The sequence below is a fragment of the Amycolatopsis sp. NPDC049688 genome, assembly GCF_040674975.1.
Classification (GTDB): Bacteria; Actinomycetota; Actinomycetes; order Mycobacteriales; family Pseudonocardiaceae; genus Amycolatopsis.
In genome coordinates this window covers 192,645-249,402 of the sequence record NZ_JBFANY010000014.1, presented here as the reverse complement: position 1 = coordinate 249,402, position 56,758 = coordinate 192,645, and the positions used below count along the sequence as shown (strand labels likewise).

General features: G+C 71.0%; 48 protein-coding genes (1 of these 48 running past the window's edge). 30 read left to right on the top strand and 18 right to left on the bottom strand.

What is annotated here, in order from left to right; translation table 11 throughout:
• Positions 1-1,408, top strand: the 3' portion of a protein-coding gene (locus AB0J55_RS34665; RefSeq protein WP_364258333.1) for a choline/carnitine O-acyltransferase. It extends 332 nt beyond the left edge of the window; the window shows 1,408 of its 1,740 coding nt (coding positions 333-1,740); the start codon falls outside the window, past its left edge; its stop codon occupies positions 1,406-1,408.
• Here AB0J55_RS34665 and AB0J55_RS34660 read toward each other — a convergent pair.
• A complete protein-coding gene (locus AB0J55_RS34660) occupies positions 1,394-2,317 on the bottom strand; it encodes an alpha/beta hydrolase (RefSeq protein WP_364258330.1) in 924 nt (307 codons plus the stop codon). The two genes, AB0J55_RS34665 and AB0J55_RS34660, sit on opposite strands and share 15 nt — an antisense overlap.
• Positions 2,314-3,096, bottom strand: coding sequence for a methyltransferase domain-containing protein (locus AB0J55_RS34655; protein WP_364258327.1), 783 nt, complete (start codon positions 3,094-3,096; stop codon positions 2,314-2,316). The genes AB0J55_RS34660 and AB0J55_RS34655 overlap by 4 nt, the downstream gene beginning before the upstream one ends.
• A 198-nt stretch (positions 3,097-3,294) precedes the next feature.
• Here AB0J55_RS34655 and AB0J55_RS34650 point away from each other — a divergent pair, with 198 nt between their 5' ends.
• The 10 genes from AB0J55_RS34650 to AB0J55_RS34605 all read left to right on the top strand — a co-directional run bounded on the left by AB0J55_RS34650 (position 3,295) and on the right by AB0J55_RS34605 (position 17,691).
• Positions 3,295-5,532 (top strand): discoidin domain-containing protein, encoded by a 2,238-nt coding sequence (locus tag AB0J55_RS34650; RefSeq protein WP_364258324.1) that lies wholly within the window; start codon positions 3,295-3,297, stop codon positions 5,530-5,532.
• Positions 5,533-5,538: 6 nt separating this feature from the next.
• The gene (locus tag AB0J55_RS34645) at positions 5,539-7,719 is read left to right on the top strand and encodes a discoidin domain-containing protein (RefSeq protein ID WP_364258321.1); all 2,181 of its coding nucleotides are present in this window, start codon (positions 5,539-5,541) and stop codon (positions 7,717-7,719) included.
• 100 nt (positions 7,720-7,819) lie between these two features.
• Entirely contained in the window at positions 7,820-8,494 is a 675-nt protein-coding gene (locus AB0J55_RS34640; RefSeq protein ID WP_364258318.1) for a response regulator transcription factor, read from the top strand.
• A complete protein-coding gene (locus tag AB0J55_RS34635; protein WP_364258315.1) occupies positions 8,491-9,912 on the top strand; it encodes a HAMP domain-containing sensor histidine kinase in 1,422 nt (473 codons plus the stop codon). The genes AB0J55_RS34640 and AB0J55_RS34635 overlap by 4 nt, the downstream gene beginning before the upstream one ends.
• Positions 9,913-11,028: 1,116 nt before the next feature.
• Entirely contained in the window at positions 11,029-12,036 is a 1,008-nt protein-coding gene (locus AB0J55_RS34630; RefSeq protein WP_003067060.1) for a LacI family DNA-binding transcriptional regulator, read from the top strand.
• A gap of 270 nt (positions 12,037-12,306) precedes the next feature.
• Positions 12,307-13,683, top strand: a complete 1,377-nt coding sequence (locus AB0J55_RS34625) for an extracellular solute-binding protein (RefSeq protein WP_364258311.1) — start codon at positions 12,307-12,309, stop codon at positions 13,681-13,683.
• Complete coding sequence (locus AB0J55_RS34620) at positions 13,661-14,626, top strand: sugar ABC transporter permease (RefSeq protein WP_364258308.1); 966 nt, start codon at positions 13,661-13,663, stop codon at positions 14,624-14,626. Before AB0J55_RS34625 ends, AB0J55_RS34620 begins: the two co-directional genes overlap by 23 nt.
• Positions 14,623-15,492, top strand: a complete 870-nt coding sequence (locus tag AB0J55_RS34615) for a carbohydrate ABC transporter permease (protein ID WP_364258305.1) — start codon at positions 14,623-14,625, stop codon at positions 15,490-15,492. The genes AB0J55_RS34620 and AB0J55_RS34615 overlap by 4 nt, the downstream gene beginning before the upstream one ends.
• Before the next feature lie 33 nt (positions 15,493-15,525).
• A complete protein-coding gene (locus AB0J55_RS34610) occupies positions 15,526-17,097 on the top strand; it encodes a glycoside hydrolase family 13 protein (protein ID WP_364258303.1) in 1,572 nt (523 codons plus the stop codon).
• Positions 17,098-17,181: 84 nt separating this feature from the next.
• Complete coding sequence (locus tag AB0J55_RS34605) at positions 17,182-17,691, top strand: GNAT family N-acetyltransferase (protein WP_364258300.1); 510 nt, start codon at positions 17,182-17,184, stop codon at positions 17,689-17,691.
• Here AB0J55_RS34605 and AB0J55_RS34600 read toward each other — a convergent pair.
• Complete coding sequence (locus AB0J55_RS34600; RefSeq protein WP_364258297.1) at positions 17,681-19,015, bottom strand: hypothetical protein; 1,335 nt, start codon at positions 19,013-19,015, stop codon at positions 17,681-17,683. The two genes, AB0J55_RS34605 and AB0J55_RS34600, sit on opposite strands and share 11 nt — an antisense overlap.
• 104 nt (positions 19,016-19,119) lie before the next feature.
• Here AB0J55_RS34600 and AB0J55_RS34595 point away from each other — a divergent pair, with 104 nt between their 5' ends.
• Positions 19,120-20,565 carry an ABC transporter substrate-binding protein gene (locus AB0J55_RS34595; protein ID WP_364258294.1) on the top strand — a complete coding sequence of 482 codons (1,446 nt, stop codon included), beginning with the start codon at positions 19,120-19,122 and terminating at the stop codon, positions 20,563-20,565.
• Between the two features lie 53 nt (positions 20,566-20,618).
• Here AB0J55_RS34595 and AB0J55_RS34590 read toward each other — a convergent pair whose 3' ends face one another.
• Together AB0J55_RS34590 and AB0J55_RS34585 are read right to left on the bottom strand one after the other, a co-directional pair.
• Positions 20,619-24,038: an AAA family ATPase gene (locus AB0J55_RS34590; RefSeq protein WP_364258291.1), complete on the bottom strand. Its 3,420-nt coding sequence runs from the start codon at positions 24,036-24,038 to the stop codon at positions 20,619-20,621.
• A 150-nt stretch (positions 24,039-24,188) separates the two neighbouring features.
• Entirely contained in the window at positions 24,189-25,067 is an 879-nt protein-coding gene (locus tag AB0J55_RS34585; protein ID WP_364258288.1) for a LysR family transcriptional regulator, read from the bottom strand.
• A gap of 70 nt (positions 25,068-25,137) precedes the next feature.
• On the opposite strand from AB0J55_RS34585, the gene AB0J55_RS34580 reads away from it, so the two are divergent.
• A complete protein-coding gene (locus AB0J55_RS34580; protein WP_364258285.1) occupies positions 25,138-26,145 on the top strand; it encodes an SDR family oxidoreductase in 1,008 nt (335 codons plus the stop codon).
• On the opposite strand, the gene AB0J55_RS34575 is transcribed toward AB0J55_RS34580, so the two are convergent.
• The gene (locus AB0J55_RS34575) at positions 26,142-26,876 is read right to left on the bottom strand and encodes an SDR family oxidoreductase (protein ID WP_364258282.1); all 735 of its coding nucleotides are present in this window, start codon (positions 26,874-26,876) and stop codon (positions 26,142-26,144) included. The genes AB0J55_RS34580 and AB0J55_RS34575 overlap by 4 nt on opposite strands.
• A 21-nt stretch (positions 26,877-26,897) precedes the next feature.
• Between AB0J55_RS34575 and AB0J55_RS34570 the strand changes: the two genes are divergently transcribed.
• Positions 26,898-27,530, top strand: coding sequence for a class I SAM-dependent methyltransferase (locus AB0J55_RS34570; protein WP_364258279.1), 633 nt, complete (start codon positions 26,898-26,900; stop codon positions 27,528-27,530).
• A 52-nt stretch (positions 27,531-27,582) separates the two neighbouring features.
• On the opposite strand, the gene AB0J55_RS34565 is transcribed toward AB0J55_RS34570, so the two are convergent.
• Positions 27,583-29,490, bottom strand: a complete 1,908-nt coding sequence (locus AB0J55_RS34565; protein ID WP_364258276.1) for a S8 family serine peptidase — start codon at positions 29,488-29,490, stop codon at positions 27,583-27,585.
• Between the two features lie 513 nt (positions 29,491-30,003).
• Here AB0J55_RS34565 and AB0J55_RS34560 point away from each other — a divergent pair.
• Positions 30,004-30,447 (top strand): GNAT family N-acetyltransferase, encoded by a 444-nt coding sequence (locus AB0J55_RS34560; RefSeq protein ID WP_364258273.1) that lies wholly within the window; start codon positions 30,004-30,006, stop codon positions 30,445-30,447.
• Here AB0J55_RS34560 and lpdA read toward each other — a convergent pair.
• The 3 genes from lpdA to AB0J55_RS34545 all read right to left on the bottom strand — a co-directional run bounded on the left by lpdA (position 30,437) and on the right by AB0J55_RS34545 (position 33,151).
• Positions 30,437-31,828 carry a dihydrolipoyl dehydrogenase gene (gene lpdA / locus AB0J55_RS34555; protein ID WP_364258270.1) on the bottom strand — a complete coding sequence of 464 codons (1,392 nt, stop codon included), beginning with the start codon at positions 31,826-31,828 and terminating at the stop codon, positions 30,437-30,439. The genes AB0J55_RS34560 and lpdA overlap by 11 nt on opposite strands.
• Positions 31,829-31,907: 79 nt before the next feature.
• Positions 31,908-32,669 (bottom strand): lysophospholipid acyltransferase family protein, encoded by a 762-nt coding sequence (locus tag AB0J55_RS34550; protein WP_364258267.1) that lies wholly within the window; start codon positions 32,667-32,669, stop codon positions 31,908-31,910.
• Between the two features lie 77 nt (positions 32,670-32,746).
• Positions 32,747-33,151, bottom strand: coding sequence for a nitroreductase family deazaflavin-dependent oxidoreductase (locus AB0J55_RS34545; protein ID WP_364258264.1), 405 nt, complete (start codon positions 33,149-33,151; stop codon positions 32,747-32,749).
• 216 nt (positions 33,152-33,367) lie between these two features.
• On the opposite strand from AB0J55_RS34545, the gene AB0J55_RS34540 reads away from it, so the two are divergent.
• The 6 genes from AB0J55_RS34540 (at position 33,368) to AB0J55_RS34515 (ending at position 39,209) form a co-directional block, all read left to right on the top strand.
• Entirely contained in the window at positions 33,368-34,408 is a 1,041-nt protein-coding gene (locus AB0J55_RS34540) for a LacI family DNA-binding transcriptional regulator (protein WP_364258261.1), read from the top strand.
• Positions 34,409-34,490: 82 nt separating this feature from the next.
• Positions 34,491-35,624, top strand: a complete 1,134-nt coding sequence (locus AB0J55_RS34535) for a DUF993 family protein (protein ID WP_364258258.1) — start codon at positions 34,491-34,493, stop codon at positions 35,622-35,624.
• The gene (locus AB0J55_RS34530) at positions 35,624-36,436 is read left to right on the top strand and encodes a sugar phosphate isomerase/epimerase family protein (protein ID WP_364258255.1); all 813 of its coding nucleotides are present in this window, start codon (positions 35,624-35,626) and stop codon (positions 36,434-36,436) included. The genes AB0J55_RS34535 and AB0J55_RS34530 overlap by 1 nt, the downstream gene beginning before the upstream one ends.
• Before the next feature lie 51 nt (positions 36,437-36,487).
• A complete protein-coding gene (locus AB0J55_RS34525; RefSeq protein WP_364258252.1) occupies positions 36,488-37,150 on the top strand; it encodes an IclR family transcriptional regulator in 663 nt (220 codons plus the stop codon).
• Between the two features lie 47 nt (positions 37,151-37,197).
• Positions 37,198-37,908, top strand: coding sequence for a response regulator transcription factor (locus AB0J55_RS34520; protein ID WP_364258249.1), 711 nt, complete (start codon positions 37,198-37,200; stop codon positions 37,906-37,908).
• A 2-nt stretch (positions 37,909-37,910) separates the two neighbouring features.
• Positions 37,911-39,209: a HAMP domain-containing sensor histidine kinase gene (locus tag AB0J55_RS34515; RefSeq protein WP_364258246.1), complete on the top strand. Its 1,299-nt coding sequence runs from the start codon at positions 37,911-37,913 to the stop codon at positions 39,207-39,209.
• A gap of 48 nt (positions 39,210-39,257) precedes the next feature.
• On the opposite strand, the gene AB0J55_RS34510 is transcribed toward AB0J55_RS34515, so the two are convergent.
• The gene (locus tag AB0J55_RS34510; RefSeq protein ID WP_364258377.1) at positions 39,258-40,061 is read right to left on the bottom strand and encodes a MarR family transcriptional regulator; all 804 of its coding nucleotides are present in this window, start codon (positions 40,059-40,061) and stop codon (positions 39,258-39,260) included.
• 235 nt (positions 40,062-40,296) lie between these two features.
• Here AB0J55_RS34510 and AB0J55_RS34505 point away from each other — a divergent pair, with 235 nt between their 5' ends.
• From AB0J55_RS34505 to AB0J55_RS34490, 4 genes are all read left to right on the top strand, one after another.
• On the top strand, positions 40,297-41,688 hold the full coding sequence (locus AB0J55_RS34505; protein WP_364258243.1) for an amino acid permease: 1,392 nt from the start codon (positions 40,297-40,299) through the stop codon (positions 41,686-41,688).
• Positions 41,685-42,428, top strand: coding sequence for a carbon-nitrogen hydrolase family protein (locus AB0J55_RS34500; RefSeq protein WP_364258240.1), 744 nt, complete (start codon positions 41,685-41,687; stop codon positions 42,426-42,428). The genes AB0J55_RS34505 and AB0J55_RS34500 overlap by 4 nt, the downstream gene beginning before the upstream one ends.
• Entirely contained in the window at positions 42,425-44,116 is a 1,692-nt protein-coding gene (locus AB0J55_RS34495) for an NAD(P)/FAD-dependent oxidoreductase (protein WP_364258237.1), read from the top strand. The genes AB0J55_RS34500 and AB0J55_RS34495 overlap by 4 nt, the downstream gene beginning before the upstream one ends.
• 92 nt (positions 44,117-44,208) lie before the next feature.
• A complete protein-coding gene (locus AB0J55_RS34490; protein ID WP_364258234.1) occupies positions 44,209-44,847 on the top strand; it encodes a TetR/AcrR family transcriptional regulator in 639 nt (212 codons plus the stop codon).
• Between the two features lie 108 nt (positions 44,848-44,955).
• Here the strand turns inward: AB0J55_RS34490 and AB0J55_RS34485 are convergent, their stop codons facing one another.
• Complete coding sequence (locus tag AB0J55_RS34485) at positions 44,956-45,687, bottom strand: TetR family transcriptional regulator (protein WP_364258231.1); 732 nt, start codon at positions 45,685-45,687, stop codon at positions 44,956-44,958.
• A gap of 67 nt (positions 45,688-45,754) precedes the next feature.
• Between AB0J55_RS34485 and AB0J55_RS34480 the strand changes: the two genes are divergently transcribed.
• Both AB0J55_RS34480 and AB0J55_RS34475 read left to right on the top strand, forming a co-directional pair.
• Complete coding sequence (locus tag AB0J55_RS34480) at positions 45,755-46,624, top strand: alpha/beta hydrolase (protein ID WP_364258228.1); 870 nt, start codon at positions 45,755-45,757, stop codon at positions 46,622-46,624.
• A gap of 74 nt (positions 46,625-46,698) precedes the next feature.
• The gene (locus tag AB0J55_RS34475; protein WP_364258225.1) at positions 46,699-47,115 is read left to right on the top strand and encodes a hypothetical protein; all 417 of its coding nucleotides are present in this window, start codon (positions 46,699-46,701) and stop codon (positions 47,113-47,115) included.
• Between the two features lie 99 nt (positions 47,116-47,214).
• On the opposite strand, the gene AB0J55_RS34470 is transcribed toward AB0J55_RS34475, so the two are convergent.
• Positions 47,215-48,438, bottom strand: a complete 1,224-nt coding sequence (locus tag AB0J55_RS34470; protein ID WP_364258222.1) for a helix-turn-helix domain-containing protein — start codon at positions 48,436-48,438, stop codon at positions 47,215-47,217.
• A 111-nt stretch (positions 48,439-48,549) separates the two neighbouring features.
• On the opposite strand from AB0J55_RS34470, the gene AB0J55_RS34465 reads away from it, so the two are divergent.
• Positions 48,550-49,395, top strand: a complete 846-nt coding sequence (locus tag AB0J55_RS34465) for an SGNH/GDSL hydrolase family protein (protein WP_364258374.1) — start codon at positions 48,550-48,552, stop codon at positions 49,393-49,395.
• Here the strand turns inward: AB0J55_RS34465 and AB0J55_RS34460 are convergent.
• The 5 genes from AB0J55_RS34460 to AB0J55_RS34440 are packed head-to-tail and all read right to left on the bottom strand — an operon-like array spanning position 49,385 to position 55,238.
• On the bottom strand, positions 49,385-49,903 hold the full coding sequence (locus AB0J55_RS34460) for a pyridoxamine 5'-phosphate oxidase family protein (RefSeq protein WP_364258219.1): 519 nt from the start codon (positions 49,901-49,903) through the stop codon (positions 49,385-49,387). The genes AB0J55_RS34465 and AB0J55_RS34460 overlap by 11 nt on opposite strands.
• Positions 49,900-50,889: an LLM class F420-dependent oxidoreductase gene (locus AB0J55_RS34455; RefSeq protein ID WP_364258216.1), complete on the bottom strand. Its 990-nt coding sequence runs from the start codon at positions 50,887-50,889 to the stop codon at positions 49,900-49,902. Before AB0J55_RS34455 ends, AB0J55_RS34460 begins: the two co-directional genes overlap by 4 nt.
• On the bottom strand, positions 50,886-52,073 hold the full coding sequence (locus AB0J55_RS34450) for an acetyl-CoA acetyltransferase (protein WP_364258214.1): 1,188 nt from the start codon (positions 52,071-52,073) through the stop codon (positions 50,886-50,888). The genes AB0J55_RS34455 and AB0J55_RS34450 overlap by 4 nt, the downstream gene beginning before the upstream one ends.
• Before the next feature lie 4 nt (positions 52,074-52,077).
• Complete coding sequence (locus tag AB0J55_RS34445) at positions 52,078-53,769, bottom strand: class I adenylate-forming enzyme family protein (RefSeq protein WP_364258211.1); 1,692 nt, start codon at positions 53,767-53,769, stop codon at positions 52,078-52,080.
• Complete coding sequence (locus AB0J55_RS34440; protein ID WP_364258209.1) at positions 53,766-55,238, bottom strand: carotenoid oxygenase family protein; 1,473 nt, start codon at positions 55,236-55,238, stop codon at positions 53,766-53,768. The genes AB0J55_RS34445 and AB0J55_RS34440 overlap by 4 nt, the downstream gene beginning before the upstream one ends.
• 214 nt (positions 55,239-55,452) lie before the next feature.
• On the opposite strand from AB0J55_RS34440, the gene AB0J55_RS34435 reads away from it, so the two are divergent.
• Together AB0J55_RS34435 and AB0J55_RS34430 are read left to right on the top strand one after the other, a co-directional pair.
• A complete protein-coding gene (locus AB0J55_RS34435; protein ID WP_364258371.1) occupies positions 55,453-56,385 on the top strand; it encodes a winged helix-turn-helix transcriptional regulator in 933 nt (310 codons plus the stop codon).
• Between the two features lie 82 nt (positions 56,386-56,467).
• Positions 56,468-56,653, top strand: a complete 186-nt coding sequence (locus tag AB0J55_RS34430) for a DUF5302 domain-containing protein (protein WP_364258206.1) — start codon at positions 56,468-56,470, stop codon at positions 56,651-56,653.
• Positions 56,654-56,758: the final 105 nt, after the last annotated feature.

Here is a 56,758-nt window from a genome sequence, read left to right as displayed (position 1 = left end):
GCTGGGCCAGGTGGAGCGTGCGGCCGAGCTGACCGCGTCCGCCGTGGACTACAAGCTGCGGCTCGACGACGAGCTCGTGCCGCCGGTGCTGCTGCGCGGCACGCCGCAGTCGATGGTGCAGCACAAGTTCCTGTTCTCGGCCACGCGCATCCCGGGCGAGGTGCTCGACACCGCGCGCACGCAGTACCCGTCGCCCGAGCGGCACATCGTCGTGTTCTCCCAGGGCACGCCGTTCCGCATGGACGTCATCGCGGCGGACGGCCGCCCGTACTCGCCGGCGCAGCTGGCGGAGGGACTCCGCGCGATCCTCAAGGACGACCACGCCCTCGACGTCCTGCCCGGGCACCTCACGACGAAGGCGCGCGCGGAATGGGCGGCTTCGCGGACGGCGCTGCTCGAGGCGGGCAACGCGGCGGCGCTGGAGACGATCGAGACGGCGCTGTTCTGCCTGTGCCTGGACGACTTCCGCCCGTCGACGACGCTGGAAGCGAGCGACCAGCTGCTGTACGGCGACAACCGGTGGTACGACAAGGCAGTGTCGCTGGTCGTCTTCGAGGACGGCAGCGCGGGCATCAACGTCGAGCACTGCGAACTCGACGGCACCACGATCCTCGGCTTCACCGACGCCCTGCTGAGCGGCTCGCGGCAGCCGCGGGAGGCGGCCGACGGCGTCCCGGGCTTCGAGGCCATCGAGTTCACGCTGACCGACGCCCTCCGCGAAGACGCGCGCGCCGCCGGAGCGGCCTTCAGGGCGTACGCGGACGCGACGGCCACCCAGACGGTGTCGTTCGACTTCGGTGCCAACCGGGCGAAGGAGCTCGGGATGTCCCCGGACGCCTTCGCGCAGATGGCGTACCAGCTGGCCCACCGCCGCGCGAAGGGCCTGACGGGTGCGACGTACGAGTCGATCGCCACCCGGCAGTTCCAGAACGGCCGGACCGAGGCCATGCGGGTCGTGACGCCCGAGGTCGTGCGCTTCGCCGACGTCATGACCTCCGAGAACGCTTCTGCCGATGAGAAGCGCGAAGCCTTCCGCGCCGCGGCGGCGAAGCACGTGGCCCGCGCGAAGGAATGCCAGGCCGGGGACGCGCCGGAGCAGCACCTGTGGGAGCTGCAGCTGATCGCGAAACGCCGTGGCGAGCCCACGGACCTGCCGCTGTACTCCTCGCCGGGCTGGGTGAAGTCGCGTGATGACTACCTGAGCACCAGCTCGGCGCCGTCGGTCAACATCCAGTACTTCGGGTTCGGCTCGACCAGCCCGCAGTGCATCGGCGTCGCGTACGTGCTGCTGCCGGACCGCTGGAACATCTACCTGAGCACGCCGAAGCACGTCTCGGCGGAGATGTACCGCTTCGCCGACGAACTCGCGGTCGCGGTGCGGGAGCTGCAGGAGCTACTGGCCGAGTAGGCGGCGCAGCCAGCTCAGCCGGGCGGTCCTGGCCGCCTGGCTGACCCTCGCCGCCGGCGCCAGCGAATCGAAGCCGTGGAAGCCACCCGGCCACACGTGCAGCTCGGCGTCCCCGCCCGCCTGCCAGATCCGGCCCGCGTAGGCGATGACCTCGTCGCGGAACGTCTCGACCGCGCCGACGTCCAGGAACGTAGGCGGCAGGCCGGAAAGGTCTCCGGCGCGCGCCGGGGCCGCGTAGGCCGGGACGTCGCCGGTGCCGCGGCGGTCGCCGAGGTACGCCGTCCAGCCGATGCCGTTCGCCGTCCGGTCCCACAGTCCGTGGCCGTCGAGGTCGACGGCCGACGGGGTGTCGTTGCGGTCGTCGAGCATCGGGCAGACGAGCAGCTGGCCCGCCAGGGCCGGGCCGCCGCGGTCGCGGACCAGCAGCGTCAACGCCGCGGCCAGCCCGCCGCCCGCGCTGATCCCGCCGAGCACGACCGGGCCGGCACAGTTCTCGGCCGTCCACAGGAGACCGGCGTGGCAGTCCTCCAGCGCCGCCGGGTACGGGTGCTCGGGCGCGAGGCGGTAGCCCGGCGAGACGACGGTCAGGTTCGTCTCGCCCGCCCACGCCAGCACGTTCCGCGCGTCCTGGCCGAGGTGGCTGCCGGCGATCAGGCCGCCGCCGTGGACGTAGTACAGGACGCCCGCGCTCACCGCCGGGCGCAGGACGAGCAACGGCAGCTCCCCCACGTGCTCCTCGGTGACCCGGTGCGCCGGGTACGCGGCGGCCAGCTCGGCGACCGTCCAGGCGTCCGCGGCGTTCAGCTCCCGGCGGCCCGGGATTTCGTCGAGGCGGGACAGCGACGGGCGGAGCGCGCGCAACGCCTCGATGACCGGTGCCAGCTCGGGGTCGAACCGCGGCGGGGTCACGCCGTCGGGTCCGAGACGACGAGGACCAGTGACCCCTCGAAGGACGGCTGCTCGCGCAGTTTGCCGTAGCGGCGTTCCCACGTGCCGTCGTCGAGGTCGTGCTGGAGTTCCGCCGCGAACCGGTGGTGGACGCGGTCGTCGACGAAGCTCCACGCCGAGCACGACAGCCGCGCGCCCGGGTCGAGGAGGCGTTCGGGGCGGGCGTAGTAGGCCTCGTTGAAGCCGTCCGTGCAGTCGGCCGGGATGGGCACCGGGACGATGGAGGTGTGGCCGCCGAGCCCGTCGGCGATGTCGTCGACCGACGGGTAGCGCCGGGCTTCGGTCTCGATCACCTCGGGGGCGTAGTCGAGCAGCCAGAACCGGCGCAGCCGCTCCGGGTCGCAGGTCAGGATGGCGATCGGGCCGCGGGTGACCCGGCGCATCTCCTTGAGCCCGGCCCACAGGTCGTTCCACTGGTGGACGCTGAACGTGCTCATCGCGCCCTCGAACGCCCGGTCGCCGAACGGCAGCTTCTCCGCGACGGCGTCGACCGCCGGCGCCAGGCCCGCCGGCCGCTGCGCGCGCATCGACGCCGACGGCTCGACCGCGGTGACTTCCCGGTCCTCGGGTTCGTACGCGCCGGCACCCGCGCCGACGTTCAGGACGGTTCGCGCGTCGCCCAGCGCGTCGAGGATGTACCGCCCGATGCGGGGATCCGGCTTGCGGTAGTCGGTGTAGACCCCGCCGATGGCGCCGTAGTCGGCGTCCCCGGCGCTCCCGTCCGCACGTCGCTGGCTCATGTCAGAAAAGTAGCAGCGGAACGGGAGTGTTCGGTCGTTGCTCCGCGGGGTGTAAGCGAACGTCGGGCATCCGGCGCAGCCGTCAATTCCTGTCGCAAACTTGCGTAAGTTCGTCCGACTATTGCGATTTCTTGTCCGAGATTCGTATGATCCCCGTCACAGAGGTCCCCACCTGCTGCGGAAAGGCCAGTGCCGTCCATGTCTCCCAGCTCTGTGTTCAGTGCGCCCAAAATCGGTTTCGGGGCGTTAGCCGCCGTGCTCGCCGCCGCCGGACTCGCGATCGCCGCCGCTCCGGCGGGGAGTTCGGCGCTCGCGGCCGCCCGCGGCGCGAGCGTCCCCTTCGTCGAACAGGAAGCGGAAGCCGCCGCCACCAACGGTTCCGTCATCGGCCCGAACCGCGCCGCGGGCACGCTCGCCGGCGAAGCCTCCGGCCGGAAGGCGGTGACGCTCTCCGGCCAGGGTCAGTACGTCGAATTCACCCTCACCGCGCCGGCGAACTCGATCGACTTCCGCTACAGCGTGCCGGATTCGGTGACCGGGACGATCTCGCTGTACGTCGGCGGTGCCCACAACCGGGACGTCCCCCTGACGTCGAAGTGGGCGTGGTACTACGGCTCGTACCCGTTCACCAACAACCCGGGTGACGGGCACGCGCACCACTTCTACGACGAGACCCGCGCGCTGCTCGGCGCGTCCTACCCGGCCGGGACGAAGATCCGGCTGCAGGCCGACGCGGGCGACGTCACCCCGGTCACCGTCGACCTCGCCGACTTCGAGCAGGTCGGCCCGGCCGCCGCGCGGCCCGCGAATTCGGTGTCCGTCACCGACTACGGCGCCACCGCGGGTGACACCAGCGACGACGCGGCCGCGTTCGACTCCGCCGTGGCCGCCGCGAAGAGCCAGGGCAAGGAAGTCTGGTTCCCGTCCGGGACCTTCACCCTCGGCCACCACATCACCGTCGACCAGGTGACGATCCGCGGCGCCGGCCCCTGGTACTCGGTGCTGACCGGCCCGCGCGCCGGGATCTTCGGCAAGGGCGAACCGGCGAGCTGCGGAACGCCGACGTATCCCGGCAACCCCGCGGTGCCCGGGACGAGCAGCGCGGTGAAGCTTTACGACTTCGCGATCATCGGCCAGGTCGACGCCCGGGTCGACTGCGACCAGTCGAACGCGATCGGCGGCGCGCTGGGCGGCGGTTCGGTCGTGCAGAACCTGTGGCTGCAGCACACGAAGGTCGGGCTGTGGCTCGACGGGCCGTTCGACGGGCTCACCGTGTCCGGCAACCGGATCCTCGACCAGACCGCCGACGGCCTCAACCTGCACCAGGGCGTCAGCAACGTCACCGTGACGAACAACTTCTTGCGCAACACCGGCGACGACGGCCTGGCCATGTGGTCGGAACACGACGCCGACCACCACAACAGCTTCTCCTTCAACACCGTGCTGCTGCCGATCCTCGCCAACAACATCGCGGTCTACGGCGGGCACGACAACACCGTCTCCGACAACGTCGTGGCCGACAACCAGGACCAGGGCGGCGGCCTGCACATCGCGAACCGGTTCAGCGCGGTGCCGTTGTCGGGCACCACGACGGTCGCGCGCAACACCGCGATCCGCACCGGCGTGCTCGACTCGAACTGGCAGTTCGGCGTCGGCGCGCTGTGGTTCGACGGCCGCGACTCGGCCATCACCGGCCGGATCGACGTCACGGACAACGACCTGGTGGACAACAACTACGAGGCCATCCAGTTCATCGACAGCGCCACCACGGACGTGCACTTCGACGGCGTCCGGATCACCGGCGCCGGCACGTTCGCCTGGCAGATCCAGGCGAAGCCGGCCGGTTCGGTGAAGAACGTCGTCGCGACCGGGGTCGGCCGGGCGGGCGTCTACAACTGCATGGGGCCGGACGCGATGAGCGGGCTGGCCGACCAGGGCGGCAACTCCGGCTGGACGACGACGTACTGCGGTTCGTGGCCGACACCGGTCTACGGCTCCGACAACGGCGGCACGACCACGACTCCGCCGACCACCACGCCGACCCAGCCGGGCGGGAACCTGGCGCTGCACAAGAGCGTCAGCGCCTCCGGCTCGCAGGGCGGATACCCGGCGGCCAACGCCGTCGACGGGGACGCGAACTCCTACTGGGAAAGCTCCAACAACGCGTTCCCGCAATCGTTCACCGTCGACTTCGGCAGCACGGTGACCGTCTCGCGGCTGGTGCTGAAGCTGCCGCCGTCGTGGGGCACGCGGACCCAGACGATCTCGGTGGACGGCGTCAAGGCCGCGGCCGCCTACACGTTCAACCCCGCGTCCGGCAACACGGCGACGGTGACCTTCCCGGCGACGTCGGTGCGCACCCTGCGGCTCACCTTCACCGGCAACACCGGCTGGCCCGCCGGGCAGCTGTCCGAACTCGAAGCCTATTCGTCCTGAGAGGTGATGACGATGTCCCGCATTCCGGCTCTCCTCGCCGCCGCGCTCGCCGCGTCCGGTCTGACCGTGCTGTCCGGCGGCACCCCCGCCGCGGCGGCCACCTGCCCCACCACGGCGTCCGGCGGCGCGAGCGTGCCGTTCCGGACGGTCGAGGCCGAGTGCTCGGCGACCAACGGCTCGGCCGTCGGCCCCGACTACACCCAGGCTTCGATCGCCTCGGAAGCCTCCGGACGCCAGGCCGTGCGCATCACGACCGGCCAGTACGTCGAGTTCACGCTGCCCGCCGCAGCCAACTCTATCAACGTCCACTACAACCTGCCCGACGGCTCGTCGGGCCGCCTCACGGTGTCCGTCAACGGGACCAAGCTGGCCCTGCCCGTCACGTCGCGCTATTCCTATGTGGACACCAGCTGGATCCCGGGTGCCAAGACGCACCACTTCTTCGACGACGCCCGGCTCCTGCTCGGGCAGAACCTGGCCGCGGGCGCGAAGGTGCGCGTCCAGGCCGACTCCGGTGACGTCGGCCAGGCGACCATCGACCTCGCCGACTTCGAGCAGGTCGGCGGCGCGGGCACGAAACCGGCGAACGCGCTGTCGGTGACCGACTACGGCGCCACGGCGAACGACTCGTCGGACGATTCGCAAGCGTTCCGCAACGCGCTTTCCGCGGCTCGTGCACAGGGCCGGGAGGTGTGGGTGCCGTCCGGGCGGTTCGAAATCGGCTCGGCGCTGCAGATCGACCAGACGACCGTCCGCGGCGCGGGGCAGTGGTACACCGTGCTGCACGGCAACAACATCTTCAACAACGGCAGCGCGTCCGGGAACATCAAGCTGTACGACTTCGCCGTCTTCGGTGATGTGACCGAACGCAACGACGGCAGCCCGGACAACGCGTTCCACGGCGTCCTGGGCAACGGCTCGGTCGTGTCCGGCCTGTGGATCCAGGACACGAAGTGCGGGCTGTGGCTGATGAACGGCGCCTCGTCGAACCTCACCATCGAGAACAACCGCATCCTCGACACGCAGGCCGACGGCGTCAACTTCGACGGCGCCGTCACGAATTCGACGCTGCGCAACAACTTCCTGCGCAACAACGGCGACGACGGGCTGGCCCTGTGGTCCAACGGCCAGGCCGACTCCGGCAACACCATCACCGGCAACACGGTCGTGCAGCCGAACCTCGCCAACGGCATCGCGCTGTACGGCGGCTCCAACAACACCGTGAGCGGCAACCTCGTCCAGGACACCAACGCCCTCGGCGGCGGCTACCTGGTGGCGAACCGGTTCAACTCGGTGCCGCTGTCCGGCACGGTGACGCTGTCGAACAACACCGCGCTGCGGGCCGGGGCGCTCGACCCGAACTGGCAGTTCGGCGTCGGCGCGCTGTGGTTCGACGCGCGCGACCAGGCGATCACCGGCGTGACCATCCGCGTCACCGGGTTCACCGCGATCCAGAGCCCGTACGAGGCCATCCAGTTCATCGACGGCAACGGCGCGGGCAAGCCGATCCAGGGCATCACGATCGACGGCGTTTCGGTGCAGGGCGTCGGCACGTTCGTGGCGCAGTCGCAGACGCAGGGGTCGGTGTCGATCAGCAACCTGACGGCGTCCGGCGTCGGCGTGACCGGGACGTACAACTGCCCCTACCCGACGTCGATCCCGCGGATGACGTTCACCGGCTCCGGCAACAACGGCTGGACCGGCACCTGGGGCGACTGCTCGACCTGGCCCGCGCCGAACTCGGGCCCGCCGCAGCCGCCGCAGCCCGGCACCAACCTCGCCCGGGGCAAAGCGATCACCGCGTCCGGATCCCAGGGCGGCTTCCCGCCGTCGAACGCGAACGACGGCGACGCGAACTCCTACTGGGAGAGTACGAACAACGCCTTCCCGCAGACGCTGACGGTGGACCTCGGCGCGGCGGCGTCGATCAACAAGGTCACGCTGAAACTTCCGCCGTCCTCGGCCTGGGGCGCCCGCACCCAGACGGTGACGATCTCCGCCAGCACCGACGGCGGCTCGTACACCACGCTCGTGGGTTCGCGCGGCTACACGTTCGACCCGGCGTCCGGCAACACGGCGTCGGTGTCCTTCACGGCGACGTCGCAGCGGTTCGTGCGGCTGACGTTCACCGGCAACACCGGCTGGCCCGCCGGCCAGGTGTCGGAGTTCGAGGTGGCCGCGGCTTGATGTGACGAAACGGCACGGCGGCTCGACGGTTCCGCACGGAAACCCTCGGGCCGCCGTGTGCTGCATTAGCATCGCCGGGAGATCATCCCGGGGAGGACCAGTGCCGCGTCTGCTGCTCGTCGAGGACGACGAACCGCTGGCCGAGGCGCTTTCGCTGGCGCTGGGCGCGCTGGGCCACGACGTCGTCCACGCCCCCACCGGCGAGCACGCGCTGAGCGCGCTGGGCGACGCCGAGTTCGTCCTCCTCGACGTCATGCTGCCCGGCATCGACGGCTTCGAGGTCTGCCGCCGCATCCGCGCCCGCAGCCGGCTGCCGATCGTGCTGCTGACCGCGCGCGGCGACCCGATCGACGTCGTCGCCGGGCTCGAATGCGGCGCCGACGACTACGTGGTGAAACCGGCGGAACCGCGGGTGCTCGACGCGCGGATCAAGGCGATCGGCCGCCGGGCGCGGCCGGCCGTGCCGGAGGCCGGGCTGCTGCGCGTGGGCGGCCTGGAGGTCGACGCCGCCGCGATGAGCGTGACCCGCGACGGCGAGGAGCTCGCCCTGACCGCCACCGAAATCCGGCTGCTCGTCGAGTTCGCCGAGCACCCGAACCAGGTGCTGAGCCGTCAGGTGCTGCTCAAGCGCGTCTGGGACTACGGCTATGTCGGCGACTCGCGGATCGTCGACGCGGCGGTCGCCCGGCTGCGGGCGAAGGTGGAGGACGACCCGGCGAACCCGGTGCTGCTGCGGACGGTCCGCGGCCTCGGCTACCGGCTCGTGACGAAGTGAAGCTCCCGGCCGTCAGCCTGCGGACGCGGATCGTGGCGGCCATCGTCGCGGTGACCACCACCGCGACCGCGGTCATGGCGTACTCCGCCTACCAGGTGCAGGCGAACGAGGCCGTGGGCCGGTTCGCCTGGTCGGCGGTGCGCAACGCGGCCGCCGACCGGAAGGTCTTCCTGGAGTTCGCGCCGCCGGAGCCCGCGGGCTGGCTCGGCGGCATCCCCGATCGGCTCGGCCCCGAACCGGACTGGGCGCTGGTGTTCGACCGGCCTGGCGGTGGGCTCGAAGCCGCGCGGGGCGCCACCGGGTACGAAGGGCTCATCCCGGTTCCGGACAAGCTCACGATGCTGGGAGCCGCGCGGGACGAGCTGTTCCCGCCCGGCAAGGGGCCCGAGCAGCTGACGTCGACCTACACGAGCGTGCCGGGGACCGGCCGGAAGGTGTTCGTGGTCAACGCGAACCTGCCGAAGGACGGCTACCACCTCGTCGAGTTCTTCGACTTCAGCCGGTTCGACGCCGACCTGACCGCGCTGCGCTGGAAGCTCGTCCGCATCGCGCTGGGGGTGAGCGTGCTCGGCCTCGGCGTCGCGCTCCTGATCGGGCGCCGGATCCGCCGTCCGATCAAGGCGCTGTCCGCGGCGGCCGACGAACTGGGCGCCGGCGCACTGGACACGCGGGTGCCGGTCAAGGGCCGGGACGAGGTGGCCGCGCTCGCCGCGTCGTTCAACGCGATGGCCGCGCGGCTCGGCGCGTCCATCGACGAACTGCACGCGAAGGACCGCCAGCAGCGGCGGTTCGCCGCCGACGTCGCCCACGACCTGCGGACGCCGCTCGCCTCGATGGTCGCCACCGTCGACACCCTCGACCACGCCGAGCCCGCCACCCGCACCCGCGCCGCCGAGATCCTCGGCACGCAGGTGCGGCGGCTGGCGAAGCTCGTCGAAGACCTCCTCGAGATCGCCCGGTTCGACGCCGGGAAGGCCGACCTGCGGGTGGCGCCGGTCGACCTCGCGGACTTGGCCGCCGACACCGCCGACGGCACCGGCGTCGAGGCCGCCGTGACGGTGGCCGGGGACGTCACCGTCGTCGCCGACCCGCGGCGGGTGCACACCGTGGTGGCGAACCTGCTGAGCAACGCCGTCCGGCACGGCGCCCCGCCGGTCACGATCGCCCTCGACGGCACCGGCGACGACGTCGTCCTGCGCGTCGCCGACTCCGGCCCGGGGGTCCCGGAAGACCTGCTGCCGATCCTGTTCGACCGGTTCACCCGCGGCGACCACGCGCGTCAGGCGACCGAGGGCAGCGGGCTGGGCCTGGCGATCGCGCGGGAGAACGTGCTGGCGCACGGCGGCTCGCTCTCGGTGCACAACGACGGCGGGGCCGTGTTCACCGTGCGGCTTCCCCGCGGCGCCGGGGACGCCTGAGCGGCGATCAGCTCGCGCGGGCGCTGCGCGTCGAAGTACGGCAGTGGCAGCTGAGCCAGCAGCGCCGCGGCGACGAGCAGCGGCAGCGGGCGCAGGGCCGGGCTCAGCCACAGCACCACGGCGAAGTTGGTGACCAACAGGAATCCCCAGCGCGCCCAGTCCCAGCCGGCGAAGGCGAGCAGCGCCGGCGCCGCGACCGCCGCGACGGCGAGTGCGTCGAGGCGTTGCAGCACCGCGCCGAACACGACCACGGCGAAGACCGGGGCCAGGCCCAGCAGGACGCCGGTGATCGAATACAGCTGCCAGCTCTGGCTCTGGGTGCGTTCGAACAGGGCCAGCGCGTCGGCTCGCGGGGTGAAGTCCGCGGTCGCCAGCGCGGTTCCGAGCCGCTCGACCGCGCCCGCGCTCGACGCCGGGAGCGCGAGCACGGCGAGCTCCGCCGCGACCGGTGCCGCGAGCAGCATCGCCGTGCTCCGCGGCGAGGACCGCCGCAGCAGCACGATCGCGAAGACGGGGAGGACGGTGAGCGCCGCGATCTCGTGGGTGAACACCGCGGCCGTCATCAATCCCGACGCCACCGCCGGGCGGCGCGGCAGCTGCCACAGGGCGGCGAACAGGAGCAGATAGAGGACCTGGTCGAGGTAGCCGGCCTCGTGGAAGAGGAAACCGCCCGTGGGCAGCAGCAGCCAGCCGGTGACCAGCAGCTTCCGGCCCGGCTGCCGGGCGCGGACGAACGCTGTGGTCAGCACCGCCAGCACCGCGGCGAGGACGGCGAACGCGGCGGCCGCGAACACCCAGTACGCGTAACCGGTCGCGAGGGCGAGCGGGTGGAGCAGGGTGCCGACGAGGAACCGGCGGTGGAAGCCGTCGGTCAGCGAGACGGTTTCGAGCGTCACGGCCCAGTCACCCGGCAGGCGGAACCCGCGGTAGGCGGCGAGGAGGAGGGCCGCCGCGAAGAGCGCGTTGAGCCCGCGGGACGTGGTGGTGCGGTCGAGGGTGCTGGTCACGCCCGTCAAGCTAGGAACGGGATGTGCGCGTTCGGTGACCGTTGCTCAGCGGTTCCGCTCCGGTTCCGTACGTCGTGCTTTTGCGCTTGCTTGCTGTAAAGTTTCAGCCATGACGCGTCGCCTTGCCGAAGTTGCCCGTCAGGTCGGGGTCAGTGAAGCCACGGTCAGCCGGGTGCTCAACGGGCGGTCCGGGGTTTCCGCCAGTACCCGGGCCGCCGTGCTCACCGCGCTGGACGTGATGGGGTACGAGCGGCCGACGCAGCTGCGGGGCGAGCGGGCTCGGCTGGTCGGGCTGGTGCTGCCGGAGCTGCAGAACCCGATCTTTCCGGCGTTGGCCGAGATCATGGGGAACGCGCTCGCTCAGCAGGGGTTCACGCCGGTGCTCTGCACGCGGACCGCGGGCGGGGTGTCGGAGGCGGAGTACGTCGAGCTGCTGCTGCAGCAGCAGGTTTCGGGGGTGGTGTTCGCCGGCGGGCTGTACGCGCAGGCGGACGCGGTCCATTCGCACTACCACCATCTCGTCGAGCGGCGGTTGCCGACGGTGCTGATCAACGCGGCGGTCGACCACCTCGGGCTGCCCCAGGTGTCGTGCGACGACGCGGTGGCCGTCGAGCAGGTGGTGGGACACCTGAGCTCGCTGGGGCACGAGAAGATCGGGCTTGTTCTGGGGCCGTCGGATCACGTGCCGTCGCAGCGCAAGCTCGAGGCGTTCCGGTCGTACGCGGCGAAGCTCGGCCTGCCGGTGCTGGACGAGCTCGTCGAGCACGGGATGTTCTCGATCGAGGGCGGCCACGCGGCGGCGGCCCGGTTGTACCCGCGAGGGGCGACGGCGGTGCTGTGCGCGAGTGACCTGCTCGCGCTGGGTGCGGTGCGGGCGGCGCGAAGGCAGGGGCTGTCGGTGCCGGAGGACATCTCGGTGGTCGGCTACGACGACTCGGCGTTGATGAACTGCACCGATCCGCCGTTGACGACGACCCGGCAGCCGATCGAGGCGATGGGGCGGGCGGTGGTGGAGTTGCTGGTCAAGCGGATCAATGGGGGTGAGGTGGCGGCCGAGGAGCTGCTGTTCGCCCCGGAACTGGTGGTCCGCGGGTCGACCGCCCGCCGCACCGCCTGACCCCGCGAACCGGCAAGCGCGACGGCTCCCGAGCCGTCGCGCTTTTTCGCGCGCCCAGAACGCCGGCTCGCCCGTGCACCGACCCTCCAAGTACGCGAACCGACCCTCCAGGTACGCGAGCTGACCCTTCGAGGACGTGAGCTGGCCGTTGCGGTTACAGCCTGTTCGTAACTTGCAGATTCTCGTCGGCTTATTGCGCTGATCTGGTCCGGCACTTTATGGTGACCGCAATCACGTGACAGCCGTCGCGACCCCGAGAAGAGGCTTGAGATGAGCAGTCCCTGGTCCAGAACCGCCGCTCGCCGGACGCTGTGCCTGCTGGCCGCAGGCGGCCTCGCCCTGACCGTCGCCGCCTGCGGTGACGGGGATACCGCCACCCCGGCCGGCGGCAAGGTGAAGATCACCGTTACCGGGCAGCCGCCGACCAGTCAGCCGTTCGAGCGCAGCGTCTTCGATGCCGATGTCAAGGAGTTCGAGGCTTCCCACCCGAACGTCGACATCGAGCCGCACGAAGGGTTCATGGATCCGAAGACCTTCTCCGCGAAACTCGCCGGGGGGCAGCTCGAAGACGTCTACTACGTCTACTTCACCGATCCGGCTCAGATCATCGCGCGGCACCAGGCCGCCGACATCACCGAAGCCGCGAAGAGCGTGCCGCACGTCAACGACATCAAGCCGGAGCTCCTCGACAACTTCCGTGATGCGAACGGCAAGCTCTACGGCCTGCCCACCATGAACTACACCATGGGACTGCTCTACAGCCGCCCGCTGTTCCAGAAGGCCGGGCTCGATCCCGACAAGCCGCCGCAGACCTGGGACGAAGTCCGCGAAGCCGCGAAGAAGATCTCCGCGCTGGGCAACGGTGTCGTCGGGTATGCCGACTACAGCAAGAACAACCAGGGCGGCTGGCACCTCACCGGGTGGCTGTACTCCATGGGCGGGGACATCGCCCGCAAGGACGGCGACAAGTGGGTTGCCGACTTCGCCAACGAGAAGGGCAAGCAGGCCCTGCAGTACCTGCACGACATGCGCTGGACCGACAACTCCATGGGCGCCAAGCAGCTCCTCGAAGCCCAGGACGTCCAGCGGATGATGGGCGCCGGCCAGCTCGGCATGTACATGGCCGCCCCGGACAACGTTCCCGTGCTCGTCAAGCAGTTCAACGGCAAGTACGAGGACTACGGCATCGCCGGCATGCCCGGCGGGCAGGGCACCCTGCTCGGCGGTGAGGGGTACATGATCAACCCGAAGGCCTCCCCGGAGAAGGTCAAGGCCGGCCTCGAGTGGATCCAGTGGAAGTACCTCAACCCCGACCGCTTCGAGAAGCACATCCAGCAGTACGTCGACGGCAAGCAGCCGGTCGGGCTGCCCGCCGAGCCGACGCCGGACGTCTGGACCGGTGCCGTCCGCGAACAGCAGCTGGCGCTGAAGGCCAAGTACGCCAACGTGCCCGCGAAGAACTTTCAGTCCTATGTGGATACCACCAGCCGGATCAAGGGCAGCATCGAGCCGCCGAACGCGCAGCAGATCTACGCCGCGCTCGACAGTGTCATGCAGGCTGTCCTGACCGACCAGAACGCCAACCTCGACCAGCAGCTGTCCTCCGCCGCGTCGAAGGTCAACAGTGTCCTCGCCCAGGTCAAGTAGCCTGCTCGCCTGGCCCGCGGCGAAACCGTCGCGGGCCGGGCGCCCGGCCGCCACCCGGGCGGGCACCAGGGCCCGCCGCAAGCTCAAGGAGAACCTCACCGCGTACGGCCTCCTCTGCGCCGCGCTCGTGGTGTTCGCCCTCTTCTCCTGGTACCCGATCGTGCGCGGTGTCCTGCTGAGCTTCCAGCAGGTCGACTTCGTCAACGCGCCGACGTGGGTCGGGTTCGGCAACTTCACGAAGCTGTTCGACGACCCGCTCTTCGGCGTCGCCTGGCGCAACACGCTGCTGTTCACCGGGCTCGCGCTGGTCTTCGGCTTCGCCGTCCCGTTCCTCACCGCCGTGCTGCTGAACGAACTGCGGCACGCCAAGGCGTTCTTCCGGCTCGCCGTCTACCTGCCGGTGATGCTGCCGCCCGTGGTCACCGCGCTGATGTGGAAGTGGTTCTACGACCCCGGCCCCGGGCTGTTCAACTCCGCGCTCGGCGCGGTCGGCCTCCCCGGCGGCCAGTGGCTGGATTCCAGCACGACGGCGATGCTGTCCCTGGTGTTCGTCTCGACGTGGGCCAACATGGGCAGCACCACGCTCATCTACCTGGCCGCGCTCGGCACCATCCCCGGCGAGCTCTACGAAGCCGCGGAGCTCGACGGCGCCGGGCTGTGGAAACGCCTGCGGCACGTGACTTTCCCGCAGACCCGGTTCGTCCTGCTGGTGCTCCTGCTGCTGCAGGTCGTCGCGACCATGCAGGTGTTCACCGAGCCGTACGTGATGACCGGCGGCGGCCCGGACGACTCCACGGTGACCGTGCTCCTGCTGCTCTACCGCTACGCCTTCGTCTACAACGACTTCGGCTCGGCGAGCGCGATGAGCCTGCTGCTGTTCGTGGCGCTCGGCGTGTTTTCGGCGTGGTACGTCCGGCTGACGCGGAAGGCGGACCAGTCATGAGAACGCTCGTCTCCCCCGGCGCGCTGCGCAGCCCGCGCGGCAAGGTCGTCTACGGCGTCGTCTTCGCCGGCACCCTCGCCGTCTTCGTCCTGGCCTTCATGTTCCCGCTCTACTGGGTCGTGACCGGCGCGATGAAGTCGCCGCAGGAACTGGCGCAGACGCCGGCGACGCTCGTCCCGCACGAGTGGCACCCGGAAACCTTCGCCGACGCCTGGGACCAGCTCAGCCTCGGCAAGTACTTCCTCAACACGCTCATCGTCGCCGGCGGCGCCTGGCTGGCGCAGCTGGCCATCGACGTCCCGGCCGCGTTCGCGCTGTCGAAGCTGCGGCCGAAGTTCGGCAACGTCGTGCTCGGCCTGATGCTGGCCACGCTGATGCTGCCGGCCACCGCGTTGCTGGTGCCGACGTACGTGACGGTGACGGACCTGCCGCTGCTGCACCTCAACCTGATCAACTCACCGGCCGCGGTCTGGCTGCCCGCGGCGGCGAACGCGTTCAACATCTACCTGCTGAAACGGTTCTTCGACCAGATCCCGGACGAGCTCATCGAAGCGGCGCGCATCGACGGCGCCGGGCCGGTGCGCACGCTCTGGCGGATCATCCTGCCGATCTCGCGGCCGATCCTGGCCGTGGTGTCGATCCTCGCGGTGGTCGCCGCGTGGAAGGACTTCATCTGGCCGCTGCTGGTGTTCCCGGACACCGAAAAGCAGACGCTCTCGGTGATGCTGCAGCGGGTGGCGATCGACATGCCGCTCAACGTGCTCGTCGCCGGGATGGTGCTGGCCAGCCTGCCGGTGGTGGCGCTGTTCCTGGCCTTCCAGCGGCAGATCCTCGCCGGGCTGACCGCCGGCAGCATCAAGGGCTGACCTTTCCCGAAAACGACCAGGAGGGGCACTTTCGTGACCGACAAGACCGGCTGGTGGCGGAGCGCGGCGATCTACCAGGTGTACATCCGCAGCTTCGCGGACGGCAACGGCGACGGCGTCGGCGACCTCGCCGGCGTCCGCTCCCGGCTGGACCACCTGGCCGACCTGGGGATCGACGCGATCTGGTTCACGCCGTGGTACCCGTCCCCGATGGACGACGGCGGCTACGACGTCGCCGACTTCCGCGACATCGAGCCGTTGTTCGGCACCCTCGCCGAGGCGGAGGCGCTGATCGCCGAAGCCCACGCGCGGAACATCCGGGTGATCATCGACATCGTGCCCAACCACTGCTCCGACGAGCACCGCTGGTTCCAGGCCGCCCTCGAAGCGGGCCCGGGTTCGCCGGAGCGGCAGCGGTTCTGGTTCCGGCCCGGCCGCGGCCCGGACGGCAGCGAGCCGCCGAACAACTGGAAGTCCCGCTTCGGCGGGTCCGCCTGGACGCGGGTGCCGGACGGCGAGTGGTACCTGCACCTCTACAGCTCCCGCCAGCCCGACTTCAACTGGGACAACCCGGAAATCCGCACGGAGTTCGAGGACGTGCTGCGGTTCTGGTTCGACCGCGGGGTGGACGGCTTCCGCATCGACGTCGCCGACGGCCTGGTCAAGGACCCGCACCTGCCCGACGTCGACGACGACGACGAGACGCCGTTCTCCGACCAGGAGGGGCTGCACGAGATCTACCGCTCGTGGCGCAAGATCGCCGACAGCTACGGCGGCGAGCGCGTGCTGGTCGGCGAGATGTGGCTGCCGGACATGTCCCGTGCGGCGCGCTACCTGCGCCGTGACGAGCTGCACTCGGCGTTCAACTTCGACTTCCTGGTCTGCCCGTGGGATGCCGCGCGCTTCCGGGACGTCATCACGCGCACGCTGCGCGCGCACGACGAGGTCGGCGCCCCGGCGGCGTGGGTGCTGTCGAACCACGACGTCACCCGGCACGTCACGCGCTACGGGCGGCAGTCGGACACCGGCTTCAGCTTCGCGAACCGGCTGCACGAACTGCCGGTCGACCTCGAGCTGGGCACCCGGCGGGCGCGGGCGGCGGCGCTGCTGACGCTGGCACTGCCGGGCGGGCTGTACGTCTACCAGGGCGAGGAGCTGGGGCTGTGGGAGGTCCTGGACATCCCCGACGAGCTGCGGCAGGACCCGGTCTTCGCGCGCACCCGCGGCACCGACCCGGGCCGCGACGGCTGCCGCGTGCCGATCCCGTGGTCCGGGGCCGAGCCGCCGTTCGGGTTCGGTTCCGGCGGCGCCTGGCTGCCGCAGCCTGACTCCTGGCGCGACCACACGGCGGAGGCGGAATCGGCGGATCCGGCGTCGATGCTGTCGCTGTACCGAGACGGCCTGCGGCTGCGGCGATCCCTTCCCGGCGGCCCGCTCGAATGGCTGTCGCTGGGAGACGGCGTGCTGGCGTTCCGGACGGGGTTCACGTTCGCGTTGAACTTCTCGTCCTCGCCGGTCCCGCTTCCGCCCGGCGAGGTGCTGCTGGCCAGCGGGCCGGTCGACGGCGAGCTGCCGACCGACACGGCGGTGTGGCTGCGCTCCTGAAGCCGCCCCGGAGGCCGTCGCCGGCCCGGCGGCGGCCTCCGGAATCCGCTTGCCCGTGCCGCGGACATCGGGGAAGGTCGGGCGATGTCCTTGGTCGTCCCCGACGAGAGCTACCACGAGTCGTTCCTCGCCGCCCTGCACGAGTTCCAGCAAGCGGGTGAGGTCCCGGAGATCCGGCTCGGCGACGTCGCCGAGCCGGCGGCGTTCCGGGACTGGCTCGAGCACCTGCGCTGGGCCGGCCTGCTGGGCACGGCCCCGACCGTGCGGGACCGGACGCCCCACCGCATCTACTGGTGGGTCGAGGACGGGCAGTTCCTGGGCCGCGCCCGGCTCAACCTCCGCCTCACCCCGGAGCTGACCGAGTTCGGCGGCCACATCGGCTACGACATCCGCCCCACCGCGCGCGGCCGGGGCCACGCGACAGCGTTGCTGCGGGCCGTCCTGGACACCGCCCACGAGGCGGGCCTGGAGCGCGCGCTGCTGACCTGCGCCCCGGACAACCACGCCTCGCGGCGCGTGATCGAACGCAACGGCGGCGTGCTCGCCGACACCAGCCGGGCGGGGCGGCTGCGCTACTGGTGCGCTACTTCGTGAGCTGCAGGACGTCGACACCCCGGGTGTTGTCGGCCACGTAGACGTACTTCCCGTGCCAGTACGGCGCCCACGCGCTCGCGTCGCCCGGGCGGTAGTAGGCGATCTGCCGCGGGTTCGTCGGGTCGCTGACGTCGAGGAACCGCGTGCCCTGCGCGTAGAACGACTGCACCAGGATCTTGCCGCGGACGTCGAAGTAGTGCGCGGAGCAGTCGTCGGACGCCGGGTCGCTGCCCTCCTGGCCGTTGACGCCCCAGGTGCCGACGCTCTGCAGGCGGAACGGCTTTTCCGGCGTCGAGCGCCAGCCTTCGCCGTGGTAGGAGCCGGCCAGCGATGAGATCGTCAGGACGCCGTCGCCCGCGCAGCCGTCGACGAAGTTCTCCTCCGTCGCGTAGATCAGGTCCTGGCCGCGCCAGGCGCCGTCGCCGACGCGGTGGCCGGCCGGGTGGAAGCTGTTGTGCATGAACCGCGACGGGGCCGCGGTCTCGGCGATGCCGCCGCCGGCGTACGGGACCGGTTCGTGCGCGGTCGCGCGGCGGATCTTGTTCGTGAGCGGGTCGCGGTGGATCCCGGACGTCCAGTAGCCGCGGACACCGCCGCGGCCGGACACCCAGGCCACGCCGTTGTCGTCCACCTGGACGTCGTGCACGTAGTCGGTCTTGCCGTCGTTGCGGGCCAGCTCGATCGGCTGCGGGTTCACCTTCGGGTGCTTCGGGTCGCGGACGTCGGTGACCCAGATCGGGCGGCCGCCCCAGTCGGCCGGCTGGTCGTCGGCCTTCGCCGGGCCCCCGGTCCACAGGTACCGGCAACCGTCGACGCAGCTGGTGGTGTGGCCGGCCGGCACCTTCACGTAGCTGAGGATGGCCGGGGCCTCGGGCTTCGAGACGTCGACGACGTAGATGCCGGACTCGCCGGTGTGCGTGGTGCCGCCGTAGGCCCGCGGGTCGCGGGAGAGGAACACCAGCTTGCGGTCCTGGTCGACCTCGGTGTCCTCGGTTTCCCACAGCCCGGGCAGGCTGACCTGCCCGACGAGCTTGGGCGCGGCCGGGTTCTTCGTCAGGTCGTAGACCTTCAGCCCGAACTCGCCGGACACGACCATGACGTCGCGCCGGCCGTAGTCGAGGAAGTTGATCGAGATGGCGCCGGCGGCGTCGGGGACGTTGCCGACGGCCTTGACGTTCTTGATCGCGCCCGGGTCGCCCGGTGTCCGGGCGGCGGGGGTGGCGGGTTTGTCGTCCTCGCCGCAGGCGGCGGCCGGGAGCCCGGTCGCGACCAGCGTGGCGCTGACGGTGACGGCGGCGAAGCACGACCGCAACCAGGTGCGCACGCGAAACCTCCCAGAACGCTCCGAGCGTGACCTCCCGAACGGTACGACGGAGATCAACCGGACACAACCGTCTTTCGTTGCCTTCCGACTGATAAGACTTGCTCATGCGCTTGCTCGTCCTGCTCGCCGCCTCGGTCCTCGCCGTCACCGGCTGTTCCGGCGCCGATCCCGCCCGGCCCGGCGTGCTGTCCGTCGGCATCCGGGAGCCGGCGACGCTCCTGCCGGCCGACCTCGACGACCAGGCGGGCCGGCTGGTGACCAGCGCGTTGTGGACCCCGCTCGCCGACTACGACGCGGCGTCGGGCAAGGTCACCCCGCGCGCGGCGGCCTCGATCGAGAGCGCCGACCGGGTGCACTGGACGGTCAAGCTGCGGCCGGCGACGTTCCACGACGGCACCCCGGTCACCGCGCAGTCCTATGTGGACACCTGGCGGGCGATCGCCGCGGCGCAGTGGGTCTCGACGCCGGTGTTGACCAAGCTGCTGCGGGCCCGCGAGATCACGGCGACGGCCCCGGACACGATCGCGCTGACCCTCGACCGCCCGTCCGGCCAGGTGCCCGCGCTGCTGTCGGCGCCGGGCCTGGTCCCGCTGCCGGCGTCGGTGCTCGCCTCCCACGACTGGGACGGCTTCGCCAAGGCGCCGGTCGGCAACGGCCCGTACCGCCTCGACGGCGGCTGGCACCCCGGTTCGGGCGGCACCTTGAAGCGCGTCGGCGCCGGGAAGGCCGAGGAGATCGAGCTGCGGGTCGGCGAGCCGGCGGCCCAGTACGAGGCGGTGAAGGCGGGCACCCTCGACCTCGCGACCGAGGTCCCCGGCGCCCAGCACGAGGCGATGCACGGCGACTTCGCCGACCGCCACACGACGTGGGCCCTCCCGGAGGCGGGCTACCTGGCGTTCCCGGTGACGAACCCGCGCTTCGCCGACCCGACGGTCCGCCACGGTTTCGCGCTCGGCGTCGACCGCGCGGCGCTGGAGGCGGGCCCGCTGGCACACCAGGTCGACCCGGCCAAGGCCCTCCTGCCCCCGGCGGACGCCCCGGGCGAGCGGACGGGCACCTGCCGCCCCTGCAGCTTCGACGCGGCGGCGGGCAAGGCCCTCCTGAAGCAGGCGGCGTTCCCGGGCGGCGCGACCGTCTACTTCGGACCAGGCGCGGAGACGTGGACGCGGACCCTGGTGGTCGGGCTGCACAAGGCCCTGGACGTTTCCGTGACGGCCCAGGCCCGTCCGAACACCGGACAGCTGGATGGACCCTCCACAGTGGATGTAAAGCCGGCCAGCCCGAGCCCGTACGAGCTGCTGTCTCTCCTGGCTTCGGAGTCGGGCTACACCGACGAGGTATTCCGCCAGAACCTGGCCTTGGCCGACGCGGCGGCCACCCCGGAGGAGGCGGGCGAGCTGTACCGCCTGGCGGAGAACCAGCTGCTGCGCGACCTCCCGGTGGCCCCGTTGTGGTCCGGGCACGGTCACGCCGTGTGGGGCGCGCGCGTCCACGACGTCACGACGACGCCGTTCACCGGGCCGGTGCTGGCCGGGATCGGTGTGGCGTGACCTGGGAGCCCGCGTCACGCTCCAGCCCGGGTCGATCGCATCATGGAACTCATTCAATCAGCAATTGTCACGAAGGTCCGAGGGAATATTCTCAGTTCTTTCGAGCGGGCCAGATAACCTTCATGCGAGAGCTGAGAACTGAAGCCGTGCGCCAACTCACTCGACATTTCAGCAGTACTCAGCTGACGTAACGTGCGCCACCGATTTCTGATTTCGGCAAACAAGGCATTTCGACGTGTCGACACAGTCGCACCCGGGCGCTCCGCCAACCGCATCAGGAGCAAGAGCCCTCGATAGGGAGCATAGATTTCGGGATCTTGGAGCCATGGTATTTCCTGCAAGATCTCCGGACACGAGATCAAGGTGGACATCAAAGCGTACGCATCAAGGGCATGACGCGGCAATAGTTCAATGAGGACACACGCCTCCTCCTGATCGAATCCCAGCGCGAACTGTTTTAGGAGCGACGCCGCAAGATCGGGAACCCGAAGATCGAAAACCTCGATACCCTCAGAGGCTCCAGCGATTCGCTGGGGGAGAATGAATGAACTCGCCATCGTACCGATCTCTGAAATCGACACCCGGCCAGCAAGAACAGCAAGAAGGCTGGTTTCGACCGAGGCAAACTCGCTCACGTGCCGCAATAATGCGTTCCGCAAATCAACACTGGAAGCAAGGTCTGGATACATTCGTGCAGAATCCAGGTCGAGTTGCGCTTTTGACCGATACGTCAGAGGGCGCAACCGATCCACCAATGCGATCGCCGAAGGGTTCACCTGCGGGATCCTCACCTCAAAAAACCTGGTGTTTACATGGAGCTCACTTCCAGCTTTGATGAATTCAGCAAGTAGGCTCTCATTTCTAAGCAGAGCGTACTTGATCTCTCGTTGTACTTCATAGCCGATTTTCTCACCCGCCTGAATGGTAAGACTTCCAGCCTTCAGAACAAGAAGAGAAAGAACGGATTCCCAGCCGCCCGGGTCTAAGCCGGCCTTCCACAACGCCAATTGAGAACTCCACTGACGAAGACTGTCGCCCGTCGGCCACAATTCAACAATGGGCACGTCACCGGCTGGCTCGACAAGGACCCGAAGTAGCGTCAGATTCGCCGAGTAGGTGGCCAGTTCTCGAACCCTGTCTACCGGCGAGGGCTCATACTTGGCGAATTTATCCGTGCCATGACGCCTGCGGAAGCAGGTGATCAGAGTCTGCAAGACTTGTGTTACTTGCCGGCGTTCATCAACGTCCACTGTATCAAAAATATCTCTTATGAAGCGCAGAATCGGCGTGCGCTCTGCAATGCATTGATGCGACAGAACCGCAAGCAGCAGATCGTCGTCGGGCTCCCGCAGGCCGCGTCGAGATATCGAGCTCGTGGCAGTATCGCGAAGAATCTCCACTATCTCCCTGGCGGTCAAATATTCACCGAAGGTGGCATGCAAGAACTCGTAGGTGTGCTGCTTACTACGGTCACCCACCGAGCTCTGGGCTGTATGGATGAAGAAAAATTGACCGACAAGCACACGACCCGCATCAGCAGGACGAAGGGGATGACCGGTCGTCGGGCTGAGCACCGCGAGATCCTCACCCAACTCGATATCGGTGATATGTTGACGTCCTCGGTTGAACATACCAAGAGCCGCTACGGATAAACGATGAATCTGCCCTCTGACAAAGGCAGCCAATTCCTCTTTTCCCAGGTACGCAGATTTGCTGGCTTCACGCTCGGCGAACTTGTCGATCAGCCGTTGATACAGGGCCGTCTGCGACAGACCCCGATCTATAGGAGGCACGTCACTGTCTGCCGAGTACAACGCAATCATCAAAAGCAACAGGGGCTGCCGAGCCAACTCGACCGCATGAGCAGATTGCGCAGTCAACTCCCTCATCATGCCGCGGGCGATTGCATCCCCATTCGCCCTATTCCAAACAAGCCTCCACCGTTCGATCTGCGCGTCCGTGAACTCTTCAAGCTTGACGACGGCGACGCCGTTCGGGATTTCGACCTGGTCGACAACAACCGTTCGCGACGTGACCATGACAGCCACCGGTTTGCCCTGCGCCAATTCCAGTCGCTGGAATTCAGCGACCTCGTGCAGGAAAGACCTCCGGCTGATGTTACTGGCCTGCAGGAGCTCGTCGAGCCCGTCAAGCAGCACGACTCGCACGGTTTCGCAACTCTGTTCCGTCAGAGCTTCCCATCCCACGCGTTCGTGCGTGACCAGATCCAGCCCCTGCTGAATCTGACGGTAGATTGGCGCATCCGCTGTCACGTGGCGCAGCGGAACGTGCACCGTGGTGAACGAATCACCCGGCAGGCGAGCAGCGAGCACTTTGCTCAACATACTCTTACCCGCACCGGGATGACCCAAGAGGAGGATGGGCAGACGCCTCGACTCCGGCGACAGGAAGTGAGCCACCAGACGGATGTCAAGGTCGTCGTGAACCTCCCGCTCTTCCCACCATGACTCCCCGGAAACAGGCATGCCCGGTGCAAATCTAGCGATACGGTATCTTGGCTCCAGGTAGATGTCCCGAATTGGGGGAAAAACTATGCCGCCACCGGACAGCACCTCACTGGTGTCAACCGGAAGGATCGGCGAATCCAAATTCGAAATCGCGGCCCGTCTGACGACATCGACCAGAATCCGACAGCGTTCATCGACAAGCCCTGTTGCCGCGGTCAGGATCGACTGCAATCTGGAGAGTGCACGCGACTGTTCACTCAGAGCCTCACGGAACTCCACCTGAAGGCTATCCACCTTCACCTGAGTGGCGCCGTGTTCCCCAACCAGTGACCACACAAAAAAATCAGGCACCTTCGCCGCTAGTTCATAGTAGCGCGACTCATATCTCCGACGAGCAGTCTCGGTCAGCGAATCGAGGTTCAACTTGATGGACCCGCCCGTATTGAGCCGCTCGCAGAAGTCATAGATACGTGCTGCCGTGCCTCCTTGCCAGGAAGCCACTTCAACGAGATTCTCATGGAAGCTTTTACTGGCCGAAGGAATGGGAACTTCCATACCAAGCAGAGCGTCCACCAAATTGACGCACTTCGCCGATAGGTCGTCATCCAGAAGTTCGGACTGCGCCTGCGAACTCGCCTTCAAAGGTTGGAAGTACGTTTTGTCGACTCGTTCACGGAATACTTCCATCAACGAGCTGATGACGAGAACCGTGTGCGCCGCAGCAATGAGGTCCGCACGCTCGGTGCCCCGCGCCCGGAAACGGCGACCAGCCACCACGTCCAACAAACTTCGGATCAACATCGTTGCTTCATTTTTTTGATCGACCCACCCCCACAGAGCCGCCACGGCCAGCAGCGGCCCTGCAACGGGCGCCCCCAAAGCCACCGCGCCACTGGCGATGATCGCGCCACCCAGCAATTTATCGATCTTCGCCAGAGTGGCGTGTTCGTGATGCCCGAGGATCCCCAGAGCACCACGAAACGTCATGGCCGGAATCAGGGGCATCTGCCCTCCCGAGCTGTCGACAAGATCATAGATTGTACAACATACGCAAATTCGCCGGGTCGGTGCAATCGCCCCGGGAGCCCGATCTTTCTACTTCATCGAGGTGGACGGGAAGGGCGCCGCACCGGCGCGCGAACAAGCGGCGGCTCCTCAGACGGCGGCGTACCCGGCCAGGGTCTCGATGAACGCCGTGGTCAGCGGGTCCGGAGCCGCGCGGGTGTAGGCGGCCAGGACCCGGCGGACCGGCACCGCCGGCCGCAGCACCCGGCCGTCGAACCGAGCCGGGAGGACGTTCGCCGGGACCAGGGCCGGGCCGAGGCCCGCGGCGGCGAGGATCGGCGCGGCCGCCGTCTGCTCGGTGCGGACCGCCGCGCGGGGCCGGAAGCCCGCCGCCGCGCACGCCGCGTCGACCAGCTCGGCCAGGCCGTTGCCGGGGGCGTAGTGGACCCACGCGCAGTCCGCCAGCGTCGCCAGGTCGACCACGCCGGTCGCGTCGTCCTCCGAAGCGCCGTCCGACGGGAGCACGACGACGAACTCCTCGGTGCCCAGCTCCCGCACCGGCCCGGCCCAGTCGCCGGGGCGCGGGCCGAGCGCGACGTCGGCCTCGCCCGCGGCCATCGCCTCGCGCAGCTCGTCGGCGTGCCGGAACTCGATGAGCCGGACGTCGACCTCGGGCCGGTCGCGCCGCCACACGCGCAACGCGGGCGGCAGCACGCCGAGGCTCATCGAGTAGACGGCCGCGACCTGCAGCTCGCCCGCCGTCGTCCCGGACGCGAGCCGGGCGGCGCAGCGCGCGCGTTCGGCGTCGGCCAGTGCAGCGCGGGCGTGCGGCAGCATCGCCCGGCCCATCGGCGTCAGCCGGACCGCGCGGGGCAGCCGTTCGAGCAGCGGGCCGCCGAGGCTGCGTTCGAGGGCCCGCATCTGGTGCGACAACGCGGGCTGCGTGACGTGCAGCTGCTCGGCGGCGCGGGTGAACGACCCCGTGTCGACCACCGTGACGAGGTACTCCAGCTGCCGAAGACTGGCCATGAACACAGCTTATCGACTTGGTGACAAGCAAGCCTTGGACTTATCGATTAGCCGGACCGAACCTGGAGTCATGGAACGCAAGACAGCACTGGTCGCCGGAGCGAACGGGATCATCGGCCGCACCCTCACCGAACACCTGCGCACGAGCGGCTGGGACGTCACCGGCCTCTCGCGGCGCGGCGGCCCGGGCACGATCGCCGTCGACCTCCTCGACCCGGCCGACACCCGCGCGAAGCTCGCCCCGCTGACCGCGGCGACCCACCTCTTCTACGCCGCCTACCAGGACAAACCGACGTGGGCGGAGCTCGTCCCGCCGAACCTGGCGATGCTGACGAACCTCGTCGAAGCCGCGCCGCCCGGCTTGGAGCACGTCAGCCTGATGCAGGGCTACAAGGTGTACGGCGCGCACCTCGGGCCATTCAAGACTCCGGCCCGCGAGACCGACGCCGGGCACATGCCGCCCGAGTTCAACGTCGACCAGCAGCAGTTCCTCGAACGGCGGGCGGGCTCCTGGACGTGGTCGGCGATCCGGCCGTCGGTGGTCGGCGGCACGGCACTGGGCAACCCGATGAACCTCGCGCTGGTGATCGCGGTGTACGCCTCGATCTCGAAGGAACTCGGGCTCCCCTTGCGTTTCCCGGGCAAGCCGGGCGCGTACGACCGCCTGCTGGAGATGACCGACGCGGGCCTCCTGGCCTCGGCGACGGTCTGGGCGACCGGCCACGAAGGCGCGTTCAACATCGCGAACGGCGACCTGTTCCGCTGGCGCGAGCTGTGGCCGAAACTGGCGGCGTACTTCGGCCTCGAAGTCGCGCCGCCGCTGCGGATGTCGCTGGCGGAGGTGATGGCGGACAAGGGTCCACTGTGGACATCGATGGCGGAACGCCACGGGCTCTCGGCCTCCTACGCGGAGGTTTCGACGTCCTGGGCATTCGCCGACTTCGTGTTCGGCTGGGACTACGACATGTTCGCGGACACGTCGAAGGCGCGGCGGGCCGGGTTCCACGAGTACGTCGAGACGGAGCAGATGTTCTACCGGCTGTTCGACGAGTTCCGGAAAGCGCGGGTGATCCCCTAGCCGCGGCCGATGAACGGCATGGTGGTCGCCGTAACGGTCAAGAACTGGACGTTCGCGTTGAGCGGCAGCCCGGCCATGTACCGCACCGCGTCGGCCACGTGCCGGACGTCGAACGTCGGCTCGGCCACCACCCGGCCGTCCGGCTGGGGGATGCCGGCCGCCATCCGTTCGGTCATCTCGGTGGCCGCGTTGCCGATGTCGATCTGGCCGCAGGCGACGTTCCAGGCGCGGCCGTCCAGGGAGATCGACCGGGTCAGGCCGGTGACCGCGTGCTTGGTCGCGGTGTACGCGACGCTCGCGGGCCGCGGGACGTGCGCCGAGATCGAGCCGTTGTTGATGATCCGGCCGCCGCGGGGGTCCTGGTCCTGCATCAGCCGCACCGCCTGGCGGGCGCAGAGGAACATGCCGGTCAGGTTGACGTCGACGGTCCGCTTCCAGTCCTCGACGGACAGGTCGGCGACCGTCCCGCCCGCGGAAATCCCGGCGTTGTTGACCAGGAGGTCGAGCCGTCCCCAGCGGTCGCGCACGGTTCCGAAGAGGGCTTCGACCGATTCTTCGTCGGACACGTCAGTGGGCACGGCGAGCGCGTTGCCGAAGCCCGACGCGGTTTCCTCCAGCGCCGAAGCGCGCCGGCCGGCCAAGGCGACGCGGTAGCCGTCTTCCAGGAGCGCGCGGGCCACCGCGCGTCCGATGCCCGAACCCGCGCCGGTGACCACCGCCGTCTTCGCCATCGTTCCTCCTAGACTGCCCGCATGGGACTTCGCGAGAGCTTCCAGGCCGGGCTGGCCCGGCAACTCGGCCACCCTAACGGCCTGCGGGGGCGCATCGTCGGCGCGATGCTCAACCGCCGGAACCGGGCGGCGGTCGTGCGGGCGGTCGCCGCGCTGCGGCCCGGCGGCACCGAAACCGCCCTGGACATCGGCTTCGGCGGCGGGCTGGGCCTGTCCCTGCTGCTGCGGGAGGCCGGCGAAGTCCACGGCGTGGACATCTCCGTGACGATGCTCGAGCGCGCCCGCAAGACGTTCCGCCGGGAGATCGCCGCGGGCCGGCTGGTGGTGCACGAAGGCTCGATGACGGCGCTCCCCCTGGCCGCCGCCTCGGTCGACGCGATCGTCTCGACGAACACCATCTACTTCGTCGACGACCTCGACGCCGCCCTCACCGAGGTCGCCCGGGTGCTGCGGCCGGGCGGCCGGTTCGTGCTCGGCATCGGCGATCCGGAGGCGATGAACCGGGCCGAGATGCTGACCCGCAACGGTTTCCGGATCCGTCCCCTGGAGCACGTCGAGGCCGCGCTGGCTCGCGCCGGGCTGGAGGTACGGGCCCACGAGCGGCTCGCCGGCCGCGGGCTCGGCTTCCACCTCCTGGTCACCGGCCGCCCCTGACGGAAACGGCCCGGCGAGCGCGGTGCTCGCCGGGCCGTCCGGTGCGGGGACGTTACCTGGGCTGAACGCCCAGCGCGGCCAGTGCCGGGCCGGCCATGATCACGCCGTTGCCGGTCACCGTGTCGAAGCCCGGGGTGCCGAGGTCGATCGCCGACGACACCAGGGCCGTGCGGATCTGGGCCGGGGTGGCCGTCGGCTTGCCGGACAGCAGCAGGGCTGCGATGGCCGCCGCGTGCGGGGCCGCCGCCGACGTGCCGAAGAACGGCTGGAAGCCGGTCACCGACGTCGCCACGCCGTCCGCCGCGGTGATGTCCGGCTTGCTGCGGACCGTGCCGCCGGTCGAGGACACGTTGCCCGGGGTGATCGCGGTGCCGTCCGCGTTGTAGAACAGGCGGCGCTTGCCGTCGGAGGAGAAGCGCTCCCACTTGCTCGACGCGGTGAACAGGCCGGGGTACGGGCCCGCCGGGTTGGCCGGGTCACCGGTCTCCAGGGGACGGCTGAACGCGCCCGCCGCCGGGGCCGCCGCGACGCTGAACGCGTTGGCCGCGGCCGAGTGGCCGTTCGTGACGCCGTTGGTGCTGAACGCCTTGAGCGAGCCCGAAGCCACGAACCGGCCGCGGATGACGTTCAGCGCGATGAACCGGTCGGCGCCGCTGTACTTGACGACCGCGACCTTGTAGCCCGAGCCGGTGGTCGGCACGCTCGCGATCTCGTACGGGTTCTGCGAGCCGGACTGCGCGTTCTCGCTCGACGCCACGACGCTGCCCGAGGAGTTCAGGATGAACAGGTCGTAGTCGTTGGCGGACTTGCCCCACGGGTCGGACCAGAACAGCGTCACCGGCTTGCCGAGCGAGCCCGCCGAAAGCGCGTCGAAGTTCTGCGTGGTGCTGCTGGGGTCGAAGTCGTGCGGCGTGCCGGTGACGCCGCTGATCTTCGCCGAAGACGCGCGGAAGTCGCCCTCGTAGTAGCCGCTGGTGCCGTCGGTCGCGTTGCCCGAGTTGCCGGCCGAGGAGAAGTAGAGGACGCCGGCCGCGGTCACGTCGTTGACCGCCTGCGCGACCTGCGTGTCCTGGAACGGCGACTCGTCGAAGTAGGAGACGTCGTCGACGATGATCTGGCAGTTGCCGGTGGTGCGCAGCGCGCGGATGTTCGCGGCGAAGCTGGCTTCGCTCGTGAAGGCGGTGGCGAAGCCGAGGGTCGCGTTCGGCGCGAGGTCGTGGATGATCTCGAGCATCGCGGTGCCCTCGTCGCCGCTGCCCTTCTGGCCGGACAGGACGTCCACCGCGGGCAGCTCGCCGGCGCTCTGGGACTTCGCCAGGGAGTCGACGCCGTCGGAGAGCACGCAGACCTTGATGCCGGAGCCGCTGACGCCGTAGGTGGCGCGGGCGGCGTCGGCGCCGTGCGCCTTGTCCCCTTCGGACACCTGCGTCGCGGCGACGGCCGCCTTGACGGCCGCGGGCGCGCCGGCGTCGCGGTTGCCCGGCTCACGCCAGGTCGTGGCCTGCGCGGCGGGCTTCACCTCGACGACGTCGGCACGGCCGGCGATCGTGTCCAGGGCCGACAGCGGCAGGTCGGCGCGGACGGCACCGTCCGGCGAGGCGAAGCGGACGGTGCCGCCGGCCGCCTTGACGGCGTTGGCGACGCCCTGGTCGCGGGAGGAGATGTCGACCGCGACGGTGCCGGCGGAGCTCACGCCGACGCCCGAGCGGTAGTCGGGCAGCTTCGCGGCCAGCGACCGGTCGGCCCGCAACCGCTTCTCGACGACCAGCTGGCTCGATTGCTTGCGCTCCGCGGGGCTCAGGGTCTTCTTGATGCTCTGCAGTGCGCTGATGCCCGCCTCGGTGCGCGCGGCCGCGGCGTCCACGCTGGACGGCTGTGCCGCCGAAACCCCGGTCGTCAGCAGCAGGGTGCCGACCGTCAGCGGAACCGCGTGCGCGGCGACCCGGCTGAATCTCACCATCGATGTCTCCCTGTGGTACTCGGCCACTCGACCGAATGACACCCAACCGGGTGTAATGGGGAGAATCTAAGGAGCGACCGACCCGGATTCCAGCGACCAAAGTCGGGAAGACCCTGGGGTCCACATGCTGGAACGATCAGGGGAACGTGAGAATTGTTTCTCCCCGGCCGTGCGCGGTCTCGATTTCGCGGTGGGCGGCTCCGGCAGGTCGAGGACGCGGAGCACTTCGGGCTCGCCGAACTCGGTGGACGCAACGGCATTCACGGCGCCGGCCTGATCCTTCGAGTCACCTCGAAGCGGGCAAGTCTTCGCAGGCGTCGGCGACCGCGGACGACCCGGTCTTCCGCGGCTCAGCTGCAGCCCGAGCCCGTGGGCCCGCGGCAGCAGCTCGACGAGCCCTTCGTTGCGCGCCAACGTTTCCCGGAGCCGGTCGCGGTCCGTCATGCCGCCATCGTAGGCCCGGCACGGGCCCGCGGACGGAAACTGTCGGTGCCCTGCCGTACCGTCCGCGGCATGGCAGACATCGAGATCCGCCGCGCCACTCCCGCGCAGGCCGGCGCGTTGACGGCCCTGGTGCGGGCTTCCTCGGCCTACCAGGGCGAGTACGCGTCCATTTTGGACGGCTACACGATCACCCCGGCCTACGTCGAAACCAACCCGGCGTTCACCGCCACCGGTGACGGGCTCCTCGGCTTCTACGCACTCGTGGAAGCCGAGCTCGACCTGCTCTTCGTGGCCGACGAGGCGCAGGGGCTCGGCGTCGGCGCCCGCCTGATCGCGCACATGCTGGCCGAAGCCCGCCGGCGGGGGCTGGCGAGCGTGCGCGTCGTCTCGCACCCGCCCGCACTGGCCTTCTACCTGCGGATGGGGGCGCGGCGCACCGGCACGATCCCGGCGAAACCCCCGAAGGTCCGCTGGGAACGGCCGGAGCTCCGCTTCGACGTCCCTACATGTTGATCATGTGCCCGGCGAGGCCGTGGACGGCCTCCTTCACCGCTTCGCCCAGCGTCGGGTGGGCGTGCACGTTGCGGGCCACCTCGTGCACCGTCAGGTCCCACTGCTGGGCCAGCGTCAGCTCCGGCAGCAGCTCCGTCACGTCCGGGCCGATCAGGTGGCCGCCGATCAGCTCGCCGTACTTCGCGTCGCTGATCAGCTTGACGAAGCCGCCCGCGTCGCCGAGGCCCTGGGCCTTGCCGTTGGCCGTGAAGGGGAACTTCGCCACCTGGACGTCGTAGCCCTTCTCGCGGGCCTGCTCCTCCGTCCAGCCGAAGCTGGCGATCTGGGGCTGGCAGTAGGTCGCGCGCGGGATCATCGGGAAGTCGAGTTCCATCGTCTCGGCGCCCGCGATCGTCTCCGCCGCCACCACGCCCATCGACTCCGACGCGTGCGCCAGCATCAGCTTCGCCGTCACGTCGCCGATCGCGAAGATGTGCTCGACGTTCGTGCGGCCGCGGCCGTCCACCGCGATCGCGCCGCGCTCGGTCAGGGCCACGCCCGTCTTCTCCAGGCCGTAGCCTTCGACGCGGGGCTGGAAGCCGATCGCCTGCAGGACCTTGTCCGCGGAAAGGACCTGCTGCCCGTTCTTTTCCGAAGACACCGTCACCTGCACCGAGGAACCGGAGTCGTCGATCGACTCGACGCGGGTCGACGTCAGCACCTTGATGCCCAGCTTGCGGTAGCGGCGCGCGAGTTCCGCCGACACCTCGGCGTCCTCCAGCGGCACCATCCGGTCCAGGAACTCGACGATCGTGACGTCGACGCCGTAGTTGTGCAGCACGTAGGCGAACTCGACGCCGATCGCGCCCGCGCCGGCGATCACGATGCTCGACGGCAGCTCGCTCGACAGGATCTGCTCTTCATACGTCACCACGCGGGAGCTGCGCGAGGTCCCCGGCAGCAGCCGCGTGGTCGCGCCGGTCGCGATGATGCAGTGATCGAACGTCACCTGCGCACCGTTCACCTCGAGGGTGTGGTCGTCGACGAAGGTGCCGTGCCCGTCGAACTCGGTGATCTTGTTCTTCTTCATCAGGAAGTGCACGCCCTTGACGCGCCCGTCGGCGACCTTCCGGCTCCGCTCGTAGGCGGCCGTGTAGTCGACCTTGATCGGACTGTCGGAGGAGATGCCGAAGGCCTTCGCCTCCTGGGTCACCACGTGCGCCAGCTCGGCGTTGCGCAGCAGCGCCTTCGACGGGATGCACCCGACGTTCAGGCAGACGCCACCCCAGTACTTCTCCTCGACCACCGCGGCGCTCAGCCCCAGCTGGGACGCGCGGATCGCCGCGACGTAGCCGCCCACTCCGGCCCCCAGCACGACGACATCAAAGTGTTGTGCACTCATGCCTCGAAACTACCCCTTTGAGCAGGGCCGGGCGGGGTGACCCGGGCCTCACGCACCCCGCTCGGAGCCCCGACGGTTTTCAGGCCGCGACCGGACGCTCCTCGCCGCGGATGCCTTCCAGCAGCGACGTCACCGCGCCCATGATCCGCGCGGTCGCTTCCTCCAGCACCTCGCGGGTGAGCGGGCGGTCGCGCAGGTCCGACAGGTCGACCGGCGGCCCGGCGACCAGCTCGACGGTCTTGCGCGGCAGCACCCGCGGGAACTTCGCCGTCGACGGCAGCAGGTGGTGGGTGCCCCAGTTGGCCACCGGGACCACCGGGGCACCGGTCTCCAGCGCGGCCCGCACGATGCCCGTCTTGCCGCGCATCGGCCAGCCGTCCGGGTCGTTCGAGAACGTGCCTTCCGGGAACACCGCGACGCACTCGCCGGCCCGCACCGACGTGACCAGGTCGCGGTAGGCCTCCGCCGCCGTCGCCGCGCCGCGGTACACCGGGATGTGGCGCCCCGAGCGCATCACGCGGCCGACCACCGGCAGCTTCCACAGGGACGCCTTGGCCAGGTAGCGCGGCACGCGGCCGGCGGCGAGGCAGAACGCCGTCAGCGTCGTCGGGTCGGCGAACGACAGGTGGTTCGACGCCACCAGCACGCCGCCGGTCTTCGGGATGTGGTGCGAGCCGCGCACCCGGAACCGGGTCGTCTGGACCAGGAACTGCCAGACCACCTCGATGGCGAAGCTGTACCAGGCGCCCCGGCCGGCGCGGGCGAAGCGCCGGCCGTAGGCGATCATCTGGCGTCGGGTGAGCAGCTCACCTTCGGTGTCCAGGGCGGTCCAGCGGTCCATAGCTGTCATTCGTAGCCCACGGCCGGCCGGATCGGCCCCTCCCCGCGCCGAACGCGGCGCAGATCACAGGACTAATTTCAGAGCCGCTCGAGCACCACGACGGGGATCTCACGATCCGTCTTCTTGGCGTACTCGTTGTAATCCGGCCAGACGGCGGCGAGCTTCTCCCACAGCTTCGCGCGCTCCTCGCCGGAGGTCGTGCGGGCGCGGGCTTTGAACTTGTCCGCCTTGACCTGCACGCCGACCTCGGGGTGCTCGACGAGGTTGAAGTACCAGCCGGGGTGGTTCGGCGCGCCGCCCTTGGAGGCCACGATCACCGGGTTCCCGTCGACTTCCTGGTAGATCAGGGCGAACTTGCGCTCCTGCCCGGTCTTGCGGCCCTTCGTGGTCAGCACCAGCGTCGGCACGCCGTCCTTCCAGTCGTGGCCGACCTCGCCGTCGGTTTCCTCGTAGCGGCGGACGTGTTCGTCACCGAACAACATGCGTGGTTCCTTTCGCAGTCGGCATCAGTGGCGGGCTCACCACTTGAAGGTTCTCCTTGTTTGCAACACACACGCCCCGGCCGATCTTCCCGCCACATTCACTCGTTCGGGGGAGGTCCCCCGAGCAGCGGCTTCTCGGGACACACCCTCCTCCCAGTAGATTGCACCGACCGAGCACACCGAGACACTCGAGACCGACTCTTGGAGGAGCCAGCCATGAAGGCCCGGCCGCACGTGACACTGGAAGACGTGGCACGCAGCGCGAACGTCTCGCTCGCAACGGCGTCGCGGGTGCTCAACGGCACCGCTTCCGTCCGCGCCGACCTGCGGGAGCGGGTTTCCGCCGCCGCGGCCGAACTGGCCTACGCCCCCAACGCGCACGCCCAGGCGCTCGCCGGCGGCACCCACCGCACGGTCGGCGTGATCTGCCACGACGTCAGCGACCCGTACTTCGCCGCGATCGCGGGCGGGGTGATGCGGGTGGCCACCGACAACGGGCTGCTCGTGATGCTCGCCGGCACGTTCCGCGACCCGGACCGCGAAGTCGCCTACGTCTCGACGTTGCGCGCGCAGCGGGCGGCGGCGATCCTGCTGATCGGTTCGGCGTTCGAGGACCGGGCGTGGGAACGCGCGATGGCCGCCGAGCTGGAGCCCTACCGCCGCGGCGGCGGGCAGGTCGCCGCGGTCAGCCGCCACCGCGGGCTCAAGATCGACACTGTGCAGCCGGACAACAAGGGCGGCGCCGCGGCGCTGGCGAAGGAACTGGTCGGCCTCGGCCACAAGCGGTTCGCCGTGCTGGCCGGGCCGCGGCGGCTGAGCACCGTGATCGACCGGCTGGCCGGCTTCTCCGGCGAGCTCGCCGCGCACGGCATCGAACTGCGCGAAGAGGACGTCGTCGAGGCCGCGTTCAGCCGCGACGGCGGGTACGAGGCCACGAAGCGGCTGCTCGCCGGCCGCCGGCGCAAGCTGCCGACGTGCCTGTTCGCCGTCACCGACGTGATGGCGATCGGCGCGCTGACGGCGTTGCGCGAGGAGGGCCTGTCCGTGCCCGGCGACATCTCGGTGGCCGGCTTCGACGACATCCCGGTGGTCCGCGACCTGGCCCCGGCGCTGACCACGGTCCGGCTGCCGCTGGAGGAACTCGGCGAACGCGCGATGGACCTGGCGATGAAGGGCTCGGCGGGTGCCCGGCCGCGGACGGTCCGGCTGTCCGGCGAGGTCGTCCTGCGCGAAAGCACCGCCCGCCCCAAGCGCTGACCCGGCCAGGGCCTTGTCGAGCTCCGGGACAGGCCCTACCGTGGGTTGAGAAAGCGCTTTCTGACCCTCTCGGAGGTCCACCATGCTCGTGCTCCCGGCCCCCGGCGGCGAGCTGCTGAACTGGTCGCCGTCCGGGCCACGACCCCCGGCACCGCCGGGGACGCCGCCGTCGTCGCGGATCGTCTACGCCGCCGCACACGTCGTCGCGGACGCGCTGGCCGACGAGCCCTACGCCGTGGACTGGGACACCACGCTGGCCTTCCGCGAGCACCTGTGGGCGTGCGGGCTCGGCGTCGCGGAGGCGATGGACACCGCGCAACGCGGGATGGGCCTGGACTGGGCCACGACGCGGCAGCTGGTCACGCGCACCGGCGCGGCCGCGGCCGGGCGCCGCTGGTGCGCCGGGGTGGGCACCGACCAGCTGCCGCCGGGCCCGGCCACCGTCGCGTCCATTGTGGACGCCTGGCGCGAGCAGCTGGACCTGGTCGCCGGCGCGGGCGCGGTCCCGGTGGTGATGGCCAGCCGCGCGCTGGCCGCCGCCGCCGAGAGCCCGGCCGACTACCACGCGGCCTACGGGAAGCTGCTGTCCGGGGCGGACGGGCCGGTGCTGCTGCACTGGCTCGGCGAGCAGTTCGACCCGGCGCTGGCCGGCTACTGGGGCCACGACGACGTCCGCGCCGCCGCCCGCGAGCTCGCCGCGTTGTGCGCCGAACACGCCGGCACGATCGCCGGGGTGAAGGTCTCCGTGCTGGACGCCGAGGTCGAGGTCGAGTTCCGGCGGGCGCTGCCGGCCGGCGTCGCCTGCTACACCGGTGACGACTTCAACTACCCCGAGCTCATCGCCGGGGACACCGAAGGCCACAGCGAAGCCCTGCTCGGCATCTTCGACCCGATCGCCCCCGTCGCCGCGGCGGGGCTACGATGCCTGGACGACGGCGACGAGGCCGGGTTCCGCGCCCGGCTCGACCCGACCGTGCCGCTGGCCCGCGAGATCTTCCGCGCGCCGACCCGGCACTACAAGACCGGCGTCGTCTTCCTGGCCCACCTCAACGGCCACCAGAACCACTTCCGGATGATCGCCGGCAGCGAGTCCGCCCGCACGATCACCCACCTCGCCACACTGCTGCGGCTGGCCGACCAGGCCGGCGTGCTGGCCGACCCGGACCTGGCGCAGGCCCGGATGCGGCCGCTGCTGCAGGCCGCGGGGGTGCTGTGATGGACCCCCGGCTGAGCCTCAACCAGATCACCACGAAGTCCTGGTCGCTGCCCGAGGCGGTGGCCGGCTGCGCCGCGGCGGGCGTCGGCTGGATCGGGCTGTGGCGCGACAAGGTCGCCGAAACCGGCGTCGGCGAAACCGCCCGGCTGCTCGCGGAGCACGGCGTGCGGGTGTCGTCGTTGTGCCGCGGCGGGTTCTTCACCGGCGTGACGCCGGAGGGGTCCCCTGTGGACGGAATCGCGCAGACGCGGGAGGCGATCGACGAAGCCGCCGCCCTCGGCGCGGACGTGCTCGTGCTGGTCGTCGGCGGGATCGCGGGCAACGACCTGCCCGCGTCCCGGCAGCGGGTCGCGGACGCCGTCGGCGAGCTCGCGCCGTACGCCGGGGACCGCGGGGTCCGGCTCGGCCTGGAGCCGCTGCACCCGATGCAGTGCGCGGACCGGTCGGTGCTGTCCACTGTGGACCAGGCGCTGGCGATCGCCGCGGACCACCCCGCCGAGCAGGTCGGCGTGGTCGTGGACGAGTTCCACGTCTGGTGGGACCCGCGGATCGAGGCGTCGATCGCCGCGGCCGCCGGCCGGATCGCCGGCTTCCACGTCTGCGACGTCCTGGTGCCGCTGCCCGACCCGCTGCTCGGGCGTGCCCTGCCCGGCGACGGCCCGATCGACCACCGGCGGCTGCGCGCGGCCGTCGAAGCGGCCGGGTACACCGGGCCGATCGAGGTGGAGGTGTTCAACGCCGGGCTGTGGGCGCGCCCGGGTGCCGAGGTGCTCGCCGAGACCGTTGCGGCATTCGAGCGATACGTGGCCTGATCCGGTCCGCCTGGCGGTATCCTCAGTCCACCAGGTGGACGAGGTGGGCCGATGAAGCCGGAAGACGACGGAACGGTCCGGAGCGTGCTGCGTGCGTTCGACCTGCTCGCCCTCTTCACCGAACACCGCCGGACCTGGGCGGTCAAGGACCTCACCGCGGCCAGCGGCCTGGCGAAGACGACCGTGCTGCGGCTGGTCGCCACCTGCGAACAGCGCGGCCTGCTCTGGACCCGGCCCGACGGGCGGATCACCGTCGGCCCCGGAATGCTGCGGTGGGCGCAGCTGGCGAACACGGCGTGGCAGCTGCCCGAGCCGGTCCGCCAGGTGCTGCGGGAGCTGGCTCGCGAGTGCCGGGAGACGGTGAACCTCTACGTCCGGAGCACGTCGGTGCTGATCTGCGTGGCCCAGCAGGAGGGGCCGCTGGCCATCCGGCACGTCGGGCGCGTCGGGGACGAGCTGCCGCTGGGCTTCGGGGCCGCCGGCCGGGTCCTCGACGGCGGCGAGGGGGCCGCGGTCAGCCACGGCGAGCCCGAGGCCGGCGCGTCCAGCGTCGCCGCGCCGGTGCACGACGGCGACGGCCGGGTGCTGGCGGCCCTGGCGGTCACCGGGCCCAGCAGCCGGTTCGGCCCCGGCGAAACGGCCGCGTTCACCGGCGCCGTCACCGCCGCCGCCGTGCGGATATCGCAGATCGGCCTCGGGACACGGGCGGAATAGGCCACAACCGGCCGGAACCCGGCGGGTCGTTGGTTAGGCTGCCCGGCATGCCGAACCTGCTGGTGGTGGAAGACGACGCGGCGATCGGCAGCGTGCTCGAATCGACCCTGCGGCTGCACGGGCACCAGGTGTGCTGGCGCCGCGACGGGCGGACCGCCCTGCAGTCCGCCGACGCCGGCGATTTCGACCTCGTGCTGCTCGACCTCGGCCTGCCCGACCTCGACGGCGTCGAGGTCTGCCGCCGGCTGCGGACCGCGCTGCCGGCCGCGGTGCTGGTGATCCTGACCGCGCGGCAGGAGGAGATGGACGTCGTCGTCGGCCTCGACGCCGGCGCGGACGACTACCTCACCAAGCCGATCCGGCTGGGCGAGCTGCTGGCCAGGGTGCGGGCGCACCTGCGGCGCGGCGCGCCGGCCGGCGCCCGGCCGCCGGTGACCATCGGCGGGCTGACCGTCGACATCGCCGGCCGCCGCGCCACCCTGGGCGGGCGCGAGGTGGTGCTGCGCGCCAAGGAGTTCGACCTGCTGGCGCGGCTGGCCGAGCAGCCCGGCGTCGCGGTCAGCCGGGAGACGCTGATGTCCGAGGTCTGGGACGCGCACTGGTACGGCTCGACGAAGACCCTGGACGTGCACATCGCGGCGGTGCGCCGCAAGCTGGCCGCGGCCGCCGGGCCCGACGACGAGGTGCCGCGGATCGCCACCCTGCGCGGGCACGGCTACCGGCTGGAGGACCCGGCCCGGTCCGCGGCCGAAGGGTAGCCGTGCGCCGCCGGATCACGTCGCTGACGGTACTGGCCGCCCTGGTCGCGACCATGCTGTTCGCCCTGCCGCTGGGCCTCGCGGTGTGGCAGTACTACCACGACGACGCGAAGGGTGACCTGGAGCGGGCCGCGGACGCCGTCGCGCTCGTCGTGGCGCCGGACCTGAACGCCGGGCGGACACCCGTCCTTCCCCCGCTCGGCGAGGAGGACGACGAGGCCGAGGGCGACGTCGGGGTGTACGCCCCGGACGGGCGGCTGCTCGCCGGACACGGGCCCGCCGTCGCCGGCCCGGTCGAGCTGCAGGCGGCGAAGGCCACGGCGGACGTCGTCATCGGCCTCGAAGGCGACGAGATCGCGCTGGCGGTGCCGGTGGTCAGCGGCGCCCGGGTGACCGGCGTGGTCCGCGCCGCGCTGCCGGAGTCCGTGCTGCCGCTGCGGATCGTGCTCACCTGGCTCGCCATGGTCGGGCTCGCGGGCGCGACGACCGGGGTGAGCTGGCTGCTGGCCCGGCGGTTCACGACCCGGCTGGTCCGGCCGCTGGAAGACCTCGCCGCCGCGGCCGGACGGCTCGGCGACGGCGACTTCACCGCCCGGTCGCCGCGCGCGGGCATCGCCGAGATCGACCGGGTCGGCGAGACCCTGGACGCGACCGCCGCCCGGATCGGCGAGACCCTGGAGCGTGAGCGCGCGTTCTCGGCGGAGGCGTCGCACCAGCTGCGCACGCCGCTGACCGGGCTGCGCCTGCAGCTGGAAGCCGCCCTGGAGACCCCCTCCGCGGACCCGTACGCGGCGATTCGCGCCGGCATCGCCTCCGCCGACCGGCTGGAACGCACCATCGAAGACCTCCTGTCGCTGGGCCGGGAACGCCGGGCCCCGCGCGCCGAGCTGAACCTCGGGGCGCTGCTGGAGGAGGTCCGGCAGGCCGGCGAAGCCCTGCTCAAGCCGCAGGGACGCGCGCTGCGGATCGTCCGGGAGGACCCTCCCCCGGCGCACGTGGCGGCCGCGGCGGTCCGGCAGGTCCTCGGCGTCCTGCTGGACAACGCGGTGACGCACGGCCGCGGCACGGTCACGGTCGTGGCCCGCGACGCCGGCGACGCGCTCGCCATCGACGTCGCCGACGAAGGCCCCGACCTGGGCGAAACGGACCCGTTCGCGACGGCGCCCGCCGGCCACGGCATCGGCCTGCGCCTGGCCCGCGGCCTCGCCGAAGCCGAAGGCGGCCGCCTCCGCCTCAGCCGCCCCGGCCCGCCGACGTTCACCCTCCTCCTCCCGGCCGCCGAACCCCCCGCCCCGGCGTGACGAACCGGGCATCACCCGTGTCTGCAGGGACACGCGTGATGCCCCTGCTCACATCGGGAAGGTGGCTCGGAAGGTCTTGGAGATCGGTTCGAGGCCGGTGCCGAGGTCATCGAGTTCGGCGGGGCTCAGGGCGTGGTAGGGGACCTCGGCGAGGCGGTCGGTCAGGGCTTCGACGCGTTCCTTCGTGGCGTGGCCGTCGGGGGTGAGCCAGCCGTCGGGGCCGATGAGGCCGCGGTCGCGCATGCCGTCGATGACCGCTTCCAGCTGGGCGGCGGGCAGGTGCCAGACCCGGCCGAAGTCCTTCGCGGGCAGGTCGATGGACAGGGAGTGGAGCACGTGGGCTTCGGTTCCGCCGATGCCCTCCGCCATGAGGGCGACGATGTGGCCGTCGCCGCGGTGTTCGCGCAGCAGGGTCGCCGCGTGCCACAGCCGGGCCACCGGCTCCTGGGGCACCGGGAGCGCACGCAGCGCGGCGAAGAGGGGACGTCCCTCGACCGGCGCGCTGGTCGCCGCCTTGAGCAGCAGGTCCGCGGCGCGGGCGACGGCGGGGTCGTCGGCGAGGTCGCCGAGGATCCGCCGCATCCCGGCGACGCAGCCCTGTTCGCGGGCCGCCAGGGCGGCCTCCGGCGTGGTCAGGTCCCAGACCTTAGGCAGGTGACGGGCCACCTCGCCGGGGGCGAAGTTGTAGAAGATCGCGTGGACGACGTCAGCGGGCACGTCACGTCCGAGCGGCGCGGCCCGCCCGGCGAAGTAGGCATCCCACACATTGCGCAGGCCCAGCGCCATCAGGGCCTCGTCCGACTCGTCGGCGAAGTAGGGCACCAGGCCGATCGGCTCGACCAGGTCGTACATGCGGCGGGCGACGGGCATCTTCTTCCCCCTGCGGGTCCGGCGGCGCCCTCGTGGCGGCCACTCACCCCTTCCACGAACTGCTCACCTCGGATCCGACAACGCCACCCGAAGAAAATCGGGTTCGGAATGAATCGCCGTGATCTGGGGGCAATGTGCAATGAATCACCTGTGATTCATCTGTACGCGCAACGTTCCCGTGTTTTGCGAGCCGGAAACGGCCGTTACCGTCGTCGGCATGACTTTGCGAGCCGCGACGGTGCGGCGGAAACCGGTCGCCGACCTCGTCGCCGAAGGTGATCATGGCACGTTGAAGCGGTCGCTCGGCCTGGGGCAGCTCACCATGCTCAGCATCGGGGCGACGCTGGGCAGCGGCATCTTCGTCGTGCTGGGCGAGGCGGTCCCGGTGGCCGGGCCGGCCGTGGTGCTGTCGTTCGTGCTCGCCGGGGTCACCGCGTTGTTCTCGGCGCTGTCCTACGCCGAGCTCGCCGGGATGATCCCGCTGTCCGGTTCGTCCTACTCCTACACCTACGCCACGCTCGGCGAGCTGGTCGCCTGGGTCTGCGGGTGGTGCCTGGTGCTCGAATACGGCGTCTCGGTGGCCTCGGTCGCCGTCGGCTGGGGGCAGTACCTCAACGAACTGCTGCGGCTGGCCTTCGGCTTCGCCATCCCCGACGCCCTCAGCCAGCCGCCGGGCTCGGGCGGCGTGGTCAACGTGCCCGCGATCCTCGTCGTCGTGCTCGCGATGCTCCTGCTCCTGTCCGGCGCCAAGGAGAGCGCGCGGGCCAACGCGGTCATGGTCGTGGTCAAGATCGGCACGCTGGTGCTCTTCTGCGCGATCGCCTTCAGCGCCGTGCAGGCGAAGAACTTCACGCCGTTCCTGCCGCTCGGGCTGGCCGGGCTGAGCGCCGGCGGGGCCAAGCTGTTCTTCTCCTACATCGGCTTCGACGCCGCGTCGACCGCCGGCGAGGAGGCGAAGAACCCGCAGCGGGACCTGCCGCGGGCGATCCTGCTCTCGCTCGGCATCGTCACCGTGCTGTACTGCCTGGTCGCCGTGGCCGCCGTCGGCGCTCTGCCGTGGCAGCAGTTCGACGGCCAGGAAGCCGCCCTCTCGCACGTGCTCGACGTCGTCTCGGACAACCCGTTCTGGGCGGCGCTGCTGGCCGTCGGCGCGATCGTGGCCATCTCCAGCGTCGTGCTGACCGTCCTCTACGGACAGACCCGCATCCTGTTCGCGATGTCCCGCGACGGCCTGGTCCCGCCCGCGTTGTCCAAAGTAGACGCCAAGACCGGTTCGCCGCGGATCAACACCCTCGTGGTCTCGGCGTTCGTCGCGATCCTGGCCGCCTTCATCCCGCTCGGGAAGCTGGCCGACGCCACCAGCATCGGGACGCTGTTCGCGTTCGGCCTGGTCAACGTCGCCGTCCTGCTGCTGCGCAAGCGCCAGCCCGACCGCCCACGCTCGTTCCGCGTCCCGCTCTCGCCGGTGACGCCGGTCCTCGGCGTGCTCTGCTGCGGCTACATGATGCTCAGCCTCGACGGCGCCACCTGGCTCGTCTTCGGCGCCTGGATGGTCCTCGGCCTGCTGATCTACTTCGGCTACGGGATCCGGAAGTCGAGGCTGGCATGAGGGTCGCCATCCACCAGGGCCCGCTCGACGACCTGCGCGAAGCCGACGCCGACCTCGTCGTCACCGCGGAAATGATCACCACCGGCTACCACATCGGCGCGCGCACGCACGAGCTCGCCGAACCCGCCGACGGGCCCACCGCGGCCCGGATGTCCGCGCTGGCCGCCGAAACCGGCGCCGCACTCGTGTACGGCTACCCGGAAACCGACGGCGAGCACGTCTACAACAGCGTCCAGCTGATCGACGCCAGCGGGCACCGGCTGGCCAACTACCGCAAGACACACCTCTTCGGCGACCTCGACAAAGCCTGGTTCACCCCCGGCGACGAGGCCGTGGTGCAGGCCGACCTCGGCGGACTCCGCGTCGGGCTGCTGATCTGCTACGACGTCGAGTTCCCGGAGCTGGTCCGCGCGCACGCGCTCGCCGGCACCGAGCTGCTGGTCGTGCCGACCGCGCTGATGAGCCCGTACGAGCTGGTCGCCGACACGCTCGTGCCCGCGCGCGCCTACGAAAGCCAGCTGTTCGTCGCCTACGCCAACCGCTGCGACACCGAGCGGGAGCTGACCTACTGCGGGCGGTCCTGCGTCGTGGCCCCGACCGGTGCGGTGCTGGCCCGCGCCGGTGCCGGGCCCGAAGTCATCACCGCCGACGTCACACGGGACGCCCTGACCGCGTCCCGCCTGGAAAACACCCACCTGGCCGACCGACGGCCCGACCTGTACCGGGGAACCACCGCATGACCTCCGCCGTCCCGACCGCGATCCACCACGACGAACCGGCGGGCCGACCGATCACGATGTTCGGCCCCGACTTCCCGTTCGCCTACGACGACTACCTCGCCCACCCCGCCGGTCTCGGCTCGCTGCCCGCACACCGGCACGGCACCGAGGTCGCGGTGATCGGCGGCGGCCTGTCCGGCATCGTCACCGCGTACGAGCTGATGAAGCTGGGCCTGCGGCCGGTGGTGTACGAGATCGCCGAGCTCGGCGGCCGGCTGCGCACGGTCCGGTTCCCCGGCTGCCCGGACGACGTCGTCGCCGAGATGGGCGCGATGCGCTTCCCGCCCGCGTCGACCGCGCTGTTCCACTACATCGACAAGGTCGGGCTGCAGACCACGCCGTTCCCGAACCCCCTCGCCCCGGGGACGCCGAGCACAGTCGTGGACCTGAAGGGGCAGAGCCACTACGCGCGCACGCCCGAGGACCTGCCCGCCGTCTTCGGCGAGGTCGCCGCGGCCTGGGACCGGACACTGGCCGAGCACGCCTCCTTCGCCGAGATGCAGACGGCGATCCGGGACCGCGACGCGAAGACGATCAAGCGGCTGTGGAACGAGCTGGTCCCACGGCTGGACAACCAGACGTTCTACGGCTTCCTCTGCGACTCCCCGGCGTTCGCCTCCTTCCGCCACCGCGAGATCTTCGGCCAGGTCGGCTTCGGCACCGGTGGCTGGGACACCGATTTCCCGAACTCCATCCTGGAAATCCTGCGGGTGGTCTACACCGGAGCCGACGACGAGCACCGCAGCATCGTCGGCGGCAGCAGGCAGCTCCCGCTGCGGCTGTGGGAGCACGCCCCGGAAGACACCGCTTTCTGGCCGGCGGGCACCAGCCTGAGCACGCTGCACGGCGGCCGCCCGCAGCCCGGCGTCGCACGGCTGCACCGCACGGCACCCGGCAACATCACCGTGACGGACACCGAGGGGCACATCCGGACCTTCCCGGCCGCGGTGTTCACCGCACAGAGCTGGATGCTGCTGTCGAACATCGAATGCGACGAAGCGCTGTTCCCGATCGACCACTGGACGGCGATCGAGCGCACGCACTACATGGCGTCGTCGAAGGTGTTCGTGCCGGTCGACCGGCCGTTCTGGCTGGACCGCGACGCCGGCACCGGCCGCGACGCGATGAGCATGACCCTCACCGACCGGATGCCGCGCGGCACCTACCTGCTCGGCGACGACCCGGACCGTCCCGCGGTGATCTGCCTGTCCTACACGTGGGCCGACGACTCGCTGAAGTGGCTGCCGCTCTCGGTCGGCGAGCGCGTCGAGGTGATGCTGCAGTCCCTGCGCGAGATCTACCCCGGTGTCGACGTCCGGCGGCACATCATCGGCGACCCGGTGACCGTGTCGTGGGAAGCCGAGCCGCACTTCATGGGCGCGTTCAAGGCGAACCTGCCCGGCCACTACCGCTACCAGCAGCGGCTGTTCACGCACTTCGTGCAGGACGAGCTGCCGGCCCGGTACCGCGGCCTGTTCCTGGCGGGCGACGACATCTCGTGGACGGCGGGCTGGGCCGAGGGCGCGGTGCAGACGGCGCTTAACGCCGTGTGGGGCGTGCTGCACCACTTCGGCGGCTCCACCGATCCGGCGAATCCGGGCCCGGGCGACGGCTTCGCGGACATCGCGCCGATCACGCTCCCGGACTGACCGTGCCCCGATCGTGGGATGCCTGCGGGAGCGCATCCGACATCGCGGGCGACTACCCTGCCCGGCGCAACGGCCCGTGCGACGATGGGGCCATGAACACCGAGCCGGCGCCGAGATGGCGAAGACTGGAACCGGACGAACGGAAGGAACAGATCTACGCCTGCGCGGCGCGGCTGTTCGGTGAACGTCCCTATTCCGCAGTGTCCACTTCGGACATCGCGGCGGCGGCCGGGGTGGCGCGGGGGCTGATCAACCACTACTTCGGCACGAAACGCGAGCTGTACCTGGAAATCATCCGCCGCGCGCTGACCGTGCCGCGGCTGGCCGTCGAGATCCTCCCCGACGGGCCCCTGGAACTGCGGGCCGACGTCGCCATCGAGTGGTTCCTCGACATGGTCACCAGCCAGGAGCGGATGTGGCTGGCCGCGATCGCGCCCGAGGGCATCGGCCGCGACCTCGAGGTGGAACGCATCCTCGAAGAGGCCGACCGCGAGTCCGCCGACCGCGTGCTGGAGGCCGTCGGCCTGTCCCGGGAGAGCGAACACGGGCCGGAGCTCAACGCGCTCGTGCGCGCGTTCGGCGGGATGGTGAAGTCCGCCGGCCGGGAATGGCTCGTGCGCCGGTCCCTGACCCGCGACCAGGTGCACCTGCTGCTGTCGAAGTCCCTCGTGACGCTGGTCGGGGAAATCTTCCCCGCCATCCAGGCCGAGCCGCCGCGCTCCGGTGCGTAGACCGAAGCCCCCGGCGCCACGAGGGGGAGGAGGGCGCCAGGGGCTCCGGGTCAGTGGGCGAACCACCGACGCACGCCCACGGTACGCCCCGGCACTGTCAAGTCGCTGTCAACCGGCACTGTCCGCATCTTGCAGTTCCGCCAGCCGGTGGGCGAGCCCGTCGAGACACCGCCGGACGGCGTAGTCGTAGAGCTGCGCGTAGTAGCCCGACGCGAGATCGGGGTCACCCATCAGGTCGTGCATCGCCGCGCCGAGCTCGGCCATCCCGGGCAGGTCGGCCCGCTCGCGGTAGGTCGCGTACTCCTCGGTGTTGTCGATCCGCAGCGCGAGGGCGCCGTCGCGGTCGTCCTCCATCGCGACGAACTGGCACGCGGTCATCAGCAGCAGGTTGTAGGCCAGCACGCTCTCGCGCCCGAACCCGGCGGCCAGCAGCACGCCGATGCCCGCGTCGATCGACCGCGTGGCCGCCTCGACGGACGGGCCGAACAACGCCAGCCGCCGCGCGCAGCCCGGGTAGCTGCGCAGCACCGCGCGCAGGTTCGCGAGCAGTTCGGTGAACCACTCCTGCCACGGCAGCCGCTCGTCCGGCAGCTCGAGCAGCCCGACCACCCGGTCGACGACGGCGTTCACCACCGCGTCCCGGTCGCCGACGTGGTGGTAGATCACCGCCGGGTAGGCCTCCACCGCGCGGGCGAGCTCCCGCAGCGTCCAGTTGTCGAGGCCGCGCTGGCCGGTCAGGTCGGTGGCGGCGCTGACGATGCGGTCGGCGGTGAGCGCCGGCAGTCCCGCCGCGGCCCGCGACCGGGGGCGCTGGCCCGTGCCCGAGGATGAGGTCGGCATGGGGGGTAACGGTAACGGCACCGCCCGGCCCGGTGCCAGCTCCGCACGGGTACGGCAGGATCGGGGTATGGCACGCGCACAGGCCAACGGTCTCGAGCTCGAGTACGACACCTTCGGCGATCCGGCGGACCCGCCCCTGGTCCTGGTGATGGGCCTCGGTGCCCAGATGATCACCTGGGAGGCCGATTTCTGCGAGCTGCTCGCCGGCCGCGGGTTCTTCGTCGTCCGCTACGACAACCGGGACGTCGGGCTCTCGACGTGGCTCGACCACCTGCTGCCGCCGGACCTGGCCGCGCTGGCCGCCGGCGACCTGTCGAGCGCGCCGTACACGCTGTCGGACATGGCCGGCGACGCCGTCGGGCTGTTCGACGCGCTCGGCATTTCCCGGGCGCACGTCGTCGGGGCGTCGATGGGCGGGATGATCGTCCAGCAGCTGGCGATCGAGCACCCGGACCGGCTGTTGTCGGTCACGTCGATCATGTCGACCACCGGCGACCCGGGCGTCGGGCAGGCCGAGCCGTGGGCGCTGGCGCTGCTGACCCGGCCGCCGGCGTCGACGCGCGAGCAGGCGCTGGCCGACAGCGTCGAGGGCTACCGGAAGCTCGGCTCCCCCGGCTACCCGGACGACGAGGCGTTCCTGCTGGCCAAGGCGGCGCTGCACTACGACCGCGCCCGCCACCCGGTGGGCACGCTGCGCCACGCGGCGGCGGTCGTCGCCTCGGGCGACCGGACCTCCCGGCTCCGCGACGTGCGGCTGCCGGCGTTGGTCATCCACGGCGACGCGGACCCGCTGATCAACGTCAGCGGCGGCAAGGCGACGGCGGAGGCGATCCCGGGCGCGGAGCTGGTGGTGATCCCGGGCATGGGGCACAACCTGCCGCGCGCGGTCTGGCCCGCGATCGCGGACGCCGTCGAAGGCGTCGTCAACAGGTCGTAAAGATCCCGGGGTCAGGGCGTAGGGAACGTGTCCTGGCTCACGCTCCTGCCCGGCCCCGGGACTGGACTGAGGGCATGACAGACGGCTTCGGGTTCCCGTTCGGCTGCGTGGCCGCGGTCGCCGCGGTGATCGTCGCGGACCTGTTGGGCGCGGCGAGTCACCCCTGGTACGCCCTGGTCACCCTGAGCGCGGTCGTCCTGGCTTGCGCCTACCGAAGCCCGGCCGCGGCGACGGGCGTCGCAGTGGTCGCCTGGGCCCTGCACACGGGCTTCGTCCTCGGCCGCTTCGGCGAGCTGACGTTCGGCCCCGCCTCCGCCCTCGCCGCCCTCGTCCTGGCCTCGGCCCTGGCCACCGGACTCCTCGCCCGCACCACCGTGTCGACCCTCCAATCACGCGAGCCGACCCTCCAGACACGCGAGTCGACCGTCCAGGCACGCGAGTCGACCCTCCAGGTACGCAAGTTCGCCGGCCGGGTGCTCCGGGCCCCGTGACGGAGAGGTCGACACGCGTGATTGAGGAGTCGACACGCGTGATTGAGGGGTCGACACGCGTGATCAGAGGGTCGACTCGCGTACCTGGGGGGTCGGGTGTCAGGGGCGGGTGGCGCGGCGGGCGGCGGCGGCTGCGGTGAGGCGGGCCAGGCCGGCGGGGTGGAGCGGGTCGATGCCGGTCAGGTCGCGGACCCGGCGCAGGCGGTAGTCGACCGTGTTGGGGTGGACGTGCAGGCGGGCCGCCGCGCGGCGGCGGTTCGTGTCCTGGGCCAGGTACGTCTCCAGCGTTTCGACGAGCTCGGGGTGCGCGTCCAGGGGTTGGAGCGCGGCCGCGAGGCGGTCGCGGGCCGCGCCCGGGCGGGTCAGCTGGTACTCGACGAGGACGTCGTCGAGGCGGTACAGCCCCGGCGGCCGGCCGAACCACCGCAGCACGTCCAGCACCTCGCCGGTCTGCGCCGCCACCTCCCGGACCTCCGCCGGGGCCGCCGTTTCCGCGGCCGCGAGCACGGTGACGCCCGCCGCGCGGCCGGCCGCGTCCAGCACCGCGGACCAGTCCGGGAGCCGGCCGGCCAGCGGCAGCAGGACCAGGCCGCCCGGCCCGTCCAGGGACGCGAGCACGCCGTCGCCGCACGCGTGCTCGAACGCGGCGAGGAACCGGCGGAGCTTGCGGCGGACGGCGATCTCGGCGTCCACGCCCGGCGACTCCTCGTCCGCGTGCGGCCCCAGCTCGACGCTCAGCACGAGGTACCGCGCCGGCAGCGTGATCCCGGCGCTGCGGGCCACGACGTCGACCGGGCCGCCGTCGACGAGCACCGACAGCAGCGTCCGGCGCGCGGTGTGCTCCTGCCCGACCTTCGTGCGCAGCTCCTCCAGGTACCCGCGGGTGACCGCGCCGGTGACCGTGCCGACGAACGCCAGCACCCGGTCCGCGACTTCGAGCAGGTCGGCGACGTCCGCGCGGCCGGAAGAACCGGAGCCGACGGCGAAGATCTCCCGCGCGCCGACGTGGTACGCGGTCAGCACGGCCTCCAGCGGGAAGCCCTCTTCCGCCCGGCGGACCGCGGACGCGCCGACCTCCCGCAGCTCGGCCGCGTTGAGCTCGCGGTCCTCCCGCAGGCTGCGCGCGAACGCCCGCACCGCCTGCCGGGTGATCCCCGCGATGTCGCCGGTCAGCTCCTCCACCGGCAGCCGCCGGTAGTCCGCGACCTCCGCCTGGATGCGCCGGAGCACCCGGGCGATCAGCTCGGGCTCCTCCCGGGTGAGCCGTTCGTGCACGCGCCGGCCGCCGAGGGTCAGCTCGCCGCCGGGCTTGTGCTCCGTCACAACCGATCCCCCCGTTCTCTGCCCGGATTCCCAGTCAACCCGGCCACGCGCCGTGCCGATGGTGTCACGGAGACCAGCCTTCGGCACAACGTCAAGGAGGACGGCGTGCGAGTGAGAACGACGGCGTGCATCGCGATCATGGTCACCGCGCTGGCGGGCGCGACGGCAGTCCCGGCGGCGGCGGGCACCGCCGGGGAGTACGTGGCACTGGGGGATTCGGCGGCGGCCGGGCCGCTGGTCCTGCCCCCGGACCTCACCTCCCCCGGCTGCCTCCGGTCCCTGGCGAACTACCCGCACGTCGCCGCGAAGGAGCTCGGCGTGCCGCTGACGGACGTCACGTGCTCCGGCGCGACGACGGCGGACATGACCGCGCCGCAGCAGACGTCCGCCGGCGCGGTGCCGCCGCAGCTGGACGCGCTGGGCGCGCAGACCCGCACGGTGACCGTGACGATCGGCGGCAACGACGTCGGCCTGGTCGGCGCGGCGACGAGCTGCATCAACCTGCTGCCCGGCATCAATCCCGACTGCGTCGACCGGTACACCGCCGGCGGCCACGACCAGCTGGCCGAGAGGATCGCCGCGTTCGAGCCGGTGTGGGGCGCGCTGCTGGACGCCATCCACGCGAAGGCGCCGAACGCCGACGTCTTCGTGGCCGGCTACGGCACCTACCTGCCGCCCAACGGGTGCTGGCCGATCGCGCCGCTGACCCCGCGCGACGCGAACTACATCCAAGGCAGCGTCGACAAGACCAACGCCGCCCTGGCCCGCCAGGCCGCCGCGCACAACGCGCGGTACGTCGACGTCCGGACGGCATCGATCGGCCACGACGTCTGCAAGCCGCCCGGCGTCAAGTGGTTCGAGAGCGTGATCCCGACGTCGGTCGCCGCGCCGCTGCACCCGAACGCGGACGGCATGGCCGCGATCGGCGAGCTGGTCGTCTCGGCGATCAGCGGGTGAAGTCCCAGCGGGTGGCGCCGTACGGCTCGGCGCAGGCGACGCCGATGGCCCGGTGCAGCGTGAGCCGGTACAGGTGCCACGGCGGCGGGCCGGCGCTCGCCGCCATGAACGAGGCGGTGAAGCCCTCGTCCAGCACCGTCGCGGGCCAGCCGCCCTCGCGGTAGACGGCCGCCACCCGCTCGAGGGTCGCCGGCTCGGCGACGCGGTGGGCCTCGCCTTCCATGGTGACGTCGAGGCCCTTCAGGCGCACCGACACGCTGCACGCCGGGTTCGCGGCCAGGTTGCGGGCCCGGCGGGTGCCCGGGCCGCTGACGAAGTACAGCAGGTCGTCCACCCAGATGGCGCCGACGCCGGCGGCGTGCGGGCGACCGTCCGGGCGGACGGTCCCGACGAAGAACGTCAGGTCCTCCTTGGGCGTCTGGGTGGCGAGGAGGTCGCGCGCCCTGCTCCAGGGCAGCGCCGCGGCGCCGGTGCGGTCGAGGTTGCGGGTGGCAGTCGGTTCGGTCATACCCCATCGTCGAACAGGACGGCCGCGGATCGACACTCCTCGAGGGTCTTCCTCCCACCGGGGTCCTCGTCGCCGGTGGCCGGGACGATCGCCAGCTCGTCGACGCCCGCGGCGGCGTACGCCCCGATCTTCGCGGCGATCTGCTCGCCGGACCCGAGCAGGCCCACGGCGGCGATGGCCTCGGCCGGAACCGCGGCCAGCAGTTCGCGCGGGTGCGGACGGCTGCGCGCGAAGTCGACGAGGTCGCCGAAGCCCTCCGCGCGGAACATGTCGGCGTAGCCGGGCGCGGCGAGATAGCCGACCACGCCCCGGCGGAGCTGTTCGAGCTCCGCCGGTCCCGGATCGGCCGCGGCGACCACCCACGCGGCCACCGGCGGCGGGGTGGTGCCCGCCCGCTCGGCCGCGGCGCGGAGCCCGCGCACCAGCGTCGCCGCGGCCGCCGGGCTGACGAGGTTGACCACCATCCGGTCGGCGTGCCGCGCGGCGGCGGCGAGCGCCCGCGGCCCGAACGCGGCGATCGTCAGGGGAGATTCCGGGGCGGGCAACCGCAGCCGGTAGCCCTGCGAGCCGACGACCTGACCGTCCACAGCGGACTTCTGGCCGGCCAGCAGCTGCCGCACCGCCACCGCCGATTCCGCCAGCGCCGTGGCGGAACGCTCGCGCGAGCGGCCGTGCCAGCCGCGCACGACGACGTCACTGGACGTCCCGAGGGCGACGCCGGTTTTGCGGCCGGTCAGCGCCGCCACCGAGGCGACACCCATCGCGATCGTCGCCGGGTCCCGCACGGTCACCGCCAGTGGTCCGAAGGTCAGCGAAATCGCCGAGGTGGCCGCGCCGATCGCCGTGCCGAGCGCGAAGGCGTCCCACGTCGCCATCTCACCGATCCACAGCTCCGGGTAGCCCGCGGCCTCGGCCGCGCGGGCGGTCTCCAGGGCCTCCTCCGGCGGCCGGTCCTGCCAGAGCCCCAGCGAAACCGACAGCCTCATGCGGTGACCACCAGCGTGACCACCGTGGTGAACGAGCCGCCGACGTTGAGCGTCAACGCCGTCCGCGCGCCCGCCACCTGCGTCTCGCCCGCGGTCCCGGTCACCTGCCGGGCGACGTCGTGCAGCATGCGGACACCGGTCGCGCCGACCGGGTGGCCGAGGCCGATCAGGCCGCCACCCGGGTTGATCCCGGACGCGTCGAGGCCGCCGTCCGCGATGAACCGGCCGCCGTCGCCGGGCGGGGCCGCGCCGAGGTGTTCCAGTGCGACCAGGCCGGTGATGGTGAAGCAGTCGTGCAGCTCGACGACGTCGAGCGCGTCCGGCCCGGGCACGCCTGCCCGCCAGTAGGCGTCGGTGACGGCGCCGCGCAGGTGCGGGAACAGGTACTCGCCGCCGGGCGCGATCTTCGGTGCGAGCCCGATGTGCGCGGTGCGGTGCCCGAAACCCGCGATGCGCGGGAACCCGCCGCCGAGCCGGTCGGCGAACGCGGGCGAGGCCAGCAGGACCGCCGCGGCGCCATCGGTGATCCGGCCGCAGTCCTGCTTGCGCAGCCGCCCTTCGATGACGGGGTTGAGCTCGTCGTCGGGCCCGAAGGCGCCGTCCGGGAACCGCCAGTCGCGGGCCTGGGCCAGGGGGTTCAGCGCCGCGCGGGCGAAGGCGTGTTCGGCGAACAGCCCGAGGTGCGCCGGGTCGAGGCCGTACCGCTCGTCGTAGGCGGAAGCGACGTCGGCGAACAGCGCGGGCCACGGGAACTTCGCGGCGACGGCCTCGTGCCCGGCCCACGCGGCGGACCCGAGGTGCTCGGCGGCCCGCTGCCCGTCGACGTTGCGCATCAGCTCGACCCCGACGACCAGCGCCAGGTCGTACCGGCCGGCCTCGAGGTCGGCGCACGCGGCGAGCACCGCGGTGCTGCCGGACGCGCACGCGGCTTCGTGCCGGGTCGACGGCACGCCGTCCAGCTCCGGGACGGCCGCCACGAGCAGCCCGCCGAGCTGGGCCTGGCCGGTGAAGAGCTCCGCCGCGAGGTTGCCGACGTGCGCGACTTCGACGTCTTCGGCACCCACGCCGGAATCGGCCAGCGCGGCGGGCACGACCTCGGCGAACAGTTCGAGAAGCCCGCGCCCCTCCTTGGTGAAGTTGCGCGCGAAGTCGGTCTGCGCCCCGCCCAGCACGTACACCGTCATGACCTCACCCCAGGCTCTCCCGCAGCTGCCGCTTCAGGATCTTCCCCACCGGGTTGCGGGGCAAGGCGTCGGCGTACTCGAGCCGTTCCGGCAGCTTGAACGCGGCCACCTTCTTCTCGCGCAGGTACGCGACCAGCTCGTCGAGCGACGGCTTGCGCGAGCCCGGCACGACGACCGCGCACACCCGCTCCCCCATGACGTCGTCGGGCACGCCGACGACACCGACGTCGGCGACGTCCGGGTGACCGGCCAGCAGGCCCTCGACCTCGGCGGGCGAGATGTTCATGCCGCCGCGGATCACCAGGTCCTTCATCCGGTCGACGTACTTCAGGAACTCTCCGCGCTCGCCCGCGATCTCGAAGACGTCGCCGGTGCGGAAATGGCCGTCCTCGTCGAACGACGAGGTGTCGAGCGGGTCGCCCATCTGCTTGAGATACCCGGCGAACACGGTCGGCCCGGCGATGTGCAGCTCGCCGGGACGTCCCGGTCCGGTCACGGGCTCGCCGGTGACCGGGTCGTGCAGCCGCACCGACGTCCAGCCGGCCACCGGGGTCGACCAGGTGACGTCCGAGGCATAGTTCGGGAAGTAGCTCGCGCGCTGGTCGGGGTCCGGGATGTCCACCGGACCGGACAGCAGCGCGGTGCCTTCGTTCGAGCCGAAGAAGTTGATGATGTCGATGCCGTACCGCTCGGCCCAGGTGCGCACCAGCCACGGCGACAGCGGCGCCGAGCCGGACCCGATCTTCCGCAGCGCGGATATGTCCACTCCGGACAGGATTTTTTCGTTGTGCAGCAGCATGGTCAGCAACGCCGGCGGCGCGAGCGTGTACGTCACCCGCTCGGCCGCGAGCTGGCCCAGGAACACCGGCAGGTCGAACGGGTGGTGCGGGACGAACACGGCGCCGGTCAGCAGCCACGGCAGGAACATGCCGCCGATGCCGGCCATGTTCGTCATCGGGAACGGCGAGAGCAGAACGTCGTCGCGGGTCATCCCGGCGGCCTGGGCGCAGCCGCGTGCGGTCGCGAGCCAGTCGCCGTGGCAGCGCGGGACCGCTTTCGGTTCGGCTTCGGTGCCGGACGTCCAGCAGATCGTGACGCAGTCGTTCACGTCGGCTTCGGACAGTTGCTCGTCCAAAGTGGACTTTTCCGATTCGGACAGTGGCGTTTCGGGCCAGGCCAGGGCGCCGGCCGGTTCGTCGTCCCCGCAGGCGACGACGAACCGGACCGACGGCGCCGAAGCGCCAACTAGCCCAAGGGCCGCCCCGGCGAGCTCGTGCTCGCCGTATCTGGATGCGGTCACCACCCCGACGGCACCGGTGCGCCGGCACATCGGGCCGAGTTCGTGTTCCCGGTAGGACACCGGGAACGGGGTGACGATCGCGCCGAGCCGCACGATCGCGAGGAACGCCTGGACCAGGGCCGAGCAGTTCGGCAGCTGCACGGCCACGACGTCACCTGCCCGCACCCCTCTGGCGAGCAGGAACGCGGCCAGGACGTCGACGCGTTCGTCGAGCCGGTTCCAGGTCCACCGCACCGGGTCGCGTCCGACCAGTGCGGTGGTGTTCGGTGGATCGACCAGCGCGAGACCCTCCGGGTCGGCACTGACCCGCTCCTTCACGAGCCGGTCGATCGTCTCCGCACCCCACCATCCCCGCGTCCGGAAGTCCCGGGCGCGACCCTCTCGATGGCATCTCATGCGCGGAGGTTTTCCAGCTGGTCCGCCCGGACCCAGGTCGCGTGAAAACCGAGCGGGACACGCTGGGGAAGCAGGACCCTGGCCACGGGTCCGGCAGCGAGATCGGCGGCGTCGAAGATGTCCAGTTCGGAGCGTCCCTCGCGCTCGTCCTGCACGAACGTCACCAGATAACCGTCCGCCGAATCGGCGGCTGCTCCTTCGCGGGGTGCGAACGGAGCCTCACTGCCCCACCGGCCGGGACCGAACCGGTATTCGGTCTTGGCGCCGGCAAGATTGTCGTGGCGCACCAGCCCGTCGAACTTCAGCGTCGACTCGGGCGAGATGTGCACCGCGTAGGAGTACCGGTTCTTGTGGCCGACGCCGCGGGCGTCGACGGTCGGGAACTCGGTGTTGTCGTCGTCGAGCGGGGCCTCGCGGCACGCGCCGGTCCGCAGGTCGAAGCGGTAGCGGTGCAGCTGGGCGTCCAGCCGCAGGTAGGACAGCATCTTCGCGAGCGGGGTGTGCGCGTCGGCGCGCGGCTGCGGGCGCTGCACCCGGCAGACGTCGAGGACGACTTCGTCGCCCTCTTCCCAGGCGTTGACGACGTGGTAGATGTAGCACGGGCTCGCTTCGAACCACCGGATCTGGCTACCGTCTCCGTAGCGTGGCAGGACGCCGAAGCGGCTCGGCAGCGAGCGGTCGAAGTGCAGCTTGTGGCGGCCCTGCTTCGCCGCCGCCAGGTCCTGGACCAGCGGCAGGTCCATCAGCACCGCGTAGTGCTCGGTGATGGCCATGTCGTGCGGCAGGCGCGGGCCGGGGAGCTCGATGTCGGTCGTCTTGACCACGCGGCCGTCCGCGCTGATCACGCCGTAGCGCAGGTACGGCGGGCGCGGGCCGTAGTCGAACCAGAACAGCTCGCCGGTGGTCTCGTCGACCTTGGGGTGGGCCATCATGTCGCCGGCCAGCGTGCCGAGGAAGTCCTCGGCGCCGAGGGTCTCCAGCGACAGCGGGTCGACCGCGTACGGCGAGCCGCACAGGTACCAGGTGGCGAGGATGCGGCCGCGGTGGAAGACGACGTCGGTGTTGGCGTTGTCCTTGAGGCCCAGGCCGTGGGTGTTGCCGAAGGGGTTGTCCTTCGGGTTCTCCATGACGCCGGTCCAGAGCGCCTTGCCCGCCGCGGACTCGGCCTCGAAGGCCCTGGTGCGGATCCAGCGGTTGCGGTAGCGGGCCTTGCCGTTCTCCAGGTGGACGGCGTGGATCATGCCGTCGCCGTCGAACCAGTGGTAGCGGCCTTCCGGGGCGAACCGCGGGTTGGGGCCGTTGCGCAGGTAGACGCCGTTGAGGTCCTTCGGGATCTCGCCGATGACCTGCAGGTCTTCGGCGTCGATCTCTGCTCCGACCGGGGCGTAGACGCCGAGCAGGTACGGGTTGGCTTCGTCCGTGTCCGCCGTCCGGGCCACCATCAGCGGCTGTTCGGAGGTGCTGGTCATCGGGCTGCTCCCTGGCTGCGCGGGCTGATGGGAACGAGACTATGATTTGTGTATCCAGGTGTCAATAGGCTTCTTGTGGTGTAGCCAGGTGCTACCCTTCGGAGGCGATGTAACGAGGGGGAAGGTTTTGGTGGAGGCGACTGCACAGCAGTCTTCCGGGGGTTCCGGGTGGCGGAGCCCCCGGCCCGGGGCGGAGCCCCGGAAGACAGAGCGCATCCGGCCGGCGGGGGATCCGCTCCGCCGGGCGCTCGAGCTGGTTGGCGACCAGTGGACGCTGTTGATCCTGCAGAGCCTGTTCCTGCGCTTCCGGCGGTACGAAGAGCTGCGCCTGCGCCTGGGCATTTCGCCGACGGCACTGTCCGGACGGCTGCGGGACATGGTGGACGCGGGCATGCTCACCCGTGTGCCGTACCGGGACGCGCGCCGTACCCGGCACGAGTACCGGCTCACCGAGCGCGGCCTGGAGCTGTGGCCGCTGCTGATTTCGATCTGGGCGTGGGAGCGCGAGTGGGTCGAAGGCCGCCGCGAGGTGCTGCCGACGCTGATCCACCTCGACTGCGAGCTGGCTACATCAGCGCCGCTGGGCTGCGCGGCGTGCGGCCGCCGGGTCGACGCCCGGGACGTGCGCGCTTCCCGCCTCGACAGCACCGGCGTCGCGGCGGCGACGGCGTCCAAGCGTTTCCGCCGCAAGGACGCGGATTCCCTGGCCGGCGACCCGCTGATGTTCTTCCCGGACACGATGGAGCTGCTCGGCGACCGGTGGTCGACCGGCCTGCTGGTCTCGGCACTGCTCGGCTGCCGGCACTTTTCGGAGTTCGAGCGCGAGCTGGGCATCGGGCCGAGCGTGCTGTCGGCCCGGCTGAGCAAACTGGTCGAGGTCGGCGTCCTGCGCACGGGAGCGGCGGCCACGCGCACGGACGCCCGCGACTACCGGCTGACGGCGAAGGGCCTGGCGTTCTTCCCGGCGCTGGCGTTCATCGCGGAGTGGTCCCGCGGGTTCGAGGTGGCGGGCCAGGAGCCGGACATCACGCTCCACCACGTCGAGTGCGGCGAGCGCCTGCGCCCGATGCTGCTGTGCGACCACTGCGGGCGCCCGCTGACCCGCAAGTCGGTCCAGTTCGGCGGGGTGCCGTCCCCCAAACGCTGAAGGGTGACGGAAATCGGGTCGCCAAGGGGTGCGAGTGATGCCAGGCTGGGGTGGTCACACGTCGTCGTTTTCGGAGGTAAGCATGAGTGAGCCGGACCCGTCGCCCAGCGGCGAGGAGGACGACGTCAAGCGCAAGTTCCGCGAGGCGCTGGAGCGCAAGCAGGCCCACGCCCGAGCGGGCGCAGCCCACGAGAACGCCGGCGGCAAGAACCAGCACGCCCACGGCCCGGCGGCCAACAAGCGCACGTTCCGCCGCAAGAGCGGCTGAGCCGGAGGCCCCCATCGCGAGCGGTGGGGGCCTATTCTCGCCGGGCCCTCGGTCGAGACGCGAACTTCAGCGGTTCACCAGCCGGTCCGGCGGCCAACAAGCAGT

Bases quoted from the DNA above. Each gene is read 5' to 3' on its own strand.
- AB0J55_RS34540 (WP_364258261.1), top strand. From the start codon at position 33,368: ATGAAGGCCCGGCCGCACGTGACACTGGAAGACGTGGCACGCAGCGCG.
- AB0J55_RS34455 (WP_364258216.1), bottom strand. From the start codon at position 50,889: ATGAGGCTGTCGGTTTCGCTGGGGCTCTGGCAGGACCGGCCGCCGGAG.
- AB0J55_RS34520 (WP_364258249.1), top strand. From the start codon at position 37,198: ATGCCGAACCTGCTGGTGGTGGAAGACGACGCGGCGATCGGCAGCGTG.
- AB0J55_RS34570 (WP_364258279.1), top strand. From the start codon at position 26,898: ATGGGACTTCGCGAGAGCTTCCAGGCCGGGCTGGCCCGGCAACTCGGC.
- AB0J55_RS34440 (WP_364258209.1), bottom strand. From the start codon at position 55,238: ATGACCAGCACCTCCGAACAGCCGCTGATGGTGGCCCGGACGGCGGAC.
- AB0J55_RS34625 (WP_364258311.1), top strand. From the start codon at position 12,307: ATGAGCAGTCCCTGGTCCAGAACCGCCGCTCGCCGGACGCTGTGCCTG.
- AB0J55_RS34605 (WP_364258300.1), top strand. From the start codon at position 17,182: ATGTCCTTGGTCGTCCCCGACGAGAGCTACCACGAGTCGTTCCTCGCC.
- AB0J55_RS34480 (WP_364258228.1), top strand. From the start codon at position 45,755: ATGGCACGCGCACAGGCCAACGGTCTCGAGCTCGAGTACGACACCTTC.
- AB0J55_RS34530 (WP_364258255.1), top strand. From the start codon at position 35,624: ATGGACCCCCGGCTGAGCCTCAACCAGATCACCACGAAGTCCTGGTCG.
- AB0J55_RS34500 (WP_364258240.1), top strand. From the start codon at position 41,685: ATGAGGGTCGCCATCCACCAGGGCCCGCTCGACGACCTGCGCGAAGCC.
- AB0J55_RS34655 (WP_364258327.1), bottom strand. From the start codon at position 3,096: ATGAGCCAGCGACGTGCGGACGGGAGCGCCGGGGACGCCGACTACGGC.
- AB0J55_RS34645 (WP_364258321.1), top strand. From the start codon at position 5,539: ATGACGATGTCCCGCATTCCGGCTCTCCTCGCCGCCGCGCTCGCCGCG.
- AB0J55_RS34490 (WP_364258234.1), top strand. From the start codon at position 44,209: ATGAACACCGAGCCGGCGCCGAGATGGCGAAGACTGGAACCGGACGAA.
- AB0J55_RS34565 (WP_364258276.1), bottom strand. From the start codon at position 29,490: ATGGTGAGATTCAGCCGGGTCGCCGCGCACGCGGTTCCGCTGACGGTC.
- AB0J55_RS34580 (WP_364258285.1), top strand. From the start codon at position 25,138: ATGGAACGCAAGACAGCACTGGTCGCCGGAGCGAACGGGATCATCGGC.
- AB0J55_RS34575 (WP_364258282.1), bottom strand. From the start codon at position 26,876: ATGGCGAAGACGGCGGTGGTCACCGGCGCGGGTTCGGGCATCGGACGC.
- AB0J55_RS34550 (WP_364258267.1), bottom strand. From the start codon at position 32,669: ATGGACCGCTGGACCGCCCTGGACACCGAAGGTGAGCTGCTCACCCGA.
- AB0J55_RS34495 (WP_364258237.1), top strand. From the start codon at position 42,425: ATGACCTCCGCCGTCCCGACCGCGATCCACCACGACGAACCGGCGGGC.
- AB0J55_RS34430 (WP_364258206.1), top strand. From the start codon at position 56,468: ATGAGTGAGCCGGACCCGTCGCCCAGCGGCGAGGAGGACGACGTCAAG.
- AB0J55_RS34485 (WP_364258231.1), bottom strand. From the start codon at position 45,687: ATGCCGACCTCATCCTCGGGCACGGGCCAGCGCCCCCGGTCGCGGGCC.
- AB0J55_RS34525 (WP_364258252.1), top strand. From the start codon at position 36,488: ATGAAGCCGGAAGACGACGGAACGGTCCGGAGCGTGCTGCGTGCGTTC.
- AB0J55_RS34630 (WP_003067060.1), top strand. From the start codon at position 11,029: ATGACGCGTCGCCTTGCCGAAGTTGCCCGTCAGGTCGGGGTCAGTGAA.
- AB0J55_RS34505 (WP_364258243.1), top strand. From the start codon at position 40,297: ATGACTTTGCGAGCCGCGACGGTGCGGCGGAAACCGGTCGCCGACCTC.
- lpdA (WP_364258270.1), bottom strand. From the start codon at position 31,828: ATGAGTGCACAACACTTTGATGTCGTCGTGCTGGGGGCCGGAGTGGGC.
- AB0J55_RS34590 (WP_364258291.1), bottom strand. From the start codon at position 24,038: ATGCCCCTGATTCCGGCCATGACGTTTCGTGGTGCTCTGGGGATCCTC.
- AB0J55_RS34460 (WP_364258219.1), bottom strand. From the start codon at position 49,903: ATGACCGAACCGACTGCCACCCGCAACCTCGACCGCACCGGCGCCGCG.
- AB0J55_RS34545 (WP_364258264.1), bottom strand. From the start codon at position 33,151: ATGTTGTTCGGTGACGAACACGTCCGCCGCTACGAGGAAACCGACGGC.
- AB0J55_RS34445 (WP_364258211.1), bottom strand. From the start codon at position 53,769: ATGAGATGCCATCGAGAGGGTCGCGCCCGGGACTTCCGGACGCGGGGA.
- AB0J55_RS34650 (WP_364258324.1), top strand. From the start codon at position 3,295: ATGTCTCCCAGCTCTGTGTTCAGTGCGCCCAAAATCGGTTTCGGGGCG.
- AB0J55_RS34595 (WP_364258294.1), top strand. From the start codon at position 19,120: ATGCGCTTGCTCGTCCTGCTCGCCGCCTCGGTCCTCGCCGTCACCGGC.
- AB0J55_RS34560 (WP_364258273.1), top strand. From the start codon at position 30,004: ATGGCAGACATCGAGATCCGCCGCGCCACTCCCGCGCAGGCCGGCGCG.
- AB0J55_RS34535 (WP_364258258.1), top strand. From the start codon at position 34,491: ATGCTCGTGCTCCCGGCCCCCGGCGGCGAGCTGCTGAACTGGTCGCCG.
- AB0J55_RS34475 (WP_364258225.1), top strand. From the start codon at position 46,699: ATGACAGACGGCTTCGGGTTCCCGTTCGGCTGCGTGGCCGCGGTCGCC.
- AB0J55_RS34450 (WP_364258214.1), bottom strand. From the start codon at position 52,073: ATGACGGTGTACGTGCTGGGCGGGGCGCAGACCGACTTCGCGCGCAAC.
- AB0J55_RS34510 (WP_364258377.1), bottom strand. From the start codon at position 40,061: ATGTACGACCTGGTCGAGCCGATCGGCCTGGTGCCCTACTTCGCCGAC.
- AB0J55_RS34615 (WP_364258305.1), top strand. From the start codon at position 14,623: ATGAGAACGCTCGTCTCCCCCGGCGCGCTGCGCAGCCCGCGCGGCAAG.
- AB0J55_RS34585 (WP_364258288.1), bottom strand. From the start codon at position 25,067: ATGGCCAGTCTTCGGCAGCTGGAGTACCTCGTCACGGTGGTCGACACG.